The organism is Caulobacter sp. GW821-FHT10A10 (genome assembly GCF_059415745.1).
In genome coordinates, this window is the sequence record NZ_JBWKNV010000006.1 from 334,601 (window position 1) to 386,814 (window position 52,214).

The following is a 52,214-nucleotide window of genomic DNA, read 5'->3' on the forward strand; positions in this document are numbered from 1 at the left end:
GATCATGTCGCCGATCGCCGCTTCTTCGGCGATCGAGTAGGAGGGCCTGGTTCCCTCCTCCTTGGCGCGTGTGCAATTGGCCTCATAGAGCTTCAGCGCCAGGGACAGTTCGTCCTCGCGGGCGACGAGATCGCGCAGCTCGGGGCTATCCAGCGTGACGATGATCCGGCGCTTGAGCGGCAGCTCGGGCAGCACCTCGCGCTTAAGGCGCCGAACCATGAAGCGCTCGCGGACCTTGGAGCCCAGCTCCTTCAGGTTGGTCGCGCCGGAAGTGTCCAGGCCGTGGCTGCCCTCGTAGGCGCCGCAATAGCGATAGGCGTAGTCGATGAAGCTGCGGCCCAGGCCGCGCGGGTCGAAGGCTTTGACGAAGGGCCAAAGCTCGATCGGACGGCTCATCATCGGCGTGCCCGAGAGGAACACGCGGCGCGCGGCGTCGATCGCCGTGTGCCAGACGGTGCGCTGCCCGGCCCGGCCCTGCTCCTTGGTCGGGTGCTTGGCCCCGCCGAACACGAAGAGCGTCCGGTTCGAGGTCTCAGTCTTCAGGGCGTGACACTCGTCGCAGACGACGAGGTCCCACTCCTGCTCTTTGATCTCGGGGAAGCGGTCCAGGATGTCGTAGTTGATGATGACGACATCGGTGTCGGGCCAGTGGCGCGGGTGGATCACCGTGCGCCAGCGTGGATTGCCGTTCTTGTAGTGGCCGTCCTTGAAGCGTTCTCGGTACTGGGTCTCGGCGATGCCAAAGGTGAGATCGGCGACCATCCAGCGGTCCACCTCCCGGCGCCAGTTCTCCTTCAAGCTGGCGGGGCAGATGATCAGGACGCGGCGAACGTCCTCGTCGGCATTGACCACGCCGATCGCTTGGATGGTCTTCCCGAGACCCGGCTGATCGGCGATCAGCGTGTCCTTGCGCATCAGGGCGTATTCGATGCCGGCCCGCTGATAGGGCAGGTACGCCAGTCCCGGCGGCGCCGGCGGCTGGAAGTCGGTGTCCGCCCGCCACGACATCTCGTGACTGACGTCGGCCAGCTCCAGCTCGGCGGCGATGTGGTCCATCGCGCGCTGGGTCCAGACCGCGCCCTTGAGCGCGGTGGCGACGTCCTGGCTGTCGGTGACCCAGGCGCGGCGCTCCCGGTTGAACCGGAAGCCCGCACGCTTGAGGTCGTCCTTGAAGGCGTAGGGCGCCAGCGCCACGAACTTGTGCCGTTCGTAGTCGATCCGGATCATCCGGTGGTCTCGATTTCAGGAAGTGCTTAGGCGGACTGGGCGAACAGCTCGGCCGCCCGGAACAGGGCGGCCTTCTTCTGTTGGAGGTAGTCCCAGGTGGAGGGCGAGCGGGTGGCCAGGGCCGCGCGCTCGGAGCCGATGTCATCGGAGGGCCAGACGACGATGCCGCCGGCCTTCACGTGCGCGAAGAGCCGCATCATGTCCCGGTCGATGATCCGGTTCTGCGCCTCCACCGCGTGGGGCTCGTCGCTGAAGTAAGCGTCATCGTCGAGCGCCGGGCGGTACTTTGTCGCGACGCCCACGGCGTTCGGCTCGTTGCGCATTTCGGCCGCCTGACCGCCCAGGCCCCGTCGGGCGACGTTGTCGCCGAAGACGTAAAGGACCTGGGGGTTGGCCCGGGCGTCCTCGCGGAAGTACCGCTTTTGGAACACCACCGGCATCAGGCGGCCTGCTTGTCCAGCAGGTTGAAGGTGTCGTGGTAGGCGTTGCGGTAGCCGCGCTCGTAGGCCTTGGTGAACCGATGCTGCGCGGCGTCGCCGTGCGGGTCCATGGTGGCGAGGTCGCAGACGATCGAGTCCCAGCTTTCGCCCTCGCGCGGGTCGTTGCTGTAGCAGTCCGGGAACGCGTCCCGGGCGTCACCTTCGCCCTCGCGCGCGCCAAGCAGCGCCCAATGATCCGCCTTGGCCGCCGCCCAAGCCTCGTCCGCCGCGCCGCCCTGGTAGGCGCGCACATATCCGGTGAGGTACGCGGTCGCCCACCACGGGTGATCTTCGTCTTCCAGATCGGGCGCGTCGTCGATCAGGTCGACGCTGAAGCGGTCGCCATTGCCCTTGGCGTAGAGCCCCGCGTCGAAGCCGTCGAAGGCGGCCTCGTTGAACTTCTGGCTCGGCTTGGTGACGTCCAGCGGCCCGTTCAGGGCGAACTCGACGTAACCCTTCAGCCACGCCAGCGCATAGGCGGGATGATCCTCGACCGGCAGCTCGCCGTAAGGCAGGTCGATGTCGGGCGTGAACTCGTAGCCGTCGTTGGCGTCCTGCTCGGCCTTGGCGCGGCCGGCGGCGTAGCCCGTCTCGGCGATCGCCTGAGCCTTGGCCGCCGCGTCCAGGAACTCGAACCCAGGCTGCCCCAGCACGTTGACCGGCTCGGCCACCGGAGCCTCGCCGAGGACATCATCCACCTTGGAGACCATCTCGACGAGAGCGTCAGGCTGCGAGATCGACGTGAAGGCCGCGCCCTCGACGACGATGATCCCGTCCTTGAACGTCAGGTTGCCGGCGGTGAAGTCGATGACCACCGAGGCGGCCTGGGCGACAGGCTCTGCCTCCTCGACCGCAGCTTCCTCGGCGACCGGCGCCTCTTCGGCGATCTGGACTTCCTCGACGACCGGCGCCTCGACCGGCAGGGCCGGATAGCGGGCGTCCACGGTTTCGATGAAGTGCTCCTTGGCGTCGTCTTCCGGGATTTCGCCCACCACCGTCAGCAGGCAGGTGCGCAGCTTCTCGTCGTTGTGGTCGTTGGGCACCGAGGTGACGTGCTCGGGATCGATCTCGACGATGATCACGCGGCCCCGGCGCGGATACCAGAAGTTCAGGTAGTTCCACGAACAGGCGTGCAGACCCGTCGAGCAGGTCCGGTTGCGGTCGGCGTCGCACTCCTCGCGCGGCTCGCTTACCACGGTGTTGGGCAGGTAGAGGACCTTGCCGTTGCGCCCGGTGGTGTAGCTCCAGTAGGTGTCGTCGACCTTCTTGAAGGCCAGGAACTTGCCCTCGGGCGTGAGCGGCAGGCTGCCCTTCTCCAGGAAGCGGTAGAGGTCGCTGACGACGTTCTGGTCGGGGTTGCGGTTCGCGCGCTCGATGAAGCGCGCCAGGGTGTCGAAGTCGAAGCCCTGCTGCACCACCTTGATGATGCGTCCGGCCAGCCCGTAGTCGACGCGCTTGCCGTCCAGGCGCAGCATGTCTTGGTCATCGACCACCACGCGGCCGGAGCTGCGCTTGGCGACCCAGTTGACGATGTCGGCGACCTCACGGATCGCTTCCAGGTCCTGGACCTCGGCGGTGATCAGCGCCTTGACGCGCTTTCCCTGCTCGGAGGCCAGCAGGTAGCTGCGCATCTTGCCGTCCAGGAAGAAGGCAATGCGCGCGGAAGGGTTCTCCGGGTCGCCAATCATGGCGGGAACCCGGGCTTGGGTAGTGCTCATTTTGTGGAGGAAGTCCCTAGGGGCTTAGTGGTGCGGCTCGGCGACCGGGAAGGTCTTTTCGAGCTGAAGGATGGCCTTGACGAAGCGGCCAATGTGGCTTGCCGCGATCTGGCTCAGCTGGCTCAGCGCCGTTAGCGTCAGGTTGCGGTAGTAGGAAGGGCTCTTGAGGGCGGCAAAGCACTCCAACACCTCGCGCTGCTCAGCCGTCGGGGTGACCTGGGCCTTGTTGTAGGCGTCCTTGCCTTGCAGCTTGGCGAGCATGTTGATGGCGTCGGTGTGCTCCTCCCAGCCGTCCATGAGCCCTTGGTCGAGGAAGGGCTTCATCGCCCTGGCCGCCGCGCCCAGGGCGCCCTTGCTGCGGATGAGCACGCCCAGCGCGTCTTGATCTTCGGTTCGCAGCCGGCGCAACAGCGACACGAGATTGTGCAGGTGAGAGGCCGACAGGTGGTCCCGGGCGAAGAGGAACGCTTGCAACGTCGTGCCCTTGGCCACGTAGCTCGCCTTCAGCACTTGGCTGAGATGCGGATATCCCGAAGCCTTGAAGTCGGCGAGAGCCGAGTCGGCGACGATGAACAGCCCGTCCACGTCGATGGCGTATGCCAGCTTGAAGAGCTTGCCAGCGGCCTGCCGGTACTCGTCGGCCGTCACGTAGGCGCGCTTGCAGCCCTCCTGGCGAGCCTCCACCGAGAACACCGGGCGCTGTTCGCCGGCTGTCTTGGCGAAGGCGACCCCGCGCACCATGGGCTTGGCAGTCGAGGCCATGGGAACGACGCGACGCGGGATGGCCTGCCGGACTTGATCGACGGTCAGCACCTCACGCTTGGCGGCGCCGAAGCAGGCTTCCCAGAACTTCGCCTTGAACGTCCAGCCGATCAGGAACGTCACCTTGTTGAGGCTGCGCTGATCCATCAGGGTCCGCGTGACCCGCGACAGGCGCCGCAGTTCGCTGGCCGAAAGGTAGTCGGCGCGATCCAGGCGCGAGGTCACGGTGTCCCGGGTGGGGTCCAGGAAGGGCTTGAGGTCGCCGATGCAGATTGCGTTCTGGAAAGGCGCGGTCGTTGCCGACAGCTCCAGACTGGTCTTGGCCTTGAAGTTCCACCGCCCGTACCGGTCCAGCTCGACCTCGAAGATCAGGCTCTCGGCGGCCTTCGCCGTCCAGTGGGGGGATGCGAGCTTCGTCAGCGGGTGGACAAAGTCGGGCTTGAGCCACTTGGGCTTGCCGTTTGTGATGGCGCTGAAGAAGGCGCCGACATGACGGATGTCCTTCACCTTCTCCCACAGTTGCGCCTTCACGTCCTCCTGCACCGAGGCGATGCGGCCGGCGAGGTACTCGACGACGGCGGGCTTGTAGGCGATCTGTTCGCGACTGGTCGTGAAGTCCACCGTGCCGATGGGGCAGTCGATGATGAAGACCCGGTCGTAGTCGAGCGGGAGGTCGATCCCCGCCTGCGACGTGATCGGATAGAGGACGCAGCCCTGGCGAACCCACCAGCGGCTGGCGCGCAGCTGGCACTTCTCGTAGGCGGCCCAACCCTCGCCGCTCAGCGACATCTCGCCGAGGTTTCCCAGCTGGATGTTGGTCTCGAACACCGGATCGAACCCGAGGGCGATGTCCTTGATCGCCTTCTCGAAATGGCTGAAATCCTTGGGATCGACGCTGAAGCCGATGCGCACGCCGATCGGCTCGTCGCTGATCTCACGCGAGAGCAGGTAGAGGGTCGGGTAACCGTCGTTGATCCCGAAGCCGTAGTGCCGCGCCTCCTCCCCGTCGAAGCAGGAGAGGTAGTACATATCGACGGCGGCGAACGGCGCCATGGCGCCGATGCCCCACCGGCCGGCCTCGTCGTTGGATTGGTCCTTATCGGACTCGAACAGAACCGAGTAGACGTCCTTGATCTTCTCGTGCGTCATCCCGACGCCGTAGTCCCGGATGAAGAACTCGGGCCGCAGCTCGGTCGGACAGTGGACGAAGAAGGGCTTGGTCTGCCCGGCCCGCTTGTGGCTGTCCCAGGCGTTGGTCGCCAGCTCGCGGACGGGGGCGGCGTACTTGTCTGAATAGGTCTCGTCGATCTGCATCCGGATGGCTTTCCGGGAGTCGGCTATTCTGACGCGGATGGCCTCGATCGCGCCGTGCGTATCGAGGGCCATGAGTTGTGCGGTGTCGCGCATGGCGTTCCGTGGGCGTTGATGTTGCCCAAGGCCTAGAAGGCGCGCGGCCGAGTGTCAAGAAATGGCGACACTGATTTTCCATTAACGCCGGATTTCTTGACACACGGGCAGTTCGAGGGGAGAATCCCCGACATGAGTTCCGGCATCTCTCATCGTTTTGCGCCCCCGCGCTCAGCGCAGGGTGAGTGCTGCTGCCAGGAGCCCGGCGACATGAAGTCCGACTTCGTGACGCTGCACATGCCCGACCAGAAGCGCCCTGCTTGGTACGCGAGGAAAGATTGTCCCATCCACGGAATCCTGGCCGTCACGGAGCCGCAGACGGCCCCGAGCGAACCCCCGCGCTAGCCCATAGCCACAGCGAGCTGCACGCCGCGATCTGCTCGGACGAAACGCCGGACGAAGGCCTCTCGAACACCTACTGCAACAAGCAGAAGGTGGCCTACATCTGCATGGCGCTCGACCTGCCGGCGGGGCACTTCAACCTGGACCTGCCGCTCCCGATTGAGGATTGGTCGCTCAGCGAAGACGCCAGCCTCATCCTGTCCGGCTTCTACCTCTCCGATCTGCGCGTCCAGTTCTACGAGGCCCTGGCGGCCATGCAGCCCGAACAGGCACGCGGCGCGGCGTTCGCGCAGCACGGCAAGGCCGAATACTGGTTCGACGCGTTCAGGCGCCTAGTCTGCAAGCGGAGCAACGGCGTTCTGCTGGTCGACGGCCGGGTGCTGCACTGAAGTGGCGCGCGACCTGATCGCCCTGCATGGCGGCGCCATCCAAGCCCACCGGATCGGCGCCTTTGTGCGCGGCCTCGAAACCTTCACGGTCATTCGCCCTGGCTATGACATCCAGGGCGTCAAGCATCAGGCGTGGACGCAGATCGTCCACGACGACATTCCGGTCTTCACGGTCAAGGTCCATGCGGAACTTCGCGACGTCATTGCCAAGTTCGATGCGACCTGGGCCCGGACGATAGGCGACGACGCCGCCCTGCTCGCTCGCGCCTTGGGCGCCGTGAAGAAGGAGCGGCGCCGCAAGTTCAAGGACGGCGTGACAGGTGTAGCGCCTTCGCCGGGCGTTACGAGTGAAGGACGCGGTGAAGGCCTCCGATACTCGACCTGACACCAAGAGTTGACAGGCATCACCTAAGCCGCTAGGTGTCGTTAAAATTCGACATCCACGGAGGTTCGCATGGCTGTCAAGCGCGCCAAGACTCTCGATCTAGCCCAGTTCCAAGACCTGCTGACCATGGTTCAGCACAAGGACAACTCACACGCTCTGCGCGATGAGGTAGCGCTGCGGCTCTCGTTTTACGCGGGCCTGCGCGCCAAGGAGATCGCGGGCTTGCGATGGTCGAACAACATCTGCGACAGCCGTGGCGAGGTGGGCTGGGAAGTCCACATCACCAGCGACGTCGCAAAGCGCTCGGTTGAGCGCGTGATCCCCATGGAGCAAGGCCTCCATGACGCCCTGGTACGCCTGCGGCGCGCCCGCCCCGAGGACGTCTACGTCTTCTACGCCTTGCACAACAACACGCGACCCTATGCTGGCCGGTTCACCACCGAGCCGGGGCAGGTCACGTCGTCGGCCGTGGTCATGTGGTTCCGGCGCCTGTACGATTCGGCGCGCCTTTACGGCTGCACGAGCCACTCAGGTCGGCGCACCTTCATCACCTCCAGGGCGCGCACGGCGAATCTGCACGGCTGCTCGCTGGTCGATGTGCAGCACATGGCAGGCCACAAGAGCTTGGAAACCACCCAGCGCTACGTCGACGTCAGCCCGATGCAGCGCCAGCTCGTCGCCGCCTGGGGGTAGCGAACCTCCTCAAAAATGAGTGTCGCCATTTCTTGACATTCGCGGCGATGTGGCCGAGGTTGCCGCCTCAACGAGACGAGCCGCCCGGCGGCCTCTCGCCTCCCCGAACATCCCCGCGAATGTCCAGTTTGAACGATTTCCTCAACGCCCTCGTCGGAGCGAGCGACGCGCCCTTCCGGCTTTCCTACGCCGAAGATCAGGAGGCGCCGGTCGCCGACGGCAAGGCCCTCGCGGCGTTCATTGCCGAAGCTGCCAACGCCCCCATCTACCTCTTTCCCGTCCTCGCCGATGGCGCGGTCTCGTTCGTCTGCAATCTCGCCGAGAACGCCACGCCCGACCAATGGGAGGACTTCGTCGTCAAGCCGACGGCGGCGCTCTTCAAGAACGACCAGCTGCTCTGCGTCTGGGCGCTCGAAACCCCGGCCGGCGTCGCTGAGGTCGAGGCGCTGTGCGAGCACCTGGGCTGGGGCGTCGATGAGGCCATCCCGACGCCGGCCGACAACGGCTGGGAACTGGTGAGCCTCGATGCCGACGCCTACCACCCCCTGAGCGCTCTGATCGAGGCCCTGGGCCCCGAGGACGAAGCCGAGCCTGCCGCAGCGCCCGCAGCGCCCGCGCCGGCCAATGGGCCCGTGCAGGAGCCGCCGCCCTGGGACGAGGGCGCTGTCGAGAAGCTCCTCGACGCGGATATTCTCACCCCCATCGACTGGGACGCGCCCGCGCTCGCCCAGGAGGTCGTGATCTCCACCGGCGCCAACCGGATGTCCACCAACTGGCGCAACACCACCATGCCGATCGGTCAGCTGATCTCGGTCCTGGCCAAGCACCCGGTCGATCCCAAGAAGGACGGCCCGGGCTTCGTCATGGGCGAGATCATCGGCAAGAACCGGCGCAAGGAAGCGGTGAAGGCCTGCTACGGCGTGGGCCTGGACATCGACGTCGGCGTCGACGGCGGCGCGCTGGACCGCGCCATCAAGGCGTCCGGCCTCCTGGCGGTGCGCTATACCAGCCCGTCGAACGGCAAGACCATCACCGAGTTCAAGAAGGACCGCATCTCCAAGTGGGCCAAGAAGGCCGGCGTCACGCTGGGCGACGAGGCCACCTATCGGCGCTTCCTGGTCGAGGCTGACCATTGGATCGAGTCGATCGCCCAGACGGCGACCTACGACCGCGAGGAGCACACGCCCGAAGGTCTGATGGTCTACTTCACCCACGCGCCCTTCCCCAAGCATCGCGTGGTGTTCCCCTTCGCCGAGCCCTTCGTCTTCGCCTCGATCGCCGAGACGCACGAGGAGGCGATGAAGACCTGGAACAAGGTCCCACTGGCGATCGGGCGCATGCTGGACGTGCCGGTCGACAAGGCCGCGCTCGATCCCTCGCGCCTGTTCTACTTCCCCCGCCATGCCAAGGGCCGCCCCCACCAGACCAGCCTCTTTGGCGGCGGTCTGCTGGACTGGCGTGACCTGGAGCTGGACGCCAAGCTCGAAGGCCTGGAGGCTATCGCAGCCGAGGCCGAGAAGCCGTCGGGCAAGGGCGGAGGCAAGTCCTCCACCGAGGCCGGCCGCGAACTGGCGCGCTGGGGCGTCAAGCGCGCCGAAGGCTTCCAGATCAGGGACGTGATCGAGGATCACGCGCCCGAGAAGGTGCGCAGCCGATCGGGGACCAAGATCGAGATCGAGTGCCCCTTCGACGATGAGCACTCCAACCCTGGCGACAGCGAGGACCGCGCCTGCATGGCGGTCAACGCCGGAGACAGCGCCTCGCCGGTCTTCACCGTGAGCTGCCGTCACGAGAGCTGCCAGGAGCGCACCAACCTCGACATGGTCGGCAAGATGATCGCCGACGGCTGGTTCGAGCGCGAGGTGCTGGAGGACGACTCCTACAACGCCATGGCCGGCGAGGGTGACGCCGCCAAGCCGCTGTCGGCCGCCGCCGCCAAGGTCGAGAAGGAGGACCGCGCCCGGGCCGCCTACGAGGAATTGATCGCCGGGCTGACGCCCGACAGCAGCAACGAGGACATCGAAGACGCGATCGTCGCGATCTGCGAGGCCAAGCTGGGCCCCGCGCCCCTGGCGCGAGCCCAGGACCTCGTCCGCACGAAGACCAAGCTGCGCTCGCCGGTCATCGCCAAGATGTTCAAGGCCGTTCGCTCGGAACTCGACAAGCAGGCCAGCGACAAGGGCACGACCGAGGACCCGCTGGGCCGCTCGATCTTCACCTTCCAGGGCGACTACAATTTCGACGAGGCGTTCGGCGCCTGCTTCCGCGCCCTTCGCCGCACCAATGAGCGCGAGCACCAGCCGGTGTTCACCTGTCTCCAGAACCGCCCAGTGCGCATGACCACCGATCCGGTCAGCCGGCGCATCAAGTTCGAGGAGCTGTCGCCCCGCACCCTGTGGGCTGACCTCAACGAGCTGGTGACCTTCGTGCGGCGCGGCGACAACGGCGACGGCGCCCGAGGGCCCGTGCCGCGCGACGTCTCCGAGCACGTCTTCGAGACGGCCTACACCCGGCTGCCGCAGACGCCGGAGGTCATCTATACGCCGCTCTTCACCGAGACTGGCGAGCTGATCTCCGCGCCCGGCTGGCGCAAGGAGCTGGACCTGATCATGGCCGACACCGGCTTCGAGGTGCCCGAGGTCCCGGCCGAGCCCACCGACGAGGACGTGGATGCGGCGGTGCGCTGGTTCCGTGAGGAAATCCTCGTGGACTTCCCGTTCCTGGACTACGATCTCAAGGGCAACGAGCGGCGCGAGCCCTCGGAAGCCAACGCCATGGCCATGATCATCACGCCGTACATGCGCCGGATGATCAACAGCTGCACGCCGGTGTTCTTCGTCTCCAAGCCCGCGCCGGGCACCGGCGGCACCTTCCTGGCGAAGGTCCCGATGCTGCTCTACGATGGGGCCGAGCCGGCGCCGCTGCGCTACTCCAACAACGAAGAGGAGATGCAGAAGGCGCTCCTGGCCACCATCATGGAGGCCCGCACCTATCTCTTCTACGACGACGTCAAGGAGTTCAACTCGCGCTCCCTGCTCCAGTCCCTGACGGCCAAGACCATCGGGGGCCGTCTGCTGGGCTCGACCCGCACCGTGGAGCGGCCCAACCGCTTTGCCTGGGTCGCGACGGGCAACAACCCCATCGTCGGCTCGGAGATGGAGCGGCGCATCTGCTGGATCAGGCTGAACGGCAAGACCGCCGACATCCAGAACCGCAAGTTCAAGCGGCCCAACTACGAGCAGTTCCTGCTCCAGACGCGGTCGACGTCGGTCTACCACATCCTCGTACTGATCATGCACTGGATCAATCAGGGCGCCCCGCGCTTCACAGAGCGCAAGCGCGCCTCGTTTGAGGACTGGTCCGAGCAGGTGGGCGGCGTGCTGATGTGCGCCGGCATCGAAGGCTTCCTGGACAACCGCAAGAACATGGGCGCGGACGCCGACGAAACGGCGATCCGCCAGTTCGTCCGCGAATGGATCAAGCGCTTCGGCCAGGAGCAGACCAGCTCCGCCCGTCTGTTCGAGCACGCTGAGTCCATGGATATGGATGTGGTCGAGGGCAACAACGACGACCAGAAGAAGCAGCGGTTCCACAAGAAGATGCGCTCGCTCGACGGCCGCGTCTTCAACATCGACAAGAAGGACTACATCGTAAACATGGACTACGACGACGACGGCGGCGTCACCTACACCTGCAAGCCGCTGCTGCTGGCCGAAGATCAGGCGCAGGCCGCCTGATGCAGGACGCCTACGAAAACCTCCTGGCGCAGCTGGGCTCTTCGGCCGTCACCGCTGAGGAGCTGCGCCGAGAGCTGCGCAGCCCCGATCCCGAGCAGCCCGTCGAGCCGAGCCTGGGCCGCCCCGTGAAGGATCGCACCGGCTCAAAGACCCCGAAGGTCGAGCGCCTGCTGCGCGACCTCATCAAGGCCGGCGAGGTCAAGGTCGTGCGAAAGCGCGGCCGGCCGCCCCAGGTGGTCTGGCTCTAACGAAGAAGGCCCGCCGTTGCCGGCGGGCCTTTTTCACGAGAGGCTGTCAGGGGTCTGGCGATCCTTGATGGCGCGCCTGACGCCCACCGCGAAAACCACGATCCACAGGCCCAGGAAAGCCAGGACGCTCCACCAGGGCATGTCGCGAATGAACGGCGCGCCGAAGGCCTTGAGAGCGATGAGAACGACGGCGACGACCAGTAGCCAGCCGCGCATGTAATTGACGTGCTTGGTTTTCAGAAGTTCCTCCCGGACTGAGCCTAAGTGTTGACGACCGGCACTGTGTACGCTACTCCGACCCAGGTTTCAATCACCCGCGAGGCTCGATGATCGAGGATAACAGCACGGCCGCTCCGCCACGCCGCAGGCGTCGCGAGCCCTTAGCGCTGGACGCCTCGACAGCTGCCGTGACGCCGCCGGGCGGCCGACTGCGCGCCGCCCAGGCTGCCGCCGCCGAGGCCTCGTCCAACTTCCTGATGCTGCGGCTGCCCACGGGCGCGGTGAAGATCGCCCTGGGCCACCTTCCGGTCTTCAAGGCGCTCGCGGCGCTATGCGCTGCAAAGCGTGTCGCCGGCCAGGACATCGGCTGCTCAGCAGCGGAGGTCGCCGAGCGCGCCGGTGTGACGGTGACCCGCTGCCGCACTGTGTTGCGCAGCCTCGTGAAGAACCAAGCCGTGCGCGTGGTCACCGCCCACCATGGCGCCTTGGGTTCCAGAGCGAGCTTCTCTCCCACCGAGCTGGGGCGCCAAGCCTTGGCTCTTGCCGAGGTCCTGCCTTTGGGCTCCCTGGTCCAAGTGGGCCGGGTCACCAAGGTGTTCCGCGCGCGCTCGGCCGACGAGCCCAGCGACCTTTTCCAACATGCGGCGCTGCTTCGCGGCGCCCGTCCGATCCAGTGAGGACCGATATGAGCGACGCGGTCGACCCCGACGAACTGCCCGACGCAAACCCCGACGAGCTGAACGAGCCCGACACGCCGGCCGAGGTGCGCTTCGCCGCCGCGCTGGCGGCGCTGAAAGCTCAGGGTAGGCACACCTTCGCCTATCCAGGGTCAAGCGCACAGCATTCGCCCGACGCCCTGAGCCAGGACAACTACCGGGCCATCGGAGAGGCGCTCTGGGGATCGCAGTGGAAGGCGGACGGCGCCTACGAGCTGGGGTTCTCCAAGTCGCTGGTCAGCCGGCAGCTCGACGTCTCGGGCATCCAGCAGCGGTGGCGGCCGACTACGCCGCAGCTCAGCCTCAAGCTCCAGTACCTGATGGTGGAGCGCATCAACCAGCTGGTCGCCCTAATGGCCCTGCCCGGGATGCCGCACGCTGACGAGCCGCAGCTGGCGGAGGCTGCTGAGGTCATCAAGGCCGCTCTGGAGCCATTCCGAGGCCGGCAGCCTCAGCGAAAGCCGTGGACATAGAAAAAGGGCCGCTCCGAGGAGCGGCCCTTTCCTTTTGCGCGGCGTCCTGGATCAGCCGGCGCGGATCACTTCAGACAGCGCCTTGCCGTCGATCTGGCCCGGGAAGCGCTCGTCCAGCAGCGCCTTGATGGCCTTGGTGGACTTGGGCTCGATGGCGACGCCGGCACTGGCCGCCGCCTGGGCCACGGCCGCCTTCAGGTCTTCCGCCGAGAGGGCCTTAGGCAGGTAGCCCTCCAGGATCGCCTTCTCCTGCGCGGCGCTGGCGTTGTCGGGCGTGCGCTCCAGGACCTCGTTGACACCCTTGAGGAACTTGCGGACGACCTGGGTGGTCTCCTCGTCCGTGGTCTCGCGTCCGCCGTCGTTCTTGCCGATGATGGCGGCTTCCGAGGTCAGGGTGACCAGCAGCGTGGCCCTCAGGGTTTCCCTGGCCTTGCGGGCCTCCAGGGCGTCGGTCTTGATCTTATCGAGCAGGCTCACTGGCCACGCCCTCCTTGTTCCAGCAGTTGTTGCACCAGCGGCCGAAGAGATAATGCTCCGACCAGTCGTTCTTGCCGCACGTCACACACCGGCCGGTGTAGGTGCAGATGGCGAGGGCCAAGGCGATGTACGCCCCGGCCGCGCCGAGAAGCCAGCCCAGGACCGTCACGCGGCTTCCTGGTAGGTGGCCTTGGCCCTCCCCACGCCCTGGTCGCCCTGGGTGATGGCCAGTTCGATCAGCTCCAGGAAGTCGGCGTGGACCTCGGGCGGCAGGTCCTGGAGCGCCCGCTTGCCCTTGTAGGAGGCGCTGCGCGGCACGTCGTAGACATCGTCGTCCTGGAACTCGAAGGTGATGATCTCGCCGATCGCGCCCTTGTCGCGATTGGCCCACCACTCGTCCCGCTCAGCCTTCGTGCCGCCGGTGCCGATCTCGAAGACCTTGCCGGGCCACTTGGGGCTCATCACCATCCAGGCGCCCAGGCTGTCGATGAGCTGCTGCCCCGCCTTGGCCGAGCTGCGCTTGGCGAAGCCCCGGTTGTCGCGGGTCTTCTCGTTCATGTTCTTGCGGCCCTGGACCAGCCCGACGACCACGCCCTCGGCGTCGGCCTTGGGCTTGACCTTAAACATCGAGCCTTCCTTTTCGGTGGCGCGATTGTGCTTGTAGAGCGCGTCCGGATCACGGCCGATCAGGCCCTCATGCTTGCGCAGACGAGCCTCGCGGTAGAAGGCCCGCACCTCCTCGGGGGTGTTGAGGATACGGTGTTCCAGGATCGAGACCCAGTTGGGCAGGGCCAGCTTGTAGAGCGAGTTGTGCCGCTCCATGAACCTGCCGGGGTGCAGGAAGTTGTCGAACAGGAAGAGGCGGATGTCGGGCTCCCCGTCGGGCGAGCGCAGCTCCGACTGGGTCCGGCGGAAGTTCACCGATCCATCCTCGTCGACGACGCCCAGCTCGCCGTCCAAGCCGGCCGGCAGTGTCGAGAGGAGGTAACGGGCGTAGAGGTTGGCCACCGGCTCCAGCGAGCGGGTCAGGGGTCGCGACCAGTGATTGCCCCAGAGCCGGCGAGGCCCGGTGTATTCGATCGGCGGCTCGGAGCCATGCTCCTCATTAATGCTGCGCTGCCCGTCCAGCTTGAAGCTGTAGGCCATGCCAGGGCGCGGGATAGAGATGTCGGCGACCTTGTTAGGCGCCAACATGGGGCGGCGGAAAGTCAGTTCGGCCAATGCTTGAGAGTCCAGGTGTTGTCGGGGTTGAATTCGATGTCGGCCACGGCTCGTCCGGCCGCCTTGGCGACCTTCAGCATGTCCAGGGTCCCGCCGTGGCCAGGAAAGCCAAGGACCCAGTCGGGATTGAAGTCGGCGTCCATGCGCCGGTTGCGGCGGAACGGCGCCTCGTCGTCCCATCCGTCGATGAGGCCGTCGATCGCGTAGACGTCGCAGGCAAAGCCGCGCTTGCCGGCCCAGATGCCTACGAGGCGATCTAGGCCCCTGGCGCCGCCGTGGGCGAAGCGGGTCCAGCGCGGGTAGTCGCCGAAGATGTCGTCCAGGATCGGGAAGACAACGCGGCTTTGGGTGACTTCGCCGACCCGGCCGCCGCAGATGAGGATGTGGGACCTGATCATCGGAAGCCCCTCGCCCGGGCGAAATCGTACTCGCCACGTAGAGAGGGCCGGCTGCGGCTGTAGCTGCGGGCGTGGCCGTAGCGCTCAAGATGGCTGAGGGCGGCCTGAGCGTTTTCCATCAGGCGCGAGAGCCCGGCCTGCGTCTCGCCGGCTTGGGTCTTTGCTTCCTTCAAGGCCATGGCGATGGCGGCGTGATCCAGTCCGGTGTCCGCAGCGCGGCTGATGCGCCGTCCAAGCTTGCCAAAGGCCGCGTGGGGCGGAGCATCTTTGACGCCCAGCAGCTTGGCCATCCGCTCTGCGCTCAGCAGGTCGATGGCGCCGTCGATGGCGTAAGCCCCTGCGGCGCGATCCCACTTCCACTTGGCGCCGTTCATGTGCGCCAGGACGCCGATGGGATCGTAGCGGTTCTCACCGTCTCGAAGGATGCCAAAGCCCTCGCGGTAGGTCTTGGAGGCCAGCATGCCGATCCAGGCATCGAGCTTGTCGCTGTCGAAGGCGCAGTGCCTGAGCACCTCGCCCAGTTCGAAGACTTCTCCGGATGCGAGAGCACTCACGCGAACTCTCCTCGGCCGAGACGGGCGAGCATCTCGCGTGCAGCGCCCAAGTCATCGTAGGAGTAGAACCAGAAGAAGCAGGCCGAGTTGAAAGCGGCGCGCCCGCCATAATGGCTGTGGTTCCACGACGAGTCGTCGAGCCGGACAAAGCAGCGGGCAGGCCCAACCTCAACCCTGTGGGGCGAGCCTTTGACCTTGCGGTCCTGAAAGACTTCCCAGACTTCGAACGTCATGGACGGCAGCACTGGAAAGCCCGTGAACTCGCCAGATGGGCCCCACACGAAGCTGCGGACGAACTGAGTTTGCGGCGCGCTGATATCGATCATGCGCTTCTGTTCAACGGCGCGCCGGTACTCGCCGGTGTAGCGCCGGCCAGCATCCACGAGGGCCGCCGCGATCTCGCAGATCAGCTCGGAGGGGTCCCGGCGGCGGTAGTGGTCGATGTCCAGATGGCGGTCGAAGTCGTGCGCCCAGCGGGGGTCGAGGCCGGAAAGTGTGTTGCCAATCGCTGTCATTGATTCACGCTATGTGTCGTCATTTGCTGACATACGATGCGTGATTGCCGGCGTCAACGGCAAATGAAAAGGGCCGGCGATTGCTCGCCGGCCCTAGTCCAGGGGTTGCCGCCCTTGCTCGATATGACGCGCCGAAGCGCCCACGTGTCACCTCCGAGGACGGCCCAAGTTAACCTCTCGACGTCCCTTGGGAGGACGTCCCTGGTCCGAATTGAGGGGAGTCGGTGACGGTCCTAGTGTCGGATATGACGCCGCTGGGGGCAAGACGGGGCGTCCGGCTCGCAGGCGGCGGAGGGCGGAATGTAGTCGGGGTCCGCGCCGGCAAGGATACGCTCCTGGATAGCGCGGCGGCTGGAGGCCAGGATCGTCTCGGCGTCGCCGATGTTGCCGCTGATCTGGACCATGGAGCCGGCGCGCCGCGCCCCGACGCCTGCCAAAGCCATGGCGTCCATGACCCAGTCGAAGTCGTACTCGTGGAAGAGCTCCTTCACGCGCGCCGGCATCATGTCGACGAACACCTGCTCGCGCACGATGTCGCCCCTGCTACGCCCCTGCATCAGGCGCCCCGCTTCCGGACCCGGACGGGCCCGTTGGTGCCGATGTCGAAATCGCAAGCGTAGCCGACGGCCTCCTCGGCTGATGCACCAGCGGCCATGGCTCCGATCGCGATCCACCCGCCAGAGCCCAGGGCGTAGAAGGGCGCCTTGATGCGGTAGGGGGCGGAGCCGGACTCAAAGCGTATGCAGCTGTCGTCGGGCAGGAACAGGCAGGCCACGACCGTGCGGTCCTGGGACGACGAGATGTCCGGCAGGAGCGCTCGGTCGTTGGTGCGCAGCCACTCCTCGAAGGCCTTGGAGCGGACCCAGTCGCTGAAGACCTGCCCCGCCGCGCTGTCGCCGGTGCTCCCGAACAGCAGAGGGCCCCGGGCGCCGATCTTTTCCAGCTGCCCCAGCGGCGTCCAGGCATCGAGCACCCAGCTGTCGGCCGCCAGGACCCCGTCCTTGTAGGCGATGCAGGTCATGTGGCTTAGCGAGCGGCCGAGGCCGGCGCGGCCGGCAGCTGCCTGCCGATCATCGAACCGCTGGACCTGCCGCCCAGCTGGGCGCCGGGCTTGAAGCCGCTGGCGCGCATGGAGCCGGCGGCGCGGCCCGTGCCGCTGACGATGTAGTCGCCCTCGTTCTCGACCACCTTGGCCTCGTCGCCGGCCTCCTTGGACCGCTCGACGCTGATCAGCGCCGCGACCAGGGCCTGGGCGAGCGAGACTTCGCAGCTGGTGCTCTTGCCCTTGGCCTCCTTGGGTAGGCGCAGGTGGCGGACAGTGACGTTGTAGTAGGTCTTGCCGAACGCCGAAGTGGTCGTGGTCTCCACGGCCGCGCCCTTCAGCAGGCTGCTCAGCAGCCCCAGAAGCGCCGAGTGGCTAGTGAGGTAGTTCGGCGCTTCAGAAGGCTTGCGCGCGCCCAGCAGGGCGGCAAGGCCGGCCTCGATCTCGCGGGCCTCTTCCAGCGAGGGCGACTTGAGCTTGGCCGCGAGGGCCTTGAGGGACTTCAGGTCCATTGCGGAGGGTTCTCCAGGAGAATGTCATCCTGGACCGCCCTGGCGACGGAGCCGCGCCGGTAGTCGTTCCAGTGAGAGTTGTTGATGAAGCGGCCGGCGGGGCTCCTGCGAATGACGGACAGCTCGTCCGGCACGCGAAGCCCATCGCCGGCCTCGGCCAGCAGGTCGAAGAAGCGGACCTGCCAGTCGATCGGCATCTCCTGGAGCGACAGCCGGGGGAGGACCAGCCAGGACGCATAGGAGAGGCCGAAGTAGTAGTCGGCCGGGCAATCGCCGAAGATCGCGCCATCGACGTGGTAGTGGACGGTCGGTCCCAGCCCCGATTGCTCGGAGCGGGCATAGCCGGTCCAGCGATCGCCCAGCGCATTCATCAGAACGGGTCCGGCCCGGCGTCTTCCTCGGCCGCCACCGCCTCGGCCGCCACGAACGCGGCGTACTCTTCGGGGTGGGTCTTGGAGAAGCTCTCGCGCACGTTGGCCTCGGCCTTGACTTGCGCGGCGGCGACGCTGCCGCATTCCGGCAGGCCGAAGCTCTTGTGAACCACCAGCGGCGGCAGGTCCTCACCTTCCAGCGGCGAGGGCGCCTCCAGGGCCCAGCGGGCGCGAAGGGTCTTGGTGTCCTCGCGCCGGCTGATCGTCAGCGTGCCATGCAGCACGGTGGCGGTCGCGGTCTTGGCTTCGGTATCGATAGTCCAGTCGGTCATGGGGTCTTTCAGGCTTGGTATTGGTGGGCGACGCGTTCGCGGATGGTCGCGAGGCGATGGGCGTTGACGACCTCGCCGCTGATGAAGCGCGGCAGCAGAAGGTCGCGATGGTCCTCCGCGTCGTTGACGCGGTTGATGGTCTGGTAGGTCGGGCGCGCGGCGCCGTCGGGGTTGGAGGCGATCAGGGCGAAGCGGCCGGCCTTGGAGACCTTGCCCGGGTCGGTGATCGGGTCCTTCTGGATCGCCACGCGCTCGCCGTTGATGACCTGCTCGGACGACTTCATCGCCCAGCGGTTCTTGTCGCGGTCGAGGTCGGCCGTGGCCATGCCGCCGCCGGCCGCAGTGGTGACGCTGTCGGGGGCGATGCCCAGGGCCTCGGCGACCTCGAACGGCTTCATGTGGGTGCGCTCGTTCATGCCGTCGCCGGTCAGGACCTTGGCGCCCAGGTTCAGGACCTCGCGGCCCTTGCTGTTGCGATAGGTGCCAAAGCCGTCGGCCATGATCTTCAGGACCTGCGGGTTGACGTCCTCGATCTCGCCGCTGTCGGGGCGGTTGACCGGGATCAGGCCCTTGTTGGCGATCAGTTCCTTGCGCTGCACCAGCTTGCGGCTGAAGCGGAAGATGTCCCAGGTGTCGCCGACGATGGAGATCACCGATCCCGCCGGCGCCTGGGCCAGGACGTGGTCGATGTAGTCGTCGTCGTTGTCGCGGCCGAACCCGCACGAGATCGAGTGCTCGGTCGCCAGGACCGAGAAGCCGCTCATCTCGTCGAAGTAGTAGTGGTTGACGTGCCGGACGGCCGGGTAGTTGTCGCTGCCCTTCTGATGGAAGAGGTGACCAATGCCGGCGAGGCACGAGTGGTCATAGCCCATCACGCCGCGCGAGCTGAAGTCCAGGAAGGCGAAGTCCGACAGCGGGTTGTCGCTGTACTTGGTCCAGTGGGCGTTGATGCGCTCGACGATGAAGAAGTTGCGCGTGGCGATGCTGCACGCCGTCCACAGGTCGCGCAGGATCATGGTCTCGAAGTAGCTGGTCAGCCAGTACAGCTCCGGGTCCAGATTCTCGACGCTGAAGAGCGCGTTCTTGACCGGCACGACGAGGCCTTCGTCGACGGCGCGGATCAGCAGCGGCAGGTAGCCGCCATGGACGTCCATGATCTTGCGCCAGCCGGCTTCGTTGAACGGCACGCCGTGCTTGGGCAGGTCGCGGCGCAGCTCGTCGAGCATCTCGTCGGTCACCCGCTGGCCCAGCTTGGCGTAGAGCAGCGGCTGGAGGCCGGCGAACATCACCTCGGGGTAGTGGCCGCCACGGCTCTCGATGTAGCTGTAGACGAAGGTCGTGCCGAAGCGCTGGACCAGGAAGTGGCCGAACTTGTAGCTGTCGGTGTCGGCCAGCAGGTTGTAGGGCAGCACCGGCAGGTGCGTGGGCAGGGGCGCAAGCCCCAGGTCGATGGGCATTACTTGGTCCCGAATTGCTTGAGAAGTTGGTGGATGATCCAGGCATGCCCCTCGTAGAAGAGGTGCGGCCTGATCTCGCTGAGTGGCATGTAGAAGGCCTCGGCGGCATCGTCGGCGCCGGTGATCTCGGGCAGCTCGTAGCCCTGGGGCAGGACGTAGAGGTAGCCCTCGGTGATGATGTGCCCCCGCCGCGAGCGGTTGGGATCATCGAAGCGCACGCCGCCGCCGACCTGGAGCGCCGCCAGCCGATTGCGGGCGGCGATCACGAAGTCCGGAGTGGGCGGCGCCGGACGCCCCTGGCGCAGAGCGTCCTTGCAGGCCTCGAACCACGCGGCGTAGGCGGGGCGGTCGCTGCGGCCGATGAAGATCATCAGCTCCTCGACCGCCTCTCGCGGGGCGGCGTGGCGCGTGCGCTCGCCGGCATCGACGAAGCCGCCCGGCAGGGCGAGCAGCCCCTTGCCGTGGTCGCCGCCGCGACGGATGACGGCGACGTACTCACCGTCGGTGATGACGCAGTCGACGGCCTGGAAGGGCCCCGGGCCGTACTTCTTCAGGCAGCTGGCCTCGACGGCGGCCTCGGCCATCAGGCGCTGGTACTCGGGCTTGCCTCGGAAGTGCTTGAGGAACGCGATCGTCGGGCCGGGGACGAAAGCCCAGTCGAAGGCCTCGTTCCAGCCGTCGAAATTGACGCTGCCATTGAAGTAGGCGCGGCGGATAGCCGAGGCGTTCGACCCGCTGTCGCGAACCGGCACATAGTCCCACTCGGGGAACCAGCGCAGATAGTCGCTCGTGGCGTCGCGGATGTTCCCGACAAGAGCCACGCGCGGGTACATCGCGGTCGTCGAGCGGCGCACCATGTCGCGGACCGACAGGGCCCAGGCCTCGTCGTCGATGGGGTTGTCGTCGAGAGGCGTGTAGGTGACGCGGGCGGCGTCGGCGCCGAACCGCTCCTTCACGCACTGCTCGAAGACCTCGCGACGCTCCTCGTAGGTGAAGGGGTTGCGAGTGTCGCGGGCCACATTGGCCGAGCCGATGCCGATGGCGACGCGCTCGGCGACGCTCAGGGCGGCTTCGACATTTTCCAGGTGCCCGGCCTGAGCGCCTTGCAGACGGCCGATGAAGCCGGCGACGTCGTAGCGCTTGTTGGTCGAGCGGGCGAGAACCGTGCTCAAAGCTTGAGTTTCCTGTTGGGCTTGTCCAGCGAGGCTTCGCGCCGGTCGCTGCGGATGGTCCATTTGGCGAGCCCCGCGAGGCTCAGCTCGTAAGTCGCGCCCGGGCGCTCGACCCAGCCCGGCTTGGTCGCGGCGCCGAGGGCGTATTTGCGGCCGATCTCGGTGAGGGTCAGCTCGATGACGTCGAAGGCCACGAGGCCTTTGGCGATCTGCCGGCGGCCCCAGGCGATTGCGGCGCCCCAGCTGATGAAGTCGCGCTCGCGCTCTTGGAGGCCGCCGGCCTTATCCAGGTCGGCGACAGGCGTCCAACGCGCCCGGACCGTCGGGACCCTGCGGGTCTCCAACACCGTGGGCCCGCCTTCCGTTTCGATGTCGAGGTGGAACGTTGAAGTCATGAGAGACGGATATACCGGCACTCACGAAGTCGTCAAGCTTCAATGACGTCTTTTTACGTCACTCGTTCATTTCGATCGGCAGCTCGCTGTCGATCGGGAGGAACACGTCGAAGCGCGGCAACGCGCCGGCCGCCAGGGCCTTTACCTCGGCGTCGAAAACCGCGCCAAGGCTCTCCTTGCGGGTGATCTTCAGCCCCGCCGCCCGGGCCTTCTGGCGGATGATGTAGGCGAGCATCTCCCGCGAGAGCGCCAGGGTCTGATTGGGTGTCAGGCTTTCCAGGGACAGTTCGTGGTCGGCGCAGATGTCTTCAGGCTGCGTGGGCAGCTCTTCGGTAGCCATTACAGCTCCTTTGGGGTCGTCGAGGGGAATAGGAAGGCGTGGAGACGGCACCAGAAGAAGTGACGGCGGGTGGGCCCGTAGCCCGGCGCGCTGCCGCCCATGGCTGCGCAGTAGCAGCCATGGCTCTGGAGGCCGATGCAGTCCATGCAGTCGAAAACGGGCCACGCCAGCCGGCGCAGCCCGTGATCGAAGCGTGTGAGGAGGCCGAGCTTAGGCGGCTTCGACATCGCCCTCGGCCGGCTGGTAGAGGTTTCCGAAGTCGGCGTCCTTGACGATCTTCAGGATGCCGTCCTCCAGGACCAGCCAATCGCCGCGCACTGCGAAGCTGTCGGGGCCGGACTTGGACGGAACCGAAACCGTCTTGACCAGGGTCAGGGTGGCGCCCTTGCCGCCGCCCAGGGTCGGCAGGCGGTAGCTCTTCAGCCATTCGGGCCACTGGGCCTCCGGCTGGTTGTCATAGCGAAACGCCAGGGCGTTGGTGGGCTTGCGGGTATAGAGGCTCATACGGATGTCTTGGTCCTGGTCTGATAGGTCATGATGCCGGCCAGCGCCGCGTCGAAGTCAGCGAGGACGCGGTCGCGCAGGGCGGCCGGCAGATAGGGAGAAAGGCGGGCCCGGAATTCGGGGCCGTCCTTCACGTACATGCCGCCCAAGGGCGACTTGGTGCGCGCGCAGGCGCGCATGTTGACGATGCGGTCGCAGAACTTCGGCAGCGCCGCTTCGGGGGTCTTCTCGATCTTGGCGGCTTGCTGCTCGAAGCGTGCCGCCCGGTTCTGGGCGATGCCTTCGATCTCCTTCAGGCCCGTGACGCACCAGACGAGGTAGGCGATCCTTTCGCCGAACCGGCCGCGCACCAGGGCAAAGCGATCCTCGATCGGCAAATCGGGCCAGCAGTCCTCCAGCGTGTCATGCAGCCAGAGGACGGACAGAACCACCCAGTCGATGATCTCGGGCGCGATCTTTGCGAGTTCGCGGGCGTACTCGACGGCCTCGGCGAGGTGAACCTGATAGGGCTCCTCGCTGTCGCCGTAGAGTTGGGCGCCGTGGTGCAGGATCGCGAAGGTCCTGGCATCCTCCACGAGATGGCGGCCGTCGCTGTAGTAGACCCGTTGCTCACCCGTGTCCGGATCGAAGGCCTCCATCAACGGGATGCCAGTGATGTAGGAGGGCGGCAGGTGCTCGCCCGACTGGATGGAACCCCAGACCTCGCCGGTGCGCGCAACATGCTCGCGTTCCTCGGGCCTCAGCTTCCAGCAGAAGATGTGCTCGCCGTTGGCCGAATGTGTCCAGAGAGGGCGGATGTCAGGCCGATCGGGTCCGCCGACGTGCGTGGCGTTGAACCCGACGAAACGTACCGGATCAGCCATCAGATCAGCCCTTGGCCGATCTTGAAGGCCTCTTTGGCCTTCATCTTGGCGACCGCTTCGGGGCCGCACGTCAGGATGCGATTCAGCTCACTGGTCTCGCAGTGGTCGACCGAGATGCCCAGGTTCTCGGCCAGCCCCATCAGGGCGATCGAAACCCCGCCGATCTCCTGCGGCGTCTCGCCGACAGGGCGGCCGAAGACGTACTGGGCCAGATGGGTGACGTCCTCTAGCGTCAGCCCTTGGGTCTGGAGCAACTCCAGGGCCTCTTCACCAAAGCGCAGCGCCCTGGTGCGCCGGACCAGCGCCGGGTCGCCGAACGTATCGGCAGCCCAGCCCAGGACCTTGGCTTGCCGCTCGTCGCGGCGTTCGTGGACGATTTGGATGTAGCTCAACCCTTCACACAGACCACTTGCTTGATGATGTGGACGACGTCCACGAGGTCGGCCTGGGCGGCCATGACGGCGTCGATGTCCTTGTAGGCCAGCGGGATTTCGTCGATGACGCCCGCGTCCTTGCGGCAGGCCACGCCCTGGGTCGCGGCGATCTGGTCCTCGACCGTGAACTGCGCCTTGGCCTGAGTGCGAGACATGCGCCGGCCCGCGCCGTGGCTGCACGAGCAGAAGCTGTCTGCGTTGCCCTTGCCGCGCACGATGTACGACTTGGCGCCCATCGAGCCGGGAATGATGCCCAGCTCACCGGCCTGGGCCGAGACCGCGCCCTTGCGGGTCACGTAGACCTCCGCGCCGAAATGGGTCTCCTTCTGGACGTAGTTGTGGTGGCAGTTGACCGCCTCCTTGTCCGTCTTGAAGGGCGGCAGGCCGCTCTCGCGCATGGCCTGGAGCACCCGGATCAGCATCATCTCGCGATTGATCTTGGCGAAGTCCTGGGCCCAGCCGACGGCCTCGACGTAGTCGGCGAACTCCGGCTCGCCCTCCTCAAGCCACGCGAGGTCCTTGTTGAGCGGCTTCTGGCCGTCACGGCGCAGCATCAGCTCCTTGGCCTTGTTGATGAAGGTCTTGCCGATCTCGTTGCCGACGCCGCGCGAGCCGCTGTGGACCATGACCCAAACGCGCTGGCTGTCCTTGGCCGGAGACTCCTCGTGCTCGACGCACACTTCGATGAAGTGGTTGCCGCCGCCGAGCGTGCCCAGCTGCGTGACGTTGTTGGACGACGCCAGCGAGGGGTACTTCTCGCAGAGCCGCTCGAAGCGCTTCTCCAGGCCCTTGCCGACCCAGGCGTTGACGATCGAGTTGGGGATGCCCATGCGCCCCGGCTCTTGCCAGGAGCCATGGACGCCCGGCCCGCCGTGCGGAACCGCATGCTCGATCCTGGAGCGCAGGTCCTCCAGGCTGTCGGGCAGATCGGAGGCGGTGAGGCTCGTGCGCACCGCGACCATGCCGCAGCCGATGTCGACGCCCACGGCGGCGGGGATGATAGCGCCCCGCGTCGGGATGACCGACCCCACCGTCGCGCCAGCGCCCATGTGGACATCCGGCATCACGGCGATGTGGCTATGGATGAAGGGCAGGCCAGCCGCTTCGTGGGTTTGCTGCTGGGCGGCGTGCTCGAACTCCACGCCTTGAGTCCAGGCGCGGATGCGTCCGCCGTACCAGCCGGTGATCTCCTCCATGGTCAGGCCAGGATTTCGCGGATGGCGTCGGCCTGGGCCATGGCGCCCAGCTTTTCCACCGCGTCGCGCCCGGTCAGGCCGTCGAGGAACTCGGCGGTGTCGGCCAGGATGGCGCGCAGGGTCGCGGGGGTGGTGGCGACGGCGGCTTCGGTGGTCGTGGCGATGGTCATGAGATCAGGCCTTTCCTTGGGCGATCATCCAGCGCGGGATGATGTTGTTAAGGAGATCGTCCACGTCGGGGACGAGCTTGGTGAGGGAGTCGCCGCTCATCTGGAGCGTGGCCTTGATGGTCGCGGCGGTGTTCGTGGCGCCGATCAGGGTCCGTAGACGCCCCTGGACGACGCTGGCTTCGATCGTGTCGGTGATGCTTTCGCTGACGGCGTGGAGCACCAGCTGGTTGAGCCGCAGCTCCCGGAGCGCGGTGTCGATCTGCTTCTCGGCTTCCTGCGCCAGGGTGATCGCCTGGACGAGGAGGTCCCGGGCGTTCTCCAGCATCTGCTTGTAGTAGTCCGGCTTGGGGGCGCGCCCCAGGCCGAAGAGGCCTTTGCGGGGGTTGGAGTAGGCCTCCCGTGTTTCCGAACCCCAATGGGTGGCGTTGGCCGTGCTCATCAGGGTGTTGATCTTGGTCTGCTTGCCGGCAACCTCGGCCAGCGCCTCCAGGGACTTCTCACCGAAGCTCATCCGGGCGGCCGTGTCAGCCTTCAGGAAGCGGTCGATGCGATTGCGCAAGCGCTGATCGGCGCCCGTCGCGGGGTCTAGCTGGGAGGCCCACGCCGCCATGGCTTCGACCCGAGGGTCCTGGTCCACGATCGGCGAGGTCGCCACAAGCTTTTGAACGGCGCGCTGCCTGGGGCTCAGCTCGATCTCGGCGACCTTGCCCACGCCCAGCTGGTAGTGGTCGATGGTCGCCGGCTTGCTGCGCGGCGGGGCGTCGAAAACCACGCCGCCGGCTGCTGGCTTCTTCTTGGGCAAGTCGATCTCGCTCAGGGTCGCCTCCAACAGCACGTGGACGGGGTTTTGGCAGAGCTGCCAATGGGTGAAGGTGACGACCCGCCCGTCGGTCAGCTGGACAGTGACATCGCGGGTCGTCGGGTCGGTCGTGGCCGCCAACACCTGGGGAGCGGCGCGGGCGGCCCCGGCCATCAATCGATGACCACGTTCGGGCCGTAGTAGTGGACGAAGTCCTCCAGGCCGTAGCCCTCGAAGCCCTTGCCGACGGCGTTGAACTTCCACTCGCCGCCCACCAGGATCAGCGAGCCCAGCTGCATCGCCGTGGCGATCGACAGGTCGTCGTCGTTGGTCAGGTCGAAGCGCGCGACTTCATCGCCGGCCACCGGGCGGACCTGCGGCTTGCCGTTCTCGTCGGTGATGGTCTCGGTCAGGATCGTGCCGTCGGCGTTGCGCACGCCCTTGCAGATGCGGATGTAGGCGTCGTTGACCTGCCCGAAGTTCTGCTTGCGCGCGACGAACTCATCGATCGTCACGATGAAGGCGATCTCGGTGGCGTCGGGGTTGATCTTCAGCAGATCGACGGCGAGGCGCTCGTCATCCCCCTTGGTGTTGCCGACCTGGGCGTCGCCGGCGTGCCAGACCCCGCCGCACGGGCTGCGGGTCTGATTGTAGAAGACGAAGTAGGCCGCGTCGGGCGTGGGGTCGTCGAGCAGGACGGCCTTGCCGGTGGTCGGGTCGGGCTTGCAGATGAAGGCCGAGCCGTCGAGGTCGAACTTCTGGTTGCCCGGCGGCTCCCAGCCCAGGCCGATGACGTACAGGTCGCACTCACCGGCTTCCTTCTTGAGGGTCAGCTTCTGACCCTTCTTCAGCGAAACGCTCATTGGATGTCCTTGGGAATTGGCGGCCGGGAAGTCCCCTCCCCGGTCGGCGGGATCAGATGGAGGCGGCGATGCCGGAGGCTTGGGCGGAGGCCTTGGCTTCAGCCCGCTTTTCGAGGATCGAGGTGATCAGGGCGGCCACCAGGAGGCCGGCGCCGATCAGGCCGGTGACGACCTCGGGCACCTCGACGATCGGCGAGATCAGCATCAGCGCAGCCAGGGCGATGATGGCCCAGAAGGCGCCGTGTTCGAGGTGAGGGAACTCGGCCAGGGTGTCGCGGTCGACGGCCAGCTGGGTCAGCTCACGGACCGCCAGGGCGCCGATGCCAAGGCCCACGGTCACCCAGATCAGGTTCGTGGTGATCGCGAAGGCGCCGATGACGCCGTCGAACGAGAAGCTGGCGTCCAGGACTTCCAGATAGATGAAGCCGCCGATCGAGGCCTTGATGATCTTGCCCGCCGCGCTGCCGCCGCCGCCGACCACGGTGGCGAAGTTCTTGACCAGCAGGAAGGTGATCAGACCGGCGATGCCCGAGAGCACGAAGCCCAGCTGCTGGGCGGCCGGCAGAGCCACGGCGATGCCCACCAGGGTCGTCAGGGTGATCAGGACTTCGACCGACGTGCCCAGGCCCAGCTTGGCCAGGACCTTCTCGATCGGCGCGATCCAGTGCTCTTCCTTCTCGGCGTTGATGAAGTGCTCCAGGCCGACCTTGGCCAGGAAGACGCCGCCGAACGCCGCGATCATGTAGTGGACGCTCTCCAGGTGATGGGCGTAGGCGTGCTCATCGTTGAAGGCCAGCGCGAGCGCGTCCTGCGGCCACATGCGTCCGAAGATGGCGACGATCAGCACCGGGAAGGCCAGACGCATCAGGCCGACGGCGATCAGCATGCCCCAGACCATGAAGCGCTTGCGCCACTTCTCGTCCCAGCCCTTGAGAATCTTGGCGTTCACGACGGCGTTGTCGAACGACAGGCTGATCTCCAGCGCCGCCAGGACGAAGACGTTGAACGCCATGTAGGCGCCGGCGAAGTAGCCGGCCGCGCCCACGCCGGCCGCCAGGGCGATCAGCGGGGGGGTGAAGTAGGACATGAGGGATCGTTGAGCGCCCATGGGGCCCTCCTTTCAGTCTGAATTGTGGGTGGGAAAGGCTGCGCGCTGGCCGATCAGGCCGCGCCGTGCGCCTTCAGGAAGTCGACGAATTCGTCCGAGACCAGCTCTTCGTACATGACCTCGTCGGGCAGGTTGAAGCTGCTGAGCGCGATGTGGCCGCAGTTGTCGAATTCCTTGGCCAGGGCCTCCAGCCTGGAGAAGTCAGCCCCGCCGACGCCGATGAGCTGGAAGTAGACCGGCTTGCCGCGCGCGGCCCGCAGGACCTCCGACGCCCGGTCTCCGAAATCAGGCGTGCCGTCGGTGAAGAACAGGACGATCGACAGGGTGTTGTCGATGACGCCCTTCTTGCCCCCGAAGCCGAACATGCCCTTGGAGCCGCCCTTCTCAGCGAAGAGGAAGTCGATCACGGCCTTCAGGGCGCGATCGTAGCGGGTCGAGCCCTGGGTGTTGTAGCCGCCGGCCACCAGCTTCCTGGCGACATACGAGCCGTAGTCCTCGACCGTCTGGGTCGGCGCCTGCTGGACGTTGTCGTCGAAGGTGAAGGCGTCGACATTGCCGTCGTCGTCGAACTTGAGCGCCACGCCGAGCACTTGGTCGGCGGCCTTCTGGAGATCGCCGCCGCTGATGATCCGCGCCATCGAGCCGGAGACGTCATAGACGGCCACGACGCGGGACGGCGGGACGCTCACGACGCCCTTCTTCTTGAGCGACAGGCCGACCTTCTCGGCCTTTTCCTTTACGAGGCTGAGCCCCATGGTCGTTCCTTACTGCTGGAGACGCGCGGCCAGTTGCTGGGTCAGCGCTTCGAGTTGCGGTTGGTCGGCGGCGATCCGGGCCTGGGTGGCCTTGCGGACGCCGTCGATGTCGTCGAGGGCCTTGATGGTCGAGGCCTGGATGGTCTTGAGGGTGTCGAGCGAGTAGTTGGCCCGCCCGGCGCTGGCGGCGACGGCCACGGCCGTGGTGCCCAGCAGCTCGGCGTTTCGCAGCGCCGCCTTCTCGTTCAGATCGCGGATGGACTCGCCGAAGTCGTTGTTCTTCTTCGTCTCCAGCGCCAGGATGTAGAGGTTGAACGTCCCGATCAGGTTCGGGATGGTCTCGCCCTTGATCCCGTTGAACTGCCGGATCAGCGAGGTCGTCGCCTCCGTCAGCATCTGGATTTGAGCCGACTGGTTGGCCACCAGCACGCGGGTGTTGCGCATGTTGGAGACTTCGACCTTGGCCGCGTCGAGCACCGACAGGCGCTCGCGGTAGGACATCACGGCCATCGGGTCGGCGGATGCGTCCGACGGCGCCATGCTGGCTTCCTCCGCCGCGATCTGGCGCTCCAGTTCATCGGCCTCGCCGCCGATGCGCACGTAACGCTCGGCATTCGCCTTGGCCAGCTGCTCCAGCTGCGGGAGCCGCTGATGCAGCTTGGCGATGCGCAGGTCGATCTCGCGGACGAGTTGCTCGACCTGGGACTCGACCGAGGTGAAGTGGTTCTTCACCTCCTGGGTCTTGCGGCGGAAGAGGCCGAAGATACCGCCCTTGGCGAAGGTCGTCGGGTCCAGCTCGCGGGCCAGAACCAGCAGCTTGCCTAGGTCAGAGCCCAGCTCGTCCATGTCGGCGCCGCGCACGGCGCCGGCGATCTTGGAGGTGATCTCGGTGGCGCCCTTGACGTGCGACGACGACAGGGCGGTGACCGATGCGAGGGTGAGCGCCCGGGGAGCCGAGGCCGACCCGCTGAGCACCAGCTCGTTGACGCGGACGATGTCAGCGACCGGCAGCGAGGGCTTGTGCGTGAACTCGATCGCGCCCATCAGGCCGCGCCCTTACGCGAGGCGTTCTGGACGCGTTGCAGGCCTTGCACCTCGGCGCGCAGCTGATCGGAGAGGCGCCGGGCGATCTCGCGCACGGAAACCGAGACGCCCCCGCCGAGCCCTGCGACCTGGGCGCATTCATCGGCCCAGCCCTGCACGGCTTCGAGGAAATGAGAAGTTGCGGCGTCACCGGCCGCGAGGGCTGCGCGCTGGGCCTCCTCGGCGCTCGCATAGAGGCTGAGCTTCGGGGAGGCTTCGGCGGTGGGCACAAGGCCTAGATGCGGTGCGTAGGCCGTGGCGGCCATGGGTGTCTCCTAAACGAATGCCGGCTAACTACGGCACTCGCTAAGAGACGTCAAGTCTATGTCGTCATTTCACGACACACGGGGCCTTGCCGCCATGACCTGCGCAGCCATCAAGGCTTCACGCGCCAGGAAGGCGACCTCTTCCTGGTCCCAGCAGACGCTCTTGCGCAACGCGTCCTCGACCTCTTCGTGGCGGCGCATTTCCTCGACCATCTCCTTCGACCAGCACAGCCACGATCCCCGTGTCCTGCAATAGGTCAGCCGGTGGATGCAGATCGACTTGTTCCCCCCGGTGTCGAGCGCAATCGACACTCGGGCGTGGGCCAGAAACCTGATGCGCCCGCTTATCGTCGGACACACGCCTTGGGCCGCTTCGACCCTATGGCCCTGCGCCGGCTGCGGATCGCGGGCCAGTTCTAGCCCGTCATCTGTGTCGCACATCCCCACACTCACTAAACGCCGCCACAAGGCGGACTGTTGTTTACTGTTCGGCTTGGTCACTGCTCCCTCCGACGGCGTCCTACTGACGCCCGTGCGGAAGAAGTGCCCCATGACCGCGCCAAAAACGGTCGTAGACCGCCGGCACTCGTACTCCTCGAATGCGGCCCAATGTCGCGCCGCCAAGCTCTGCCATTTCACATGCACCAATGATGCTCAAGGTTGAACCGTTTATGAATTTCGCGAAGGACACATTGCTTCGTTCGCCTGACATGAACCGCAGTTTAGGTCGATACAAACGCAACATGATGTGGATGCCTATACGTGAACACCGCTATATGTAGATGCGCGCTACCGCACGCTTATCCACAGCGCAGCTGCACCAATCCGTGAGCAACCGGTGTCCGTGCATTTTTACACACTTAAAGCAGCGTTAGCCGAGTTCGCCGAAACGCAATCCGATCCAACGCGTTGACAGCCAGCACTCATGGCGCTATGGCGCAAGTGTCGTAATTTCGCGACACACAAGGAACCTCCAATGAAGAACACCTGGATCGCGGTCAGCCTGCTCTCGGCGCTTGCTCTCGCCGGCTGCACCGACCACCGCCGCACCGAGACCATCACCGTGACCAAGGCCGAAAGGGTTTGCAGCGGCGGCGAAAAGGGCGACTGCAAGTATCTGGTGTTCACCACCGGCACGACCTACGAGAACACCGACAACAGCTGGTACGGCAAGACGGACAGCTCCGACCTGCATGGTCACCTGATCCCGGGCCACAGCTACAAGGTCGAGGTGATCGGCAAGCGCAACACCATGTGGTCGCAGTACCCGAACATCCTGGCCATCGATTCCGAGGTTGCTCGCCTGCCGGTCGCCGCCGCCATCTAGCGCCGTGTGCGCAACGGCCGCGTCGGCGTGCCTGGGCTAGGGCCGTAATGGAACACGATCCGCCCCGCGCAGCCTTTGGCAGGGCATCGCGGGGCTCGATCAGCAAGGCTGAAGTCGGCGCCGAACTTCTTGATGATGGCGTCCAGGTCGACGGGCTTGAAAAACCCGCACGTCGCGCACAGCGCGTTGCAGACCGCCGTCGCAGCCTTCAGGTTGCCCACGGTTTCGGCGTAGCGCGGCAGGTAGGCGGGGTTCTTTCCCATGAGCCCTTCCATAAATGTTCTCATTTCGTTCCGATAGTCCGGACGTGTAAATTTCGACCGAATGCCTGACATCAGGTGTTGACAGCCGGCGCAGACAACCCTACACCTCCGTCAACGCCGCAGGGAGACCTCGACATGACCGACGCCGCCGCTGAACAGTTCGCCTTTCTTCGCTCGGGTCTGAGCGAAAAGCCGCACGGCGGTCTGCGCTACTTCCACGACGGCATGCGGAACCTGGAGGCCTACGAGGCCGATCCGGTCATCACCCAGACCGAGTTCAAGGAGCTGCGCAGCGACTTCAACCGCGCCCTCGACGCGGCCTGGAAGAACCTGATCAGCGAGCCCTTCACCTATAATGGCCGCAGCGCTTCCCTGTCCGAGGAGGAGAAGAACCTCGCCTGGGACACCGCGCACCCCGAGTGCCACACGCTGGCCGGCAAACTGAAGAAGGTCGAGAAGGCCACGAAGGCCCAGGGCGTCATGCGCGACACGATGCTGAAGCTCCTGCGCGACGCCGAGCCGCTCGTCGAGCGCGTCAACGCCTTGAAGGCAAAGGTCGGCAAGCGCGCACCCAAGCCGACCAAGACGTCGATCGCCCGGGAAGAGCGCGAGGCCAAGGCCATGACCTGCCAATGCTGCGGCCGAGGCATCCTGGCCGAGACCGGCGAGATCGCCCACCACGGCTACGAGCGCCCCGGCCTTGGCTGGCAGACGAAGTCGTGCTTTGGCGCCCTGGCCCTCCCGTTCGAGGTGTCGCGCGATCGCCTGGGCGAACACATCGACACCCTGCGCGAGCAGCGCCTTCACGAGAAGGCGAGCCTGAAGCAGGTCATCGCTGAAGAGGGGTCGCTGATCTGGGCCTTCGTCGACCAGAGCACCCGCAAGCGCTCCTGGGACAAGGGCGAGACGGTCTTCCACCCGGTGACGCGCGATACCTTCGACGCCGTCGCGGCCGCCACGGCCGCGATCCGATACAAGGGCGACGCGACGACCTACGACGTCCTGAAGGAGAAGCGTATCGGCGACATCGAAGCCGAAATCCGCAACCTGACGGCCTACATCGACATCCAGCAGGGCCGCTTCGACGCCTGGAAGGGCCCGACCCACAAGCGGGTCAACAAGGAATGGGTGGCTCTCTGAGCCGCCCCAGCTACCGCCGGGCTCTCCTATGGATCGCCCGGAACGACGACACCTGCTGGCTGGACGACGCGCGTCCGATCATCAGCGTCACCACCGCCCTCGTCGCCGACCTGTTCGGCAAGACCGATGAAGACGTCGTGCGCGATCTGCGCCGCACCGTCGAGAAGGAGAAAGCCCGATGAGCGACCTGAAGGTCTACACCGTCGCGATCACGCACCCGAACATCCGCACGCCTCAACGGCAGGCCGATGCGATGGTCGCTGCGACGTCCCAGGCGAAGGCCGGCGAGCTGCTGGGCTGCACCGCGCGCCACATCGCCACCTATGGCAGCAACCTCTACAAGGGCAAAGCCTACGATCTGGCGATGTCGGAGCCGGGCACGGTGTTCGTGGCCAAGTCGATCGTGTCGTCGGAGTTCATCCGCATGGCCGACCTGGATAAGCGCACCGATCCGTCGGTGGACGACAGCGCGCTCTTCATCGACTGCACCGAGGACTACGACGACCTCCACGGCAAGACGATCACAAGCCCGGCCTTCGGCGCCATCCAGTTCTCGCGCGTCTCGGGTCGCGAGAACCTCTTCATGGTCGACTATCCGCAGGACCACTACATCACGGTGACGATCTCCACCGCTACCCTGCGGCGCAACCTCTCCAACGACTGGCCGCACGCTGACAAGGACCTGATCGAGGTTCGCATGAGCGCGGTGCAGTGGGCCGAGTTCATCTCCTCGCCCAACTCGACGGCCACGCCCTGCACCCTGGCCCACTACGTCGATCCCAAGACCGGCGAGATGCGGACCCCGCGCCTGCCCGACGAGCATGTCGGCACCACCGCGACCTTCGCAAAGGAGGTCCGCAACACTGCTGAGAAAGCCGCAAGCATGCTCGACGAGGCCATGCTTATCGCCAAGGCCATGTCCGAGGGGCCTCTCAAGAAAGGCGACCTGGGCCGCCTGATCGCTGCGCTGAACAGCGCCCAGTCGTCCATGACGTCCAGCATGGGCTTCGTGGTCGAGCAGGCCGAGGAGGCGATCGAAGCAGCGTCCGGCAAGGCGCGCGCCGAGTTCGACGCCCACGTCGATTTCGCCATGCAGCGCCTGGGTGAGCGCGCCCTGGGCGAGCGGCTGAACGCTGCTCTGGAGTCGGGCGTCGATATCAAGCTCCTGGGATCGAGCCTGATGGGCGCGGCCATGCCGGAGGAAGAGGCTTGAGCGCGCCCTTCGCCTACATCCCCGGCTTCCTCAGCGAAGCCGAAGGGGCGATCGCCCATCAGCGGCTGACCCTGGAGCTGGACTGGCTGAGGGTCACCCGTCGGTTCGAGTATTGGACCAACACCTTCGACCGTCCGTACACCTACGGCTCGGGCGCGGGCCTGCGCACCTATGAGGCCCAAAAGGCGCATGGCGTCGTAGACGTGATCCGCGAGCGGCTCGCCGACGCCCACGGCGTCTTCCTGGAGGGCTGCTTCCTCAACCGCTACAAGGATGGCTCCGACGCCCTGGGCTGGCACGCCGATGACGATCCGGCGATCGACCACACCCGCCCGATCGCCGTGATCACCATCGGCGCCGGCCGCGATATCCGCATCAAGGCCCAGGAGAAGGGCTCCCACCCCGTGGTGCAGTTCTTGGAGCCGGGCAGCCTGCTGCTGATGAACCCGGGCATGCAGCAGACGCACTTCCACGACATCCCGGCCGTGAAGGACCGGGATATCGGGCCGCGCATCTCCCTCACCTACCGAGGCCTTGTCGCCTGATGCCCGTCCTGGCCCACAAGGAGCCTTGCCCCAAGTGCCCCTGGCGGCGTGGCGCCGCCCCCGGCTACCTCGGGGCTTCCTCGCCCGAGGAGTTCCTCGCGACGACCCTAGCGGAAGTCCATATGCCCTGCCACCTGACCGTGGACTATGAGCGCCCTGACTGGCGCGACCAGATCGAGAACGCGCCGTTCTGCGCCGGCTCCCTCACCTTCATGAAGAACCTCTGCAAGCTGCCGCGAGACCCGTACCTGAGTGAGGCCAGGGCCCAGGTGGCGGCTGATCATGCTGCGGTGTTCAGCCGGCCCGAGCAGTTCCTCGCCCATCATTCCTGACACTATGTGTTGACCACCGTCACTTGATCGCGTAGGTCCTTTTCGTCCGCGACGAGGAGGTCCCATGTTCGACGAAGACGCCTACCAGGAACTGCTTGAGCGCCCCCTGCCCGGCTGCTCGCCCTTGGCCGCCGCCGAGGATGCGTCCTTCGATGAGGACGCCGCGTGGGAAGAGCTGTCGCGGCCAGAGCCGCGCACGTCCCAGACCACGATCACCTGCGAGGTCTACCCGACGTCGCAGGCCCACTTCCTCAAGCGCGTCGCTGCGTTCACCGCCATGGCCAACCGGCACGGGCAGGAGGTCGCTATCGTCGGCCGGCGCGACGCTCTAGTCTCCAAGCCCCAATGGAACGGCCGTCCGCGCAAGGTCGCGGTCATCTTCTTCGACGTCTCGATCCCGCCCTATGTCGGCGTCAACGGCCGCATCGCCGGCCACTTCGAGCGGACCGAGACCGGCGACAGCTGCTACATTCACGTGTTCGACGAGGCGTACCGGGCCCAGGTCGAAACGCTGCAAACTCGAATGGGCGATTGCGACCACTGCGGCCACAGGCGCCGGCGCAACAACACCTTTGTCTGCGTCGATCCGGCAGGCGTCGTGCGCCTTGTCGGGAGCGACTGCTTGAAGGACTACCTTGGGATCGACCCGGCTTTCGCGCTGGCCAGCGCCGGCATGCTCAGGGAGCTGAAGGCTGAGGCCGAAGAATGGGAGCGCTGCGCACGTGGCGTCCCCCTGGTCGACCTGGAGGAGGCCGTCCGCGCCGCCTATCGGGTGGCCAAGAAGAACGGCGGCTACAACAAGGACGAGGGCCCGCGCATGCGCACCGAGCTGCGTGCGCTGCTTCTGGGAGGCATCGACAAGGAGACGCAGGAAATCCGGCGGGCCTATGCCGACTATCATCCCGAACTCGATGTCCAGGCCCTGGCCGACTACGTGGACGATGCCGAAGGCGACTTCGGCTCGAACCTGCGCGTGGCGTTCAGCCAGACCCTGGTGGCCGAAACGCGCCTGGGTCTGATCCTCGCCGGTGTCGGGCTGTTCGTCGGCCGGTCGATGAAGCGCGCCAGGGACGCTGAGCTGGCCAAATCCCTCCCGCCGGCCAAATGGGTCGAGGCCGAACCTAAGACGCGGATCGACCTCGTCGGCACCGTCCTGCGCACCACCCCCTACTCGTCGGAGTACGGTGGCGGCGTCATCATCGTCACCCGGTGTGAGGGCGGCGAGAACCTGCTGCACTTCAGCTCCGCCCGAGTGGTCCCCGACGCCGGCAAGCGTTATGCTGTGCGGGCTACCGTGAAGCGTCACGAGCACGATAAGAGGTCGGGTGATCCGGTCACCCATGTGAGCCGGGCGATTTACACCCTGATGGAGCCCTGATGGCCGACAAGGACGCGATCTACGCGGCGATGGACCGTGGCGACACCATGGCGTCGATCGCCCGCGAACATGGGCTGCACCTCTCGCGGGTCTACCAGCTGCGCGACTCCAGGCACCGGAACACGCCCGGCGGCCGACCGGCTACCGTCACCCCCGAGGCCGTTGTCGCGGCGATCCGCAGCGGCTCGACGCAGAAGGCCGCCGCTGCGGCCCTCGGCGTCACCCAAGGCCGCATCTCGCAAATTCTCGCAGAGCATGCGCCGGACTTGCTCAAGTCCGCCGTGTCGCACGACGCCGAGACCCTCGCCGCCGTGGCCGAGTGCGCCTCCAAGGCCCAAGCGGCAGCCCGCCTGGGCATCACACCGGCGACGCTGAGCCGCCGGCTGAAACGTCTGTCGGAAAAATCTAACGCTGAGTGACGTCATTTTCTGACATACGCCGTTGACGTCGGCACTGGACCATGCTCAATGTCGGGAAATTCCGACACACAGGAGGTCCAGGCATGAAGCTAGTCCGCCACGTCAAATCCGGCCGCGTCTACGAAGTCGTCACCAACAGCGTCGAGGAGCGTGACCTCGCTCCGAAGGTCACCTACCGCTCCCTGAAGACCGGCGTCTCGTTCAACCGCGATGCTGCGGAGTTCGCTGACGGCCGCTTCGAGACGATCTATGACGTCCCCGAGCCGGCGCACCGCGACTTCGCCGTCACCTTCCAGGACGGTCGTGTCGTCCGCGTGGGCGGCCCCACCATCCACGACGCCCTGCGCATCTTCGGCTACGACGCCGACCAAGTCGTCGCCTACCGCGAGAACGACTACCTCTACGCGGTGGCCGCCTGATGAGCGCGCAAGGCATCATGGAGCTGCTGCGCCGCAGCGCTCACGCCCTGGGCGTCGACGCCATCGTCGTTTACGAGGTCGACGGCCTTCGAACCCGCGCCTCTCTGATGGACGGCTTCAAGCAAACGCCGGTCGATCGCCACGAGGACGACGGCCCCGGGCTCTATGCCGGCCCCGTCACCGAGGCTGACCTGCGCGCTGCGCTGCGCCGGCATCATGACTGGCACCTGGGGCAGACGCAGCCGGCCGACCACGGCATCGTCCTGGCCGACGCCTATGCGGAGAGCCAGCTGTGCAGCAGCACCGTCAAGGCTCTGGCCCGCCCTGTCACGCCGCGCGCGACGGTCGCCCCGACGCTCTACGGCCGGCTAAAGCGCGCCGAGGAAGCGGTGAACCGCTCGCCGGACCTCAACGCCGAGCGCGACCAGTTGGCGGCCCTGCTGCCTGAGCTGCGCGCCGTGGTCGCGCAGGTGCTGCCGCTCGGCGCAGGCCTCCCTCGCGAGCGTCTCCAGGCCCTTCGTGACGATGTCCAGGCGATCGCCGCCGGCATCGGCCCTCTGGGCGACCCGGGCGGCCCGCTCGCGGGCTGGAGCCTCTCCCTCGCCGTCCTTGCGGGGCTTCTCGACGAGACGCTGCGCAAGGCCCCGGCCTCGTGATCTACCCCTTCACCTACGACGACCTGGACATGGCGATGCGGGACGGCAGCGGACATCTCGTCTGCTACTTTGTCCGACCTCCGCATCGCTACGACCAGGACGTGCTTTCCGCCGGGCTGGAGGCGGTCTCCAAGGCCAAGGCCGGCGCCCACCTCGACAAGAAGGCCTTCGCGGCGATGCTGGCCTTCGCGCCGACGCCCTGGGCCGACGGGCGCGATGCCAAGCACTTCGGCTACGTCGTCGACGCCACCGGCGCCCCGATCTTCCACACCTACTCCACGCGCGGCTCGGCCAACGTCGAGGCCCATGTCCGCGACGAACTTGTCGCCCTCGTCAATCTGACGGCCAACATCCTCTAACCCCGAAATCCCCATGACCATCACCGTGCTCAAAGAGCACCCCGCGAAGACCTGGAAGCTCCGGACCTTCACGAACGACGCCGGCCAACGCGAAATCATCGTCGGCTACCAAGACAGCTGGCGTCATCGCGACGCCGTTGAAGTCGAGAACTTCGCCTTCGAGGCCTCGCTGCGGTTCAAGACCTATGGGCGCGGCCGAAGCGCCGTGACCTACACCCTGGAGAACCGCCAGGGCGGGCAGGACTTCCAGACTGGCGGCAAGGCCGTCCTGGGCATCTTCAAGGGCCTGGAGCGTGGCGACCTGACGCTCGAACCGGACGGCTGGCTCACCGGTGCCTGGATTTTCCAAAAGCAGGGGCAGGAGGTCTACCTCCATCCCTACGACCGCAAGTCAGGGAAGGCGGTGTTCGTCCTGTGACCCACGCCACCACCCTGCGTTCGATCCTGGCCGACCTGCCGGGCCGCTTCCTGCTCTGGACGCGCTGGACCCTGTACCCGATGTACGTGGGCCTCTACGTCGCGATGCTGATCTACGCCTACAAGTTCGCCGAGGAGCTGTGGCACCTCGCGAGCCACGCCACCGAGATGACCAGCGTGGACATCGTCCTGGCGGTCCTGGGCCTGATCGACGTCGTCATGATCGGCCAGCTGATCTTCAGCCAGATGGCCGGCGGCTACTCGATCTTCGTGCGCGACATCTCCCATGACCCGGTCCGGCCGCGCAGCCTCAACGGCCTGACGACGACCAGCCAGAAGAGCAAGCTCGGCCAGAGCCTGATCTCGATCGCCATCATCTACCTGCTGAAGGACTACTTCGAGGACGCCGACTGGTCCTCGATCTGCAAGCACCTCGCCATCATCGCGGGTTTCATCGTCGCCTCGCTCAGCTTCGGGCTGATCAACATGGTGACGCCCCACGACCACACTCCCTCGGAACACTGATCCCATGACCATGAAGAAGAAGCTGCTGGGCGCTTGCGCCCTGGCGATGACCTATGGCCTGACGCTGGCTGCCGTTTCGGCCTGCTCGGACGTCAACCAGCACCGACAGCACCGCCAAGAGGTGCAGCTGCGCCACTTCCACGATGGCCGCGTGGGCTACGTCGACAACACCGGCCTCTGGTGGTGGCAGACGAGCAGCGGCTGGGCCCGAGGCGACCAGCCGTCCGAAGCCGACGTTCAGGCGGCCCAGGTGGAAGACGCCGTCGTCGCCCAGTCCGAGACTGGCGTCCCCTCAGGCGACACCATGTCGCCGGCCGAAGCCTCGGCCGAGATTGGCGGCGGCGACAGCGCCTCCTTCGCCGGCCCGTCCGACAGCTCGCCCGCCGTCGACTCCAGCGCCGACAGCGGCTCGTTCGGCGGCGGCGACACTGGCGGTGGCGGTGATGCGGGCGGCGGCGGCGGCGGCGGGGACGGCGCCTGATGGCTGGGAAGCCCTACTGCGAGGCCGACATGGTCCGCCGCGAAAGCGTCATGCTCGCCGCCGGCATCAAGTTCGCCACCTACCGCGTGCGGACCCCTGGCAAGGACGCGGATGATCCCGCGTCCTGGAGCACTCGCCAGTTCCACATGACCTACATCCCCACCAGTGAGGCGGGAGGTCATTCGATGGCGAGCACCGGCGAGGTCGTGATCTGCGCCATGCTCGACGAAGACGCCCTGCCGATCCTGCGCTCGGCCGTGCAGTCTGCCGAATGGAACCGTGACAGCGGCGGCGGCATGACCAGCTCGATCGTCCTGGGCGAGCACGACGCCCACGTCTATCCCGACAACACCGGCTACCTGAACATCCAGATCAGGAAAGGCGAGCAGGTCCTGGGCCTCATGGGACTGAACATGGCCTCGCTCTTCCTGACGATGGCCACGCGCTCGATCGCCGCGCACGCGCCGCCGGCCCATACGCCGCAGGAGGATGGCGGATGGGTGTGAAGGACGATCCGAAGTCGGTGATCAAGGCCGCCGACGCCAAGGCGCTCTTGGACCGCCACGGCGCCCAGGCCGTCGTGATCCTGCTGGTCCGAAAGGACGGCGTCATCGACTCCGCCACCTACGGCCACGACCAGGGCGCCTGCGATGTCATCGCGCGCTGGCGTGACGGGCTGATGGGCAGCCTGCCGCGCGCGCCGTTCCAGACGTGGTTCGGCTGGGGCAACGGCGGCAAGCCCAAGCGCCTGAGCCCGCAATCCTTCGAGGCTCTGACGCCCAACCAGCAGACCTTCGTCGCACGCAACACCCACCCGGCCGCCGAGGGCGGCGTCTCCCTCAGGAAGGATTGAATCTTGAAGCAGCGCCAGCCCCTCGACGTCGACGCCGCCCTGGCGATGGCCCGCCAAGGCATTTCGACCCGGCAGATTTCTGAGGACCTGGGGTTCAGCTACGGGCTTATCTGGAGGGCTATCCGCCGGAATGCTCCCGACCTCGATCCGGGTCCTGAGCCCGCCGGCAACAGCAAGGCGCCGTCCCTACTCACAGGTGAGGCCGAGGCGGCGCTGGCGCTCTTCGCCACCGTCTCCGATTACGCCGAGGTCGCACGGCGCTTCGGCGTGAAGAAGCAGGCGATCATCAATCTGGTGCATCGTCAGGCGCCTGAGCTGATGCTGTCGAAGGGCCGTCCGAGGTCCCTGAACTACAGCCTCATTCTCAAGTACGCCGAGACGGGCTCGTATACCTACGCCCAGCTCGCCGAGATGTTCTCGACCAAGGCCGCGACCATCTCGACGCTGGTCCGCCGCAACGCCCCTCACCTTATCGGGCGAATGCCTTCGGGCCAGCGGACCGACGGGCGGTGTGTTGGAGGCGGAGAGAAGTTCTCCCATGCCCTGGCCCGACGCCTCTACGTCAACCAGCTGCTGACCCTGGCCGAGATCGCCAAGCGCATGGATGTGGATACGTCCACGGTCTGCGTCGCGCTGAAGAAGTACCCCAAGGCGCGCGCCCAGCGCCGCGCCAACGTCCACAAATTCAAGCTCGCCCAGCGGCGCGCTTCCACCCTCAAAACCCTCACCGAAATTCGGACCCTCTCCAATGCCGCTTGATTTCTCCCGCTGCACCGTCGCCGAGCTGCGCGCTGAATTCCTTGAACTGCGCCAAGACCTCGAAGCCGACCTTAAGGACGCATGCAACATCCTGGTGGAGCTTCGCACCCGTGGCCAGCTGCCGCAGGAATGGCGCGGCGGCGTGTTCCGCTACTACGCCGAGATCGCCGCCGAGAAGCTGCATCCGGTCGCCGCCCTGGCTTTCTCGGAAAGCGAGATCATGGTCCGCAACGTCATGGGCCTGCCGCTGGATGTGCAAAAGCGCCTCGCCGAGGGCGAGGAGGTCACCGTGGCGGTGATGCGCACCGACGGCCGGGTCGTGGCCGATAGCCAATCTGTCCCGATGATGGATCGCGGGACCTTCAATCGCGTGATCGACAACGGCGCCATCCGCAGCTTCGAGGCCCAGAAGCGCATCCTGCTGGATCGCGGCGACGTCAAGCGCGCGCACCGCTCGACCAACCCGACCGACATCCGCGTGGACAAGGCCAAGGAGGAGCTGATCTGCGGTCAGCTGCGGCTCCCGGCCCGCGACGTGATCAGCGCCCTGGCGCAGCTGGGCTTCAAGGTGGAGCGCATCACACCGGTGGCGAACGCAGCCTGACTCTAGGTGTTGACAGCCGGCACTCGCTGGTCTAAGAGACCTCCAACGCAACGAAGGAGGCCCCGTTCTGACGCAGCTGTTGATCGAGCTTGAGGAGATCGGCGCGCGTAGCTTTGCTGTTCGCAGCAACTATGCGACGAACACTCCCTTGCTTGTCGGCTGGGTCGAGCGGGGCCTTGGCGTTTGCGGCGACCCAGTCTGGCTCGCACGCACCCCAGAGGGAGCACTCGACTTCGAGTTCGAGACCCTGGAGCGGGCAGCCAAGGCGCTGATCTAGGAGGTTACATGGCTCAAGTGCTGATCCCCGTCGACATCATGGCCAAGCTGAAGGCCAACGGCGCTGCCCAGGCCGAGGGCTTGGCTGCCAACCCGAACTACGAGCACGACCCCGTGCCGGTTCTCAAAATCTTCAATCCGAGCGGCGCGGCGACGTGGCTGTTCACCGAGATCGACGAAGACGGCGACCGCCTCTTCGGCCTGTGCGATCTGGGCATGGGCGAGCCGGAGCTGGGCTACGCAAGCCTCGCCGAGCTGAAGTCGATCCGCACCCCGCCGCTGCGTCTGCCGCTGGAGCGCGACGAACACTTCCGCCCGACCAAGCCGCTGTCGGCCTACACCGAAGAGGCTCGGGCCGCCGGACGCATCGTCACTTGAGGCGATGGCGGCGCCTGCTCCCCCTCCTGGCGGTGATCGCCGGGTTCGGGGGAGCCTTCGTCCTGGCGACCTGCTCGCGATAGCGAGGGGTGGCCTTCCGCAGCCGGCGGCAGAGCCCGCCTTGGGGGAGACCACATGAGCTACCACTTCGAGTTCACATCCGGCGGCGCGCGCTACGGGGTCGATCTCAACGCCCCGACCGACGGCTGGACCACCATCTATGAGATCGCCTCTGGCGACCCGATCCTGGAGCTGCCTCTCTATCTAGAGTGGGCTGGCGCCCGCGCCGCGATCGAGGGCTACCGCAAGGGGCTCGCGCGCGGCCAGCAGATGGGAATCACTCAGATGAAGGACAATCTGCGCCGGCTGCTGAGCGAGGGACCCGTCGGCCTGCTCACTGCTGCGCCCGCCTAGCCTGCGGCGGAAGGTCGCGGAATTTCGGGCAGATTCAACCTGCACCGCGCATTCTCTCGAAACCCTACGGGGTATGCGACACCGCCGCTACAAAACGACGCACTTTCTTCGATTTGCAGCCATAGAGCGCGCCGCTCAATTTTCCGAGGCGAGTTGATGAGTGAAGAAAAAGTCACGGGCGAACCGCATCCAGTCGACGAACACGTCGGCAATGCTGTGCGCCGCCGTCGTCGAGAGATGGGAATCTCTCAAACCCAGCTCGCGGAGGCTCTCGGCCTCACGTTTCAGCAGGTTCAAAAGTACGAGCGCGGAGCCAACCGGCTTTCCGCCTCGAAGCTCTACGAAACCGCCCGCAAGCTAGAGGTGCCGGTCCAGTATTTCTTCGAGGGGCTGGAGCAGGCCGCCGCCATGCCTACTGAGAAGCGCCAGTCGACCCGAGCGTTCTTCCTCACCGTCGGCTCCGAAGAGCTGGCGCTGGCGTACTTGAAGATGCCCCGGCACATGCGGCAGGCGCTGGTCACCCTTGCGACCGGCCAAGCCAGCCTGTTCGAGGAGCCGGACGCACTGGTCGAGGTGAGGGACGCTCCGCTTCTGGCCGCGCCCGCCGATGAGGAGCCCGCTCCGATCGACGTGGAAGTCGAGCCCGTCGAAGACGTGTCCGAACCTCCCCCGGAGACGCCAGAGCCCTCCTCCGAGGCAGCCGCCGCCCAGGAGCCGCAGCCGCCGGCCGCGCCGGTGAAGGTGCGAGCCAAGCCCGGGCCCAAGCCCGGCACAAAGCGCACGCCCAAGCCTAAACCAGCCCCTACCGCCGCGCCCGAGCCAGAGCCGGTGGAAGAGGCTCGCAAGCCTCGCAAGCCCAAGCTCGCGACCAAGAGCCTGCTGTCGAAGTTCGGCGGCAAGGACAAGAAGCGCGCGCCGCTCTCCAAGCGCCGCCGCACCTAAGACAACCCTCCCCTGTCCTGCTAGGACGTCAATCTGGAGACCGCATGACCGACAACCGCCACATCATCTTCGCCTCTTCGGACCATGACGAGGACGCCGGCCACGGCGTCGCCACCTGGATCGCGCCCGACTCCAACGGCGTTCCCCAGCAGGTCGCGATCGTCGATCACGAGAAAGGCGAGATGGTGGTGCTGTCGGCCGAGTACGCCCTGGGCGCGGCCCTGGCCCTGGTCAAGGCGCTCCAGGGGCAGGTGCAGCCCGCGAGCGGCGCCGCCGCCCCCAACCGGCGCCAATCGCTCCAGTGACGCCATTTGACGACACTTGCTTGACACGGAGCCAGAACGCTCGTTAAGTGCCGCCATTCGGCAACACTGAAGCGAGACCCATGCTCTACCACGACCCCATCGACTGCGCCGGCAATGGCTAAGCCCTTGCCGGCGATTTCGCGCCAGGACCTCATCGACCTGATGCGCGCCAACCTGGAACTCGACATCCAAAGGTGTCCGGGCGAGGAAATCGTCACGGTCGGCGGCATGGATATCGTGGCCGACGCCATCCTCGAACAGCTCGGCCTCAAGGGCCGTGAGGACGTCACGCCCGGCGTCTGGCCCAAGCGGGTGCGCGACGTGCGTGGCCTGCGGGTCCGCCTTCGCTTCCCCCTCTCCAGCGGCAACGTGGTCATCCCGGCGGGCACCGTCGGCACCATCGTCGGCGGCTACAAGTGGGACGCCCTGGAGTTCGTTTCCGACGGCTGCCGAGGCTGCGGCGTGAAGCCCAAGATCGCCCGCTGCTCCAAGTCCTGCTTCGAGCCTTTGGCTCAAGCCCCTGAGGACGCCCAGAAGGCCTCCTGACGCCTAGGCCGCACGCTCGGCCCAGCTTCCCCATTCCCAGGCCCTGACGGCCTTCCTGAGCCTTCCATGAGACTGATCTATGCGATCGGCGACCTACACGGCCGCGCCGATCTCCTCGACGCGGCCTGCGCCGCGATCCAAGACGACGCGCCCGGAGCCCACAAGCACGTGGTGTTCCTGGGCGACTACGTCGACCGGGGCCCTGACACCAAGGGTGTCATCGAGCGGCTGATGTCGTTCCCGCCCAACACCGTCACCTGCGTGCGCGGCAACCACGAGCAGATGATGTGCGACGCCTACCGCCAGCGTGAGCGAACGCCTGTCGAGCAGTGGCTCGGCAACGGCGGCGACGAAACTGTGGCGAGCTACCTGACCGGATACCGGCCGGAGAGCCGTCAGAATTTCTGGGACGCCATCCCCGAGGAACACATCGCCTGGATGGAGTCCCTCCCGGTCATCGTCGACACGGAGACCCGGGTCTTCGTCCACGCCGGCCTCATGCCGCACGTCCCGATCGCCGACCAGGACGAAGAGGTCGTCACGTGGATCAGGACGAAGTTCCTGAACGCGCCGGCCGAGGCATTCCCTGACGGCAAGCACATCGTCCACGGCCACACCCCCAGCCACTCCCTCAAGCCGCGCGGTCGCGAGCCCGAGCTGCTGCCTCACCGCACCAATCTCGACACCGCCGCCTACGCCACCGGAATTCTCGCCATTGGTGTGTTCGACGCCGACGGAGCCGGTGGGCCCATTCGTGTTCTCAAGGTCACCAAATGAGCGAAAATCTTTCTGTTACAGCCGCCCCAGCGGCCGTCCCGCTGTCCGAAGACATGCTTGAAGGCGCCGCCGACATCGCGTGTTTCCTTGGTCCCCGGTGGACGGCAGGCCGGGTTCGGATGGCGAAGCACCGCAAGCAGCTCCCGATCCACTCGAAGCCGGGCATTGGCCTGTACGCTTTCAAGAGTGAGATCGAGGCGTTTCTCAAGGCTCCTCCGACCCCCGCTGAGCCGCCCGCCAGCCACTAGCTGGAGGCCCCATGGCCAGTATCGATAAGCGAGAGAACGCGGACCGCAGCATCACTTGGCGGGTCCGATGGCTCGACAAGAACGGCGCCCGCCATACCAAGTCCTTCGACACCCACAAGGAGGCCAAGGCTCACAAAGTGGCTGTCGAGGGCGGCACGATCGGCGGGGCGAAGATGACCTTCCGGGCCCTCACCGAGGACTTCATGATCGAGGCCAAGAGCCACGAGGAAGAAGGCTCGTTGGAGTGGTCGACGGTCAAGCAGTATGGGGAGCACATCGCCCACCTTCTGGCGACTGGCGACTTCGCCGAGACCCAGATGCCGGACCTCACGACGCCCACGGTCCACGCCACCCTCACCCAGCTTCGTACCGACGGCATGTCGCCCAAGATGGTACGGAAGGTTCGGCAGACGCTGAATTCGATCTGCAAGCACGGGGTGGTGACCGGCGCGCTGCCGGCCAATCCGGTGGTCTCCACGCGGGTCAAGGTCTCCCGCCAGCAGCTGGAGAAGGCCCAGGTGCTGAAGGCCAGGAAGCTGGTCTTCCCCTCAAAGCCCGAGGTCGCCGCTCTGCTCGCGGCGGCCGACGCCCGGGCTGTGAGCGACAAGGGATACGCTGCTGCGGTCATCCGATTGCTGGTCCATTGCGGTCTGCGCATCTCGGAACTGCGCGGCCTGCCGGTGGACGCCCTCCAGCTCGACGCGGAGTCTCCGCACGTGCTGATCTACCAGCGAGCCGACCAGCGCGGCGTGATCGGTCCCTGCAAGACCCTCAACTCGGAGCGCGAAATCCCCCTGGGTCCTTCGACGGTCGCGGCCCTCAGGACGTGGCTCAAGGCGGCGCCAAAGCCCAAGATCAAGGCATCACAGCCCCTGGTCTTCGGCAACCGAGAGGGCAAGGTTCAGAGCTATCCGAACTGGCATGCGCGCTTCTGGGCGCCCCTCAGCGGAGAGGCCGGCATCGCCGAGCCCATCGTCCGCATCCGCACCAACCGCAACAAGATCGCGCGGCCCAGGGAGAAGGTGCAGGGCTGGCAGGCCAACTATCACCCCCACCTTCTGCGGCACGTCTACGCCTCTAACCTGATCGCCCAGAAGCTCGACCACAAGAAGGTCATGGCCCTCATGGGCCACGCCAACATCGGCATCACGATGGACGTCTATGGGCACCTCTGGAAGGACGCGACACAGGACGCGGCGATCGGCGCGGCGACCGAAGCGATGTTCGAGGCGCCGGCCAGGGCGGCATAAAACTGGTCCACGATTGGTCCACGCCATGGGCCCCGCCGGAGACGGCGGGGCCTTCTTTTTTGGGGGTTCTGAACCTTCTAAGGCCCGCAAACCCTTGTGGGGCTTGTGGTCCAGGCCCTGGTCCGTGGACCAAACGTGGACCACTCAGGATTTGCGGCGTTTTGAGACGCAGCGTAACATACTGTTTTTGCACGTGTTTCCTGTTGCACCCCGAAACGCATAGAGGTGGGTTAGAAGACGTGCGAAAGCGCCCGCGAGGGGCGCTCAAGTGCTTGATTTTGTTGAGGAAAGGTGGTGCCTGGGGCCGGAATCGAACCAGCGACACGCGGATTTTCAATCCGCTGCTCTACCAACTGAGCTACCCAGGCCCTTGGACCTTCGAGGCGGTGAAGGCCGCCCCGCCCCCGCCCTGCGGCGAGGAGCCGGGTCTATAGGAGAGCCCGACGGGCTTGTCCAGCGCCCTTTTCGACTAATTGTCGAAGTCTGTGGACAGCGGGTTTTCCTCGTCGTCCTGGCCGCCCGGAACCACGTAGCGGTCCGACAGCCAGCGCTGAAGGTCGACGTCCGCGCAGCGCTTGGAACAGAAGGGCCGGGCCTCCTGCGTCGACGGCTTGCGGCAGATCGGACAGGGACTGCTCATGACGCGGAGACCTCGATGCGGTCGGTCGGCCAGCCGGGCTCGACCGAGACCGTGAAGCGCCGGCCAAGGCGGTCGGCGACGCCGGCGTCGAGAGCCGCGAAGGATTCGGCGACAGACGGCGCGCAGCGGGCGACGAGGCGCGCGCCGGGATCGGCCCGCCCTTCCCGTTCCAGGGCCCGCGCCAGGCGGCGGGCGGCGTATTGCGGCGTCCAGGCCCCGTTGCGCCCGACCAGGCGCTCCATGACCGGCGTGGCGCGGCGCGGCACGGCCATCTCCAGCGCCCCGAACTTGCTGAGGCCGGCGATGGCGACGCCCGGGTTGTCGGGCGCGAAGGCCACGCGGGCGGCCGAGGTCAGGGCCTGGCCGTCATGGCCGCGCCCCACCAGGTCGAACACCACCAGCCCGCCCAGCCCCTTCAGGCGCAGCACGCGGGCGGCGACGGCCAGGGCCGCCAGGTTGGCCTGGCGGGCGGCGCGCTTGGCGTCCCCCTCGCGGCCGCCCAGGTCGACGTCGATCGACACCAGGGCGCGCGTCGCCTCGACGGCCACGTCGCCCCCGCCGGGCAGCGAGAAGACGGTTTCCAGTATATCGGCCTCGGCCGCCTCGACGGCCTCCAGGGCGCGTTCGCCCTGGGTCGGCGAGCCGGACTTCACGAAGTGGCGCAACTGCTCCTCGAGCGTCGGGGCGGCGGCCAGCACGCGCGGCTCGCCCTCCCCTTCGGCGATGAACCGGGCCACGGCCGACTTGTCGGCGCGCGAGGCGGTGCGGATCTCGATCTCGACTAGGCCGCCCTGCACCAGCTTGGGCATGTCAGGCTTGATCGGCAGCAGCACGTCGGCGCCGCCCGGCAGGGCCACGAAGGCGGCCCCGAAGGCCTTCTCGATGGATTTCACCCGTGCCACGCCGCGAACGCCCTCGGCGTCCAGCGGATCATCGCCCGGCCATTGCACGATCAGCCGCTCGGGCCGGCCGTCCAAGGTGACGACGCCGACGGTCTCGCCGACGCCCTTGTAGAGGTATGCGCGACGCTCGCTCATGCGGCGGCCGCGCGACGGGTCCAGCCACGTCCTTCGAGCATGCACAGGGTCTCGTACAGCGGCAGGCCGACCACGCTGGGATAGGAGCCCTGCAGATCGACGATGAAGCCGCCCGCCACGCCCTGCACGCCGTAGCCGCCGGCCTTGCCGCGCCATTCGCCGCTGGCGACGTAGGATTCGAACTCGGCGTCCGACAGCCGCTTGAACACCACCCGAGTCTCGATCACCCGCGAGCTGATCCCGCCGTCCGGCCCGATCAGGGCCACGCCCGTCAGCACCTTGTGGGCGCGGCCGGTCAGCAGGCCCAGGCAATGGCGGACGTCGGCCTCGCTCTCGGCCTTGGGCAGGATGCGACGGCCCACGGCCACCACCGTGTCGGCGGCCAGCACGAAATCGCCCGGCGAGCGGGCGGCGACGGCGCGCGCCTTCTCCTGCGCCAGGCGCAGGGCGTGGCGACGTGGGGTCTCGTCGCGCAGCGGCGACTCGTCGATGTCGGCGGGATCGACCCGGTCGGGCGTTACGCCGACCTGAGCCAGAAGGTCCAAGCGCCTGGGGCTCGCACTGGCCAGGACCAGCGAAGGCTGGGCGACCGTCATGCGCACGCCCGGCTTACTTGAAGCGGTAGGTGATACGGCCCTTGGTCAGGTCGTAGGGGGTCATTTCCACGAGCACCTTGTCACCGGCCAGCACGCGGATGCGGTTCTTGCGCATCTTGCCGGCGGTGTGGGCGATGATCTCGTGATCGTTCTCGAGCTTCACGCGGAACGTGGCGTTGGGCAGCAGTTCGCTGACCGTGCCGGGAAACTCGAGCAGTTCTTCCTTAGCCATCAGGCCTCTCAAAAGGGGTTCAATAGCAGAGCGGCCCGCGCGACCCGGAAACGAGTCGTGACGCGAGCCGCGGCTGCGAGGCGGGGCTTATAGCGCATTCACCCCCCGAACGTCGATGGTGTCCCGAAACGCCGACGAATCGCGGCCGAAAGCGTGTCGCGAACCTCGCGATAGGCTGCCAGCATGGCGTCCCGCGAGCCCTCGGTCACCAGGGTCGGATCATGGGTCGGCCAGTACTCGATCTCGACCGAACGGTCGCGCGACAGCTCCACGGCCCGGTGCTGGGCTTCCGGGGTCAGGGAGACCACGACGTCGAAGCTGTCGTCCTCCAGCTCGGCGAAGGTCTTGGGCTTGTGGGTGGCCACGTCGACGCCCAGCTCGTCCATCACCGCCACCACGAAGGGGTCGATCCCCTCCCCGGCCGGATCCGGCTTCAGGCCGCACGAATCCACATACGCCCGCGTGCCGTAGAAGCGCTTGAACAACGCCTCGGCCATCGGCGAGCGCACGCGGTTGTAGTTGCAGGTGAACAACACCGCATCGGGCAGATCCGACACGCGCTCAGCCCCGCCAGTGCAGCGCGCAGATCAGGGTGAAGAGGCGCCGGGCCGTGTCGAGGTCGGTCTTGACCTTGCCCTCCAGCCGCTCGCGCAGCAGGCCCGAGCCCTCGTTGTGCAGCCCCCGCCGGCCCATGTCCAAGGCCTCGATCTGCTGCGGCGTCGAGTTGCGGATCGCCTGGTAGTAGCTGTCGCAGATCATGAAGTAGTCGCGGATCACCCCGCGGAACGGCGACAGCGACAGCAGGTGCCGCTTCTCGTAGCCGCCGCCGGTGATGTCGAGCGCCAGCCGATTCTCGATCAGCGAGAGCTTCAGGTCATAGGGCCCGCCCTCGGCCTCGGCCGGCTGGAAGTAGTTGCCGTCCAGCAGGTCGAAGATCGCCACCTGGCGCTCCTGCTCCTGGTCGCGCGAGGCGGCCGCCAACGAATCCTCGTCGATGGCGATGCTCTTCAGGAAGTGCTTGCTGGCGTCGTCGGACATGTTGGCGGCGAGGTTGGCCCGTCAGTTCTTGGAAGGCAACCGAATGGACGCCGACAGGGCGTGGGCCGGCAGCCCCTCGGCCTCCGCCAGCGCCGCCGTGTGCGGACCCAGGATGCCGAACGAGGCCGCGTCGCACTTCACGATCGAGGTGCGCTTGATGAAGTCGTAGATCGACAGGCCCGACTGGAAGCGCGCCGCGCGGCTGGTCGGCAGCACGTGGTTGGAGCCGGCCACGTAGTCGCCGATGGCTTCCGGCGTCAGGCGGCCCAGGAAGATCGCGCCGGCGTGGCGCACCCGATCCGACAGAGCTTCCGGGTTCTCCAGAGCGAACTCGACGTGCTCGGGGGCGATGGCGTCCACCAGGGCCGGGCTCACGTCCAGCGGGGCGATGATCACCGCGCCGTGGTCGCGCCACGAGGCGGCGGCGTCCTCGCCAGTCGACAGGGTCTTCAGGCGCTCGGCCACGGCGGCCTCGACGGCGGCGGCGAAGTCGGTGTCGTCGGTGATCAGGATCGACTGGGCGGCCGGGTCGTGCTCGGCCTGGCTCAGCAGGTCGGCGGCGATCCAGTCGGGATTGTTGTCCTTGTCGGCGACCACGACAATCTCCGACGGACCGGCCAGGGCGTCGATGCCGACCACGCCGTACAGGCGGCGCTTGGCGGCGGTGACATAGGCGTTGCCAGGGCCGACGATCTTGTCGACCGGCTGGATCGGACCCGCGCCATAGGCCAGGGCGGCCACGGCCTGGGCCCCGCCGATGCGCCAGATCTCGGTGACGCCGGCTTCTTTCGCGGCGGCCAGCACGGCCGGCTGCAGCTTGCCGGGCGGGGTGACCATGGCGATGCGATCGACGCCCGCCACCTGGGCCGGCACGGCGTTCATCAGCACGGTCGAAGGATAGGCCGCCCGGCCGCCGGGCACGTAGACGCCCACGGCCTCCAGCGGCGTCCAGCGCCAGCCCAGCTCGACCCCGGCCTCGTCGGTCCAGGCCTGGTCGGCCGGACGCTGGCGGGCGTGATAGACGCGGATGCGTTGGGCGGCGAAGGCGATGGCCTCGCGCACCTCTTGCGAGCACTCGGCGGCGCCGGCCTCGATCTCCTCGGCGGTGACGCGAACGGTCTCCGGCGTCAGCTCCACCTTGTCGAAGCGGCGGGTGTAGTCGAGCACGGCCTCCAGACCGCCATGCTTCACCGCTTCCAGAACGTCGCGCGCGGCGGCGTCGACATCGGCCGGCGAACCGCGGCGCTCGTCGAGGAAGGCCTTGAAGGCCTGGGCGAAGTCGGGGCTGGAGAAGTCGAACCTGCGCATGGCGCCTAGATGCGCGTTTTTTCCGCCGGGGCAAGGGAGAAATCCCCCATCCGCCATCAGCCCGGCCTCCCGCCCTTGGTTCTCGCCGCGCCCGAGGCTAAACCCAAGCTTGAGTTTGCGTATCGGGGGACGTGGCGTGATCATCGGCATCGATCTGGGAACCACCAACAGCGCCGTGGGTGTCTGGCGGGAGGGCGGGGTCGAACTCGTGCCCAACAGCCTGGGCTCGGTGCTGACGCCGTCGGCCGTGGGCCTCGACGACGATGGCGCCCTGCTGGTCGGCCTGGCCGCCCGCGAGCGTCGCTCGACCCACCCGCACCTCACCGCCACCGCCTTCAAGCGCTACATGGGCACGACCCGCGCCACCAAGCTGGGCAAGCAGTCCTACCTGCCCGAGGAGCTGTCGGCCCTGGTCCTGGCCCGGCTGAAGGCCGACGCCGAGGCTTGGCTGGGCGAGCCGGTGACCGAGGCCGTCATCACCGTGCCGGCCTATTTCAACGACAAGCAGCGCAAGGCCACCCGCCGCGCCGGCGAGCTGGCTGGGCTGAAGGTCGAGCGCCTGCTCAACGAGCCCACCGCCGCCGCCCTCGCCTACGGCATCCACGAGCTGGCCGACGAGACCCGCTTCCTGGTGTTCGACCTGGGCGGCGGCACCTTCGACGTCTCGGTGCTGGAGATCTTCGAGGGCGTCATCGAGGTGCGCGCCTCCACCGGCGACAACCGGCTGGGCGGCGAGGATTTCAACAAGGTGCTGGTCGACCGCCTGCGCGCCGCCCACCGCGAGGCCCTGGCCGCGGATCTCGCCAGCGAGGCCCTGTCCACCCGCCTGGACGCCGCCGCCGAGAAGGCCCGCCGCGCCCTGACCACCGCCGATCGCGCCGAGATGGCGATCGTCTGGAAGGACCAGCCCTACAC

At 66.7% G+C, this 52,214-nt stretch carries 73 protein-coding genes, 1 tRNA gene and 1 pseudogene (2 of these 75 running past the window's edge); 34 read left to right on the forward strand and 41 right to left on the reverse strand.

Annotated features, from left to right (window positions below):
- The 4 genes in view from AC07NS_RS18360 to AC07NS_RS18375 are tightly spaced (at most 26 nt apart) and all read right to left on the reverse strand, a layout consistent with a single transcriptional unit that may run on beyond the window.
- Positions 1–1,227, reverse strand: the 5' portion of a protein-coding gene (locus AC07NS_RS18360) for a DEAD/DEAH box helicase (protein ID WP_494605517.1). Its footprint begins 615 nt before the window's first position; 1,227 of the gene's 1,842 nt are visible here — the first part of the coding sequence; the start codon lies at positions 1,225–1,227; the stop codon falls past the left edge of the window.
- A gap of 26 nt (positions 1,228–1,253) precedes the next feature.
- Complete coding sequence (locus AC07NS_RS18365) at positions 1,254–1,667, reverse strand: DUF7831 domain-containing protein (RefSeq protein WP_494605519.1); 414 nt, start codon at positions 1,665–1,667, stop codon at positions 1,254–1,256.
- On the reverse strand, positions 1,667–3,424 hold the full coding sequence (locus AC07NS_RS18370) for a hypothetical protein (RefSeq protein WP_494605521.1): 1,758 nt from the start codon (positions 3,422–3,424) through the stop codon (positions 1,667–1,669). The genes AC07NS_RS18365 and AC07NS_RS18370 overlap by 1 nt, the downstream gene beginning before the upstream one ends.
- A 24-nt stretch (positions 3,425–3,448) precedes the next feature.
- Positions 3,449–5,593, reverse strand: coding sequence for a hypothetical protein (locus tag AC07NS_RS18375; protein WP_494605522.1), 2,145 nt, complete (start codon positions 5,591–5,593; stop codon positions 3,449–3,451).
- Positions 5,594–5,871: 278 nt separating this feature from the next.
- Here AC07NS_RS18375 and AC07NS_RS18380 point away from each other — a divergent pair, with 278 nt between their 5' ends.
- From AC07NS_RS18380 to AC07NS_RS18400, 5 genes are all read left to right on the forward strand, one after another.
- On the forward strand, positions 5,872–6,324 hold the full coding sequence (locus AC07NS_RS18380) for a hypothetical protein (RefSeq protein ID WP_494605524.1): 453 nt from the start codon (positions 5,872–5,874) through the stop codon (positions 6,322–6,324).
- A gap of 1 nt (position 6,325) precedes the next feature.
- Positions 6,326–6,709, forward strand: coding sequence for a hypothetical protein (locus tag AC07NS_RS18385; protein WP_494605526.1), 384 nt, complete (start codon positions 6,326–6,328; stop codon positions 6,707–6,709).
- 69 nt (positions 6,710–6,778) lie between these two features.
- Positions 6,779–7,402: a tyrosine-type recombinase/integrase gene (locus AC07NS_RS18390; protein WP_494605528.1), complete on the forward strand. Its 624-nt coding sequence runs from the start codon at positions 6,779–6,781 to the stop codon at positions 7,400–7,402.
- A 119-nt stretch (positions 7,403–7,521) separates the two neighbouring features.
- A complete protein-coding gene (locus AC07NS_RS18395) occupies positions 7,522–11,139 on the forward strand; it encodes a hypothetical protein (RefSeq protein ID WP_494605530.1) in 3,618 nt (1,205 codons plus the stop codon).
- Complete coding sequence (locus tag AC07NS_RS18400; RefSeq protein WP_494605532.1) at positions 11,139–11,387, forward strand: hypothetical protein; 249 nt, start codon at positions 11,139–11,141, stop codon at positions 11,385–11,387. Before AC07NS_RS18395 ends, AC07NS_RS18400 begins: the two co-directional genes overlap by 1 nt.
- Positions 11,388–11,420: 33 nt before the next feature.
- Here the strand turns inward: AC07NS_RS18400 and AC07NS_RS18405 are convergent, their stop codons facing one another.
- Positions 11,421–11,603, reverse strand: coding sequence for a hypothetical protein (locus AC07NS_RS18405; RefSeq protein ID WP_494605534.1), 183 nt, complete (start codon positions 11,601–11,603; stop codon positions 11,421–11,423).
- A gap of 110 nt (positions 11,604–11,713) precedes the next feature.
- Between AC07NS_RS18405 and AC07NS_RS18410 the strand changes: the two genes are divergently transcribed.
- Together AC07NS_RS18410 and AC07NS_RS18415 are read left to right on the forward strand one after the other, a co-directional pair.
- Positions 11,714–12,283 (forward strand): hypothetical protein, encoded by a 570-nt coding sequence (locus tag AC07NS_RS18410; protein ID WP_494605536.1) that lies wholly within the window; start codon positions 11,714–11,716, stop codon positions 12,281–12,283.
- An 8-nt stretch (positions 12,284–12,291) separates the two neighbouring features.
- Positions 12,292–12,795, forward strand: coding sequence for a hypothetical protein (locus AC07NS_RS18415; protein ID WP_494605537.1), 504 nt, complete (start codon positions 12,292–12,294; stop codon positions 12,793–12,795).
- 51 nt (positions 12,796–12,846) lie between these two features.
- Here the strand turns inward: AC07NS_RS18415 and AC07NS_RS18420 are convergent, their stop codons facing one another.
- The 27 genes from AC07NS_RS18420 to AC07NS_RS18550 all read right to left on the reverse strand — a co-directional run bounded on the left by AC07NS_RS18420 (position 12,847) and on the right by AC07NS_RS18550 (position 30,123).
- Entirely contained in the window at positions 12,847–13,272 is a 426-nt protein-coding gene (locus AC07NS_RS18420) for a GatB/YqeY domain-containing protein (RefSeq protein ID WP_494605540.1), read from the reverse strand.
- Positions 13,256–13,441, reverse strand: a complete 186-nt coding sequence (locus AC07NS_RS18425) for a hypothetical protein (protein WP_494605542.1) — start codon at positions 13,439–13,441, stop codon at positions 13,256–13,258. Before AC07NS_RS18425 ends, AC07NS_RS18420 begins: the two co-directional genes overlap by 17 nt.
- Positions 13,438–14,493: an ATP-dependent DNA ligase gene (locus tag AC07NS_RS18430; RefSeq protein ID WP_494605544.1), complete on the reverse strand. Its 1,056-nt coding sequence runs from the start codon at positions 14,491–14,493 to the stop codon at positions 13,438–13,440. The genes AC07NS_RS18425 and AC07NS_RS18430 overlap by 4 nt, the downstream gene beginning before the upstream one ends.
- Positions 14,481–14,891 carry an SLOG family protein gene (locus AC07NS_RS18435; protein WP_494605546.1) on the reverse strand — a complete coding sequence of 137 codons (411 nt, stop codon included), beginning with the start codon at positions 14,889–14,891 and terminating at the stop codon, positions 14,481–14,483. Before AC07NS_RS18435 ends, AC07NS_RS18430 begins: the two co-directional genes overlap by 13 nt.
- On the reverse strand, positions 14,888–15,445 hold the full coding sequence (locus AC07NS_RS18440; protein WP_494605547.1) for a hypothetical protein: 558 nt from the start codon (positions 15,443–15,445) through the stop codon (positions 14,888–14,890). The genes AC07NS_RS18435 and AC07NS_RS18440 overlap by 4 nt, the downstream gene beginning before the upstream one ends.
- Entirely contained in the window at positions 15,442–15,960 is a 519-nt protein-coding gene (locus tag AC07NS_RS18445; RefSeq protein ID WP_494605549.1) for a hypothetical protein, read from the reverse strand. The genes AC07NS_RS18440 and AC07NS_RS18445 overlap by 4 nt, the downstream gene beginning before the upstream one ends.
- Before the next feature lie 233 nt (positions 15,961–16,193).
- On the reverse strand, positions 16,194–16,517 hold the full coding sequence (locus tag AC07NS_RS18450; protein WP_494605550.1) for a hypothetical protein: 324 nt from the start codon (positions 16,515–16,517) through the stop codon (positions 16,194–16,196).
- The gene (locus AC07NS_RS18455) at positions 16,517–16,981 is read right to left on the reverse strand and encodes a hypothetical protein (protein WP_494605552.1); all 465 of its coding nucleotides are present in this window, start codon (positions 16,979–16,981) and stop codon (positions 16,517–16,519) included. The genes AC07NS_RS18450 and AC07NS_RS18455 overlap by 1 nt, the downstream gene beginning before the upstream one ends.
- A 5-nt stretch (positions 16,982–16,986) precedes the next feature.
- The gene (locus AC07NS_RS18460) at positions 16,987–17,514 is read right to left on the reverse strand and encodes a hypothetical protein (RefSeq protein ID WP_494605554.1); all 528 of its coding nucleotides are present in this window, start codon (positions 17,512–17,514) and stop codon (positions 16,987–16,989) included.
- Complete coding sequence (locus AC07NS_RS18465) at positions 17,505–17,885, reverse strand: hypothetical protein (RefSeq protein WP_494605556.1); 381 nt, start codon at positions 17,883–17,885, stop codon at positions 17,505–17,507. Before AC07NS_RS18465 ends, AC07NS_RS18460 begins: the two co-directional genes overlap by 10 nt.
- Positions 17,885–18,217 carry a hypothetical protein gene (locus AC07NS_RS18470; RefSeq protein ID WP_494605558.1) on the reverse strand — a complete coding sequence of 111 codons (333 nt, stop codon included), beginning with the start codon at positions 18,215–18,217 and terminating at the stop codon, positions 17,885–17,887. The genes AC07NS_RS18465 and AC07NS_RS18470 overlap by 1 nt, the downstream gene beginning before the upstream one ends.
- Positions 18,218–18,225: 8 nt before the next feature.
- Positions 18,226–19,674, reverse strand: a complete 1,449-nt coding sequence (locus AC07NS_RS18475) for a nicotinamide phosphoribosyltransferase domain-containing protein (protein WP_494605560.1) — start codon at positions 19,672–19,674, stop codon at positions 18,226–18,228.
- Complete coding sequence (locus AC07NS_RS18480; RefSeq protein ID WP_494605562.1) at positions 19,674–20,846, reverse strand: NUDIX domain-containing protein; 1,173 nt, start codon at positions 20,844–20,846, stop codon at positions 19,674–19,676. The genes AC07NS_RS18475 and AC07NS_RS18480 overlap by 1 nt, the downstream gene beginning before the upstream one ends.
- Positions 20,843–21,241 (reverse strand): hypothetical protein, encoded by a 399-nt coding sequence (locus tag AC07NS_RS18485; RefSeq protein WP_494605563.1) that lies wholly within the window; start codon positions 21,239–21,241, stop codon positions 20,843–20,845. Before AC07NS_RS18485 ends, AC07NS_RS18480 begins: the two co-directional genes overlap by 4 nt.
- 58 nt (positions 21,242–21,299) lie before the next feature.
- Complete coding sequence (locus AC07NS_RS18490; protein ID WP_494605565.1) at positions 21,300–21,581, reverse strand: hypothetical protein; 282 nt, start codon at positions 21,579–21,581, stop codon at positions 21,300–21,302.
- A gap of 210 nt (positions 21,582–21,791) precedes the next feature.
- Positions 21,792–22,085, reverse strand: a complete 294-nt coding sequence (locus tag AC07NS_RS18495; protein WP_494605567.1) for a hypothetical protein — start codon at positions 22,083–22,085, stop codon at positions 21,792–21,794.
- Positions 22,082–22,948 carry a hypothetical protein gene (locus AC07NS_RS18500; protein WP_494605568.1) on the reverse strand — a complete coding sequence of 289 codons (867 nt, stop codon included), beginning with the start codon at positions 22,946–22,948 and terminating at the stop codon, positions 22,082–22,084. The genes AC07NS_RS18495 and AC07NS_RS18500 overlap by 4 nt, the downstream gene beginning before the upstream one ends.
- Entirely contained in the window at positions 22,948–23,340 is a 393-nt protein-coding gene (locus AC07NS_RS18505) for a hypothetical protein (RefSeq protein ID WP_494605570.1), read from the reverse strand. The genes AC07NS_RS18500 and AC07NS_RS18505 overlap by 1 nt, the downstream gene beginning before the upstream one ends.
- The gene (locus AC07NS_RS18510; RefSeq protein WP_494605572.1) at positions 23,337–24,578 is read right to left on the reverse strand and encodes an RtcB family protein; all 1,242 of its coding nucleotides are present in this window, start codon (positions 24,576–24,578) and stop codon (positions 23,337–23,339) included. Before AC07NS_RS18510 ends, AC07NS_RS18505 begins: the two co-directional genes overlap by 4 nt.
- Positions 24,579–24,580: 2 nt before the next feature.
- Positions 24,581–24,748: a hypothetical protein gene (locus AC07NS_RS18515; protein ID WP_494605574.1), complete on the reverse strand. Its 168-nt coding sequence runs from the start codon at positions 24,746–24,748 to the stop codon at positions 24,581–24,583.
- A 4-nt stretch (positions 24,749–24,752) separates the two neighbouring features.
- A complete protein-coding gene (locus tag AC07NS_RS18520; protein ID WP_494605576.1) occupies positions 24,753–25,721 on the reverse strand; it encodes a hypothetical protein in 969 nt (322 codons plus the stop codon).
- Complete coding sequence (locus tag AC07NS_RS18525) at positions 25,721–26,410, reverse strand: TerD family protein (RefSeq protein WP_494605578.1); 690 nt, start codon at positions 26,408–26,410, stop codon at positions 25,721–25,723. The genes AC07NS_RS18520 and AC07NS_RS18525 overlap by 1 nt, the downstream gene beginning before the upstream one ends.
- A 52-nt stretch (positions 26,411–26,462) precedes the next feature.
- Positions 26,463–27,497 carry a DUF475 domain-containing protein gene (locus AC07NS_RS18530; protein ID WP_494605580.1) on the reverse strand — a complete coding sequence of 345 codons (1,035 nt, stop codon included), beginning with the start codon at positions 27,495–27,497 and terminating at the stop codon, positions 26,463–26,465.
- A 74-nt stretch (positions 27,498–27,571) separates the two neighbouring features.
- The gene (locus tag AC07NS_RS18535; RefSeq protein ID WP_494605582.1) at positions 27,572–28,273 is read right to left on the reverse strand and encodes a VWA domain-containing protein; all 702 of its coding nucleotides are present in this window, start codon (positions 28,271–28,273) and stop codon (positions 27,572–27,574) included.
- Positions 28,274–28,282: 9 nt separating this feature from the next.
- Entirely contained in the window at positions 28,283–29,317 is a 1,035-nt protein-coding gene (locus AC07NS_RS18540) for a toxic anion resistance protein (RefSeq protein WP_494605584.1), read from the reverse strand.
- Entirely contained in the window at positions 29,317–29,622 is a 306-nt protein-coding gene (locus AC07NS_RS18545; protein ID WP_494605586.1) for a hypothetical protein, read from the reverse strand. Before AC07NS_RS18545 ends, AC07NS_RS18540 begins: the two co-directional genes overlap by 1 nt.
- Positions 29,623–29,691: 69 nt before the next feature.
- The gene (locus AC07NS_RS18550) at positions 29,692–30,123 is read right to left on the reverse strand and encodes a hypothetical protein (RefSeq protein WP_494605588.1); all 432 of its coding nucleotides are present in this window, start codon (positions 30,121–30,123) and stop codon (positions 29,692–29,694) included.
- A gap of 475 nt (positions 30,124–30,598) precedes the next feature.
- Here AC07NS_RS18550 and AC07NS_RS18555 point away from each other — a divergent pair, with 475 nt between their 5' ends.
- Positions 30,599–30,949 carry a hypothetical protein gene (locus tag AC07NS_RS18555; protein WP_494605590.1) on the forward strand — a complete coding sequence of 117 codons (351 nt, stop codon included), beginning with the start codon at positions 30,599–30,601 and terminating at the stop codon, positions 30,947–30,949.
- Here AC07NS_RS18555 and AC07NS_RS18560 read toward each other — a convergent pair.
- Positions 30,946–31,212 carry a hypothetical protein gene (locus AC07NS_RS18560; protein ID WP_494605592.1) on the reverse strand — a complete coding sequence of 89 codons (267 nt, stop codon included), beginning with the start codon at positions 31,210–31,212 and terminating at the stop codon, positions 30,946–30,948. The genes AC07NS_RS18555 and AC07NS_RS18560 overlap by 4 nt on opposite strands.
- Before the next feature lie 135 nt (positions 31,213–31,347).
- On the opposite strand from AC07NS_RS18560, the gene AC07NS_RS18565 reads away from it, so the two are divergent.
- The 25 genes and pseudogenes from AC07NS_RS18565 to AC07NS_RS18685 all read left to right on the forward strand — a co-directional run bounded on the left by AC07NS_RS18565 (position 31,348) and on the right by AC07NS_RS18685 (position 46,448).
- On the forward strand, positions 31,348–32,352 hold the full coding sequence (locus tag AC07NS_RS18565; RefSeq protein WP_494605594.1) for a hypothetical protein: 1,005 nt from the start codon (positions 31,348–31,350) through the stop codon (positions 32,350–32,352).
- Entirely contained in the window at positions 32,337–32,534 is a 198-nt protein-coding gene (locus AC07NS_RS18570) for a hypothetical protein (protein ID WP_494605595.1), read from the forward strand. Before AC07NS_RS18565 ends, AC07NS_RS18570 begins: the two co-directional genes overlap by 16 nt.
- Positions 32,531–33,565, forward strand: a complete 1,035-nt coding sequence (locus AC07NS_RS18575; protein WP_494605597.1) for a hypothetical protein — start codon at positions 32,531–32,533, stop codon at positions 33,563–33,565. The genes AC07NS_RS18570 and AC07NS_RS18575 overlap by 4 nt, the downstream gene beginning before the upstream one ends.
- Complete coding sequence (locus tag AC07NS_RS18580) at positions 33,562–34,110, forward strand: alpha-ketoglutarate-dependent dioxygenase AlkB (RefSeq protein ID WP_494605598.1); 549 nt, start codon at positions 33,562–33,564, stop codon at positions 34,108–34,110. The genes AC07NS_RS18575 and AC07NS_RS18580 overlap by 4 nt, the downstream gene beginning before the upstream one ends.
- Positions 34,111–34,232: 122 nt before the next feature.
- Positions 34,233–34,442, forward strand: a complete 210-nt coding sequence (locus tag AC07NS_RS18585; RefSeq protein ID WP_494605600.1) for a hypothetical protein — start codon at positions 34,233–34,235, stop codon at positions 34,440–34,442.
- Positions 34,443–34,506: 64 nt separating this feature from the next.
- Complete coding sequence (locus tag AC07NS_RS18590) at positions 34,507–35,820, forward strand: hypothetical protein (protein ID WP_494605602.1); 1,314 nt, start codon at positions 34,507–34,509, stop codon at positions 35,818–35,820.
- On the forward strand, positions 35,820–36,239 hold the full coding sequence (locus AC07NS_RS18595) for a helix-turn-helix domain-containing protein (protein ID WP_494605603.1): 420 nt from the start codon (positions 35,820–35,822) through the stop codon (positions 36,237–36,239). The genes AC07NS_RS18590 and AC07NS_RS18595 overlap by 1 nt, the downstream gene beginning before the upstream one ends.
- A gap of 83 nt (positions 36,240–36,322) precedes the next feature.
- A complete protein-coding gene (locus tag AC07NS_RS18600; protein ID WP_494605605.1) occupies positions 36,323–36,658 on the forward strand; it encodes a hypothetical protein in 336 nt (111 codons plus the stop codon).
- Positions 36,658–37,314: a hypothetical protein gene (locus AC07NS_RS18605; RefSeq protein ID WP_494605606.1), complete on the forward strand. Its 657-nt coding sequence runs from the start codon at positions 36,658–36,660 to the stop codon at positions 37,312–37,314. The genes AC07NS_RS18600 and AC07NS_RS18605 overlap by 1 nt, the downstream gene beginning before the upstream one ends.
- Positions 37,311–37,673, forward strand: coding sequence for a hypothetical protein (locus AC07NS_RS18610; RefSeq protein WP_494605608.1), 363 nt, complete (start codon positions 37,311–37,313; stop codon positions 37,671–37,673). The genes AC07NS_RS18605 and AC07NS_RS18610 overlap by 4 nt, the downstream gene beginning before the upstream one ends.
- Before the next feature lie 13 nt (positions 37,674–37,686).
- On the forward strand, positions 37,687–38,091 hold the full coding sequence (locus AC07NS_RS18615; RefSeq protein WP_494605610.1) for a hypothetical protein: 405 nt from the start codon (positions 37,687–37,689) through the stop codon (positions 38,089–38,091).
- Complete coding sequence (locus AC07NS_RS18620) at positions 38,088–38,615, forward strand: YqhA family protein (protein WP_494605612.1); 528 nt, start codon at positions 38,088–38,090, stop codon at positions 38,613–38,615. The genes AC07NS_RS18615 and AC07NS_RS18620 overlap by 4 nt, the downstream gene beginning before the upstream one ends.
- Before the next feature lie 4 nt (positions 38,616–38,619).
- Complete coding sequence (locus AC07NS_RS18625) at positions 38,620–39,096, forward strand: hypothetical protein (protein WP_494605614.1); 477 nt, start codon at positions 38,620–38,622, stop codon at positions 39,094–39,096.
- Positions 39,096–39,602 carry a hypothetical protein gene (locus AC07NS_RS18630; protein ID WP_494605616.1) on the forward strand — a complete coding sequence of 169 codons (507 nt, stop codon included), beginning with the start codon at positions 39,096–39,098 and terminating at the stop codon, positions 39,600–39,602. The genes AC07NS_RS18625 and AC07NS_RS18630 overlap by 1 nt, the downstream gene beginning before the upstream one ends.
- On the forward strand, positions 39,593–39,949 hold the full coding sequence (locus tag AC07NS_RS18635) for a hypothetical protein (RefSeq protein ID WP_494605618.1): 357 nt from the start codon (positions 39,593–39,595) through the stop codon (positions 39,947–39,949). Before AC07NS_RS18630 ends, AC07NS_RS18635 begins: the two co-directional genes overlap by 10 nt.
- Positions 39,950–39,952: 3 nt before the next feature.
- Positions 39,953–40,708, forward strand: a complete 756-nt coding sequence (locus tag AC07NS_RS18640) for a hypothetical protein (protein WP_494605619.1) — start codon at positions 39,953–39,955, stop codon at positions 40,706–40,708.
- Positions 40,698–41,312 (forward strand): hypothetical protein, encoded by a 615-nt coding sequence (locus tag AC07NS_RS18645; protein WP_494605621.1) that lies wholly within the window; start codon positions 40,698–40,700, stop codon positions 41,310–41,312. Before AC07NS_RS18640 ends, AC07NS_RS18645 begins: the two co-directional genes overlap by 11 nt.
- Before the next feature lie 79 nt (positions 41,313–41,391).
- Positions 41,392–41,589 carry a hypothetical protein gene (locus AC07NS_RS18650; protein WP_494605623.1) on the forward strand — a complete coding sequence of 66 codons (198 nt, stop codon included), beginning with the start codon at positions 41,392–41,394 and terminating at the stop codon, positions 41,587–41,589.
- An 8-nt stretch (positions 41,590–41,597) separates the two neighbouring features.
- The gene (locus AC07NS_RS18655) at positions 41,598–41,966 is read left to right on the forward strand and encodes a DUF2958 domain-containing protein (protein WP_494605625.1); all 369 of its coding nucleotides are present in this window, start codon (positions 41,598–41,600) and stop codon (positions 41,964–41,966) included.
- A gap of 135 nt (positions 41,967–42,101) precedes the next feature.
- Positions 42,102–42,380, forward strand: a complete 279-nt coding sequence (locus AC07NS_RS18660) for a hypothetical protein (protein WP_494605626.1) — start codon at positions 42,102–42,104, stop codon at positions 42,378–42,380.
- Between the two features lie 156 nt (positions 42,381–42,536).
- Positions 42,537–42,773, forward strand: a pseudogene (locus AC07NS_RS18665) (helix-turn-helix domain-containing protein); the annotation flags it as partial.
- A 593-nt stretch (positions 42,774–43,366) separates the two neighbouring features.
- On the forward strand, positions 43,367–43,627 hold the full coding sequence (locus AC07NS_RS18670) for a hypothetical protein (protein ID WP_494605628.1): 261 nt from the start codon (positions 43,367–43,369) through the stop codon (positions 43,625–43,627).
- A gap of 114 nt (positions 43,628–43,741) precedes the next feature.
- Positions 43,742–44,173, forward strand: a complete 432-nt coding sequence (locus tag AC07NS_RS18675) for a hypothetical protein (protein WP_494605630.1) — start codon at positions 43,742–43,744, stop codon at positions 44,171–44,173.
- Between the two features lie 66 nt (positions 44,174–44,239).
- Positions 44,240–44,950: a metallophosphoesterase family protein gene (locus AC07NS_RS18680; RefSeq protein ID WP_494605632.1), complete on the forward strand. Its 711-nt coding sequence runs from the start codon at positions 44,240–44,242 to the stop codon at positions 44,948–44,950.
- Positions 44,951–45,209: 259 nt separating this feature from the next.
- Positions 45,210–46,448: a site-specific integrase gene (locus AC07NS_RS18685; protein ID WP_494605634.1), complete on the forward strand. Its 1,239-nt coding sequence runs from the start codon at positions 45,210–45,212 to the stop codon at positions 46,446–46,448.
- Between the two features lie 292 nt (positions 46,449–46,740).
- On the opposite strand, the gene AC07NS_RS18690 is transcribed toward AC07NS_RS18685, so the two are convergent.
- The 8 genes from AC07NS_RS18690 to hisD form a co-directional block, all read right to left on the reverse strand.
- Positions 46,741–46,816 (reverse strand) — tRNA-Phe (locus AC07NS_RS18690).
- A gap of 101 nt (positions 46,817–46,917) precedes the next feature.
- Complete coding sequence (gene yacG / locus AC07NS_RS18695) at positions 46,918–47,088, reverse strand: DNA gyrase inhibitor YacG (RefSeq protein ID WP_494605636.1); 171 nt, start codon at positions 47,086–47,088, stop codon at positions 46,918–46,920.
- A complete protein-coding gene (locus tag AC07NS_RS18700; RefSeq protein WP_494605638.1) occupies positions 47,085–48,125 on the reverse strand; it encodes a ribonuclease E/G in 1,041 nt (346 codons plus the stop codon). Before AC07NS_RS18700 ends, yacG begins: the two co-directional genes overlap by 4 nt.
- Positions 48,122–48,721, reverse strand: coding sequence for a Maf family nucleotide pyrophosphatase (locus AC07NS_RS18705; protein WP_494605754.1), 600 nt, complete (start codon positions 48,719–48,721; stop codon positions 48,122–48,124). The genes AC07NS_RS18700 and AC07NS_RS18705 overlap by 4 nt, the downstream gene beginning before the upstream one ends.
- 13 nt (positions 48,722–48,734) lie before the next feature.
- Entirely contained in the window at positions 48,735–48,953 is a 219-nt protein-coding gene (gene infA, locus AC07NS_RS18710) for a translation initiation factor IF-1 (protein ID WP_004617696.1), read from the reverse strand.
- A gap of 98 nt (positions 48,954–49,051) precedes the next feature.
- Entirely contained in the window at positions 49,052–49,510 is a 459-nt protein-coding gene (locus tag AC07NS_RS18715) for an arsenate-mycothiol transferase ArsC (RefSeq protein ID WP_494605640.1), read from the reverse strand.
- 4 nt (positions 49,511–49,514) lie between these two features.
- Complete coding sequence (locus tag AC07NS_RS18720) at positions 49,515–49,991, reverse strand: UPF0262 family protein (RefSeq protein ID WP_494605642.1); 477 nt, start codon at positions 49,989–49,991, stop codon at positions 49,515–49,517.
- A gap of 21 nt (positions 49,992–50,012) precedes the next feature.
- A complete protein-coding gene (hisD, locus tag AC07NS_RS18725) occupies positions 50,013–51,299 on the reverse strand; it encodes a histidinol dehydrogenase (RefSeq protein ID WP_494605644.1) in 1,287 nt (428 codons plus the stop codon).
- A gap of 136 nt (positions 51,300–51,435) precedes the next feature.
- Here hisD and AC07NS_RS18730 point away from each other — a divergent pair, with 136 nt between their 5' ends.
- On the forward strand, positions 51,436–52,214 hold the 5' end (the start) of the coding sequence (locus tag AC07NS_RS18730) for an Hsp70 family protein (RefSeq protein WP_494605646.1). It continues 922 nt past the right edge of the window; the window shows 779 of its 1,701 coding nt (coding positions 1–779); its start codon is at positions 51,436–51,438; its stop codon lies beyond the right edge, outside the window.

Coding starts and splice junctions, on each gene's coding strand:
- AC07NS_RS18565 (WP_494605594.1), top strand. CDS start 31,348: ATGACCGACGCCGCCGCTGAACAGTTCGCCTTTCTTCGCTCGGGTCTG.
- AC07NS_RS18490 (WP_494605565.1), bottom strand. CDS start 21,581: ATGGCTACCGAAGAGCTGCCCACGCAGCCTGAAGACATCTGCGCCGAC.
- AC07NS_RS18605 (WP_494605606.1), top strand. CDS start 36,658: ATGAGCGCGCAAGGCATCATGGAGCTGCTGCGCCGCAGCGCTCACGCC.
- AC07NS_RS18535 (WP_494605582.1), bottom strand. CDS start 28,273: ATGGGGCTCAGCCTCGTAAAGGAAAAGGCCGAGAAGGTCGGCCTGTCG.
- AC07NS_RS18450 (WP_494605550.1), bottom strand. CDS start 16,517: ATGCAGGGGCGTAGCAGGGGCGACATCGTGCGCGAGCAGGTGTTCGTC.
- AC07NS_RS18625 (WP_494605614.1), top strand. CDS start 38,620: ATGACCATGAAGAAGAAGCTGCTGGGCGCTTGCGCCCTGGCGATGACC.
- AC07NS_RS18375 (WP_494605522.1), bottom strand. CDS start 5,593: ATGCGCGACACCGCACAACTCATGGCCCTCGATACGCACGGCGCGATC.
- AC07NS_RS18635 (WP_494605618.1), top strand. CDS start 39,593: ATGGGTGTGAAGGACGATCCGAAGTCGGTGATCAAGGCCGCCGACGCC.
- AC07NS_RS18655 (WP_494605625.1), top strand. CDS start 41,598: ATGGCTCAAGTGCTGATCCCCGTCGACATCATGGCCAAGCTGAAGGCC.
- AC07NS_RS18700 (WP_494605638.1), bottom strand. CDS start 48,125: ATGAGCGAGCGTCGCGCATACCTCTACAAGGGCGTCGGCGAGACCGTC.
- AC07NS_RS18510 (WP_494605572.1), bottom strand. CDS start 24,578: ATGGAGGAGATCACCGGCTGGTACGGCGGACGCATCCGCGCCTGGACT.
- hisD (WP_494605644.1), bottom strand. CDS start 51,299: ATGCGCAGGTTCGACTTCTCCAGCCCCGACTTCGCCCAGGCCTTCAAG.
- AC07NS_RS18410 (WP_494605536.1), top strand. CDS start 11,714: ATGATCGAGGATAACAGCACGGCCGCTCCGCCACGCCGCAGGCGTCGC.
- AC07NS_RS18670 (WP_494605628.1), top strand. CDS start 43,367: ATGACCGACAACCGCCACATCATCTTCGCCTCTTCGGACCATGACGAG.
- AC07NS_RS18575 (WP_494605597.1), top strand. CDS start 32,531: ATGAGCGACCTGAAGGTCTACACCGTCGCGATCACGCACCCGAACATC.
- AC07NS_RS18365 (WP_494605519.1), bottom strand. CDS start 1,667: ATGCCGGTGGTGTTCCAAAAGCGGTACTTCCGCGAGGACGCCCGGGCC.
- AC07NS_RS18615 (WP_494605610.1), top strand. CDS start 37,687: ATGACCATCACCGTGCTCAAAGAGCACCCCGCGAAGACCTGGAAGCTC.
- AC07NS_RS18645 (WP_494605621.1), top strand. CDS start 40,698: ATGCCGCTTGATTTCTCCCGCTGCACCGTCGCCGAGCTGCGCGCTGAA.
- AC07NS_RS18545 (WP_494605586.1), bottom strand. CDS start 29,622: ATGGCCGCCACGGCCTACGCACCGCATCTAGGCCTTGTGCCCACCGCC.
- AC07NS_RS18435 (WP_494605546.1), bottom strand. CDS start 14,891: ATGATCAGGTCCCACATCCTCATCTGCGGCGGCCGGGTCGGCGAAGTC.
- AC07NS_RS18415 (WP_494605537.1), top strand. CDS start 12,292: ATGAGCGACGCGGTCGACCCCGACGAACTGCCCGACGCAAACCCCGAC.
- AC07NS_RS18405 (WP_494605534.1), bottom strand. CDS start 11,603: ATGCGCGGCTGGCTACTGGTCGTCGCCGTCGTTCTCATCGCTCTCAAG.
- AC07NS_RS18540 (WP_494605584.1), bottom strand. CDS start 29,317: ATGGGCGCGATCGAGTTCACGCACAAGCCCTCGCTGCCGGTCGCTGAC.
- AC07NS_RS18590 (WP_494605602.1), top strand. CDS start 34,507: ATGTTCGACGAAGACGCCTACCAGGAACTGCTTGAGCGCCCCCTGCCC.
- AC07NS_RS18720 (WP_494605642.1), bottom strand. CDS start 49,991: ATGTCCGACGACGCCAGCAAGCACTTCCTGAAGAGCATCGCCATCGAC.
- AC07NS_RS18495 (WP_494605567.1), bottom strand. CDS start 22,085: ATGAGCCTCTATACCCGCAAGCCCACCAACGCCCTGGCGTTTCGCTAT.
- AC07NS_RS18465 (WP_494605556.1), bottom strand. CDS start 17,885: ATGAATGCGCTGGGCGATCGCTGGACCGGCTATGCCCGCTCCGAGCAA.
- AC07NS_RS18570 (WP_494605595.1), top strand. CDS start 32,337: ATGGGTGGCTCTCTGAGCCGCCCCAGCTACCGCCGGGCTCTCCTATGG.
- AC07NS_RS18400 (WP_494605532.1), top strand. CDS start 11,139: ATGCAGGACGCCTACGAAAACCTCCTGGCGCAGCTGGGCTCTTCGGCC.
- AC07NS_RS18500 (WP_494605568.1), bottom strand. CDS start 22,948: ATGGCTGATCCGGTACGTTTCGTCGGGTTCAACGCCACGCACGTCGGC.
- AC07NS_RS18455 (WP_494605552.1), bottom strand. CDS start 16,981: ATGACCTGCATCGCCTACAAGGACGGGGTCCTGGCGGCCGACAGCTGG.
- AC07NS_RS18555 (WP_494605590.1), top strand. CDS start 30,599: ATGAAGAACACCTGGATCGCGGTCAGCCTGCTCTCGGCGCTTGCTCTC.
- AC07NS_RS18445 (WP_494605549.1), bottom strand. CDS start 15,960: ATGACAGCGATTGGCAACACACTTTCCGGCCTCGACCCCCGCTGGGCG.
- AC07NS_RS18520 (WP_494605576.1), bottom strand. CDS start 25,721: ATGGCCGGGGCCGCCCGCGCCGCTCCCCAGGTGTTGGCGGCCACGACC.
- AC07NS_RS18680 (WP_494605632.1), top strand. CDS start 44,240: ATGAGACTGATCTATGCGATCGGCGACCTACACGGCCGCGCCGATCTC.
- AC07NS_RS18395 (WP_494605530.1), top strand. CDS start 7,522: ATGTCCAGTTTGAACGATTTCCTCAACGCCCTCGTCGGAGCGAGCGAC.
- AC07NS_RS18705 (WP_494605754.1), bottom strand. CDS start 48,721: ATGACGGTCGCCCAGCCTTCGCTGGTCCTGGCCAGTGCGAGCCCCAGG.
- AC07NS_RS18470 (WP_494605558.1), bottom strand. CDS start 18,217: ATGACCGACTGGACTATCGATACCGAAGCCAAGACCGCGACCGCCACC.
- AC07NS_RS18660 (WP_494605626.1), top strand. CDS start 42,102: ATGAGCTACCACTTCGAGTTCACATCCGGCGGCGCGCGCTACGGGGTC.
- AC07NS_RS18475 (WP_494605560.1), bottom strand. CDS start 19,674: ATGCCCATCGACCTGGGGCTTGCGCCCCTGCCCACGCACCTGCCGGTG.
- AC07NS_RS18370 (WP_494605521.1), bottom strand. CDS start 3,424: ATGAGCACTACCCAAGCCCGGGTTCCCGCCATGATTGGCGACCCGGAG.
- AC07NS_RS18685 (WP_494605634.1), top strand. CDS start 45,210: ATGGCCAGTATCGATAAGCGAGAGAACGCGGACCGCAGCATCACTTGG.
- AC07NS_RS18485 (WP_494605563.1), bottom strand. CDS start 21,241: ATGACTTCAACGTTCCACCTCGACATCGAAACGGAAGGCGGGCCCACG.
- AC07NS_RS18595 (WP_494605603.1), top strand. CDS start 35,820: ATGGCCGACAAGGACGCGATCTACGCGGCGATGGACCGTGGCGACACC.
- AC07NS_RS18600 (WP_494605605.1), top strand. CDS start 36,323: ATGAAGCTAGTCCGCCACGTCAAATCCGGCCGCGTCTACGAAGTCGTC.
- yacG (WP_494605636.1), bottom strand. CDS start 47,088: ATGAGCAGTCCCTGTCCGATCTGCCGCAAGCCGTCGACGCAGGAGGCC.
- AC07NS_RS18460 (WP_494605554.1), bottom strand. CDS start 17,514: ATGGACCTGAAGTCCCTCAAGGCCCTCGCGGCCAAGCTCAAGTCGCCC.
- AC07NS_RS18630 (WP_494605616.1), top strand. CDS start 39,096: ATGGCTGGGAAGCCCTACTGCGAGGCCGACATGGTCCGCCGCGAAAGC.
- AC07NS_RS18585 (WP_494605600.1), top strand. CDS start 34,233: ATGCCCTGCCACCTGACCGTGGACTATGAGCGCCCTGACTGGCGCGAC.
- AC07NS_RS18515 (WP_494605574.1), bottom strand. CDS start 24,748: ATGACCATCGCCACGACCACCGAAGCCGCCGTCGCCACCACCCCCGCG.
- AC07NS_RS18525 (WP_494605578.1), bottom strand. CDS start 26,410: ATGAGCGTTTCGCTGAAGAAGGGTCAGAAGCTGACCCTCAAGAAGGAA.
- AC07NS_RS18560 (WP_494605592.1), bottom strand. CDS start 31,212: ATGGGAAAGAACCCCGCCTACCTGCCGCGCTACGCCGAAACCGTGGGC.
- infA (WP_004617696.1), bottom strand. CDS start 48,953: ATGGCTAAGGAAGAACTGCTCGAGTTTCCCGGCACGGTCAGCGAACTG.
- AC07NS_RS18390 (WP_494605528.1), top strand. CDS start 6,779: ATGGCTGTCAAGCGCGCCAAGACTCTCGATCTAGCCCAGTTCCAAGAC.
- AC07NS_RS18675 (WP_494605630.1), top strand. CDS start 43,742: ATGGCTAAGCCCTTGCCGGCGATTTCGCGCCAGGACCTCATCGACCTG.
- AC07NS_RS18530 (WP_494605580.1), bottom strand. CDS start 27,497: ATGTCCTACTTCACCCCCCCGCTGATCGCCCTGGCGGCCGGCGTGGGC.